Annotated in this window: 70 protein-coding genes and 1 tRNA gene (1 of these 71 only partly in view); 52 read left to right on the top strand and 19 right to left on the bottom strand. The window is 43.2% G+C overall.

Going from position 1 to position 56630, the window contains the following annotated elements; all coding sequences use genetic code 11:
- Positions 1–23, bottom strand: the beginning of a protein-coding gene (gene mreC / locus J3U75_RS02585; protein ID WP_100152611.1) for a rod shape-determining protein MreC. Its footprint begins 868 nt before the window's first position; only the first 23 of its 891 coding nucleotides appear in the window; its start codon is at positions 21–23; the stop codon falls past the left edge of the window.
- Between the two features lie 31 nt (positions 24–54).
- Positions 55–1092, bottom strand: coding sequence for a rod shape-determining protein (locus J3U75_RS02580; protein WP_037405504.1), 1038 nt, complete (start codon positions 1090–1092; stop codon positions 55–57).
- 190 nt (positions 1093–1282) lie between these two features.
- Here J3U75_RS02580 and gatC point away from each other — a divergent pair, with 190 nt between their 5' ends.
- The 14 genes from gatC (at position 1283) to J3U75_RS02510 (ending at position 13944) form a co-directional block, all read left to right on the top strand.
- The gene (gene gatC, locus J3U75_RS02575) at positions 1283–1570 is read left to right on the top strand and encodes an Asp-tRNA(Asn)/Glu-tRNA(Gln) amidotransferase subunit GatC (protein ID WP_267390358.1); all 288 of its coding nucleotides are present in this window, start codon (positions 1283–1285) and stop codon (positions 1568–1570) included.
- A gap of 90 nt (positions 1571–1660) precedes the next feature.
- Complete coding sequence (gatA, locus tag J3U75_RS02570; protein WP_267390357.1) at positions 1661–3118, top strand: Asp-tRNA(Asn)/Glu-tRNA(Gln) amidotransferase subunit GatA; 1458 nt, start codon at positions 1661–1663, stop codon at positions 3116–3118.
- Between the two features lie 15 nt (positions 3119–3133).
- The gene (gene gatB / locus J3U75_RS02565) at positions 3134–4576 is read left to right on the top strand and encodes an Asp-tRNA(Asn)/Glu-tRNA(Gln) amidotransferase subunit GatB (protein WP_267390356.1); all 1443 of its coding nucleotides are present in this window, start codon (positions 3134–3136) and stop codon (positions 4574–4576) included.
- Positions 4577–4592: 16 nt separating this feature from the next.
- A complete protein-coding gene (lptE, locus tag J3U75_RS02560; RefSeq protein WP_100157000.1) occupies positions 4593–5078 on the top strand; it encodes an LPS assembly lipoprotein LptE in 486 nt (161 codons plus the stop codon).
- The gene (gene holA, locus J3U75_RS02555) at positions 5075–6058 is read left to right on the top strand and encodes a DNA polymerase III subunit delta (RefSeq protein ID WP_267390353.1); all 984 of its coding nucleotides are present in this window, start codon (positions 5075–5077) and stop codon (positions 6056–6058) included. The genes lptE and holA overlap by 4 nt, the downstream gene beginning before the upstream one ends.
- Positions 6059–6107: 49 nt before the next feature.
- Entirely contained in the window at positions 6108–6542 is a 435-nt protein-coding gene (locus J3U75_RS02550) for a type II toxin-antitoxin system RatA family toxin (RefSeq protein WP_100140631.1), read from the top strand.
- Positions 6532–6816 carry an RnfH family protein gene (locus J3U75_RS02545; RefSeq protein ID WP_267390352.1) on the top strand — a complete coding sequence of 95 codons (285 nt, stop codon included), beginning with the start codon at positions 6532–6534 and terminating at the stop codon, positions 6814–6816. Before J3U75_RS02550 ends, J3U75_RS02545 begins: the two co-directional genes overlap by 11 nt.
- A 55-nt stretch (positions 6817–6871) precedes the next feature.
- Positions 6872–7447 carry an aminoacyl-tRNA hydrolase gene (gene pth, locus J3U75_RS02540; RefSeq protein ID WP_267390351.1) on the top strand — a complete coding sequence of 192 codons (576 nt, stop codon included), beginning with the start codon at positions 6872–6874 and terminating at the stop codon, positions 7445–7447.
- Between the two features lie 18 nt (positions 7448–7465).
- Positions 7466–8944 carry a 4-hydroxy-3-polyprenylbenzoate decarboxylase gene (ubiD, locus tag J3U75_RS02535; RefSeq protein ID WP_267390350.1) on the top strand — a complete coding sequence of 493 codons (1479 nt, stop codon included), beginning with the start codon at positions 7466–7468 and terminating at the stop codon, positions 8942–8944.
- A gap of 61 nt (positions 8945–9005) precedes the next feature.
- A complete protein-coding gene (locus tag J3U75_RS02530; RefSeq protein WP_267390349.1) occupies positions 9006–10649 on the top strand; it encodes a phospholipase D family protein in 1644 nt (547 codons plus the stop codon).
- Positions 10650–10706: 57 nt separating this feature from the next.
- Positions 10707–11276, top strand: a complete 570-nt coding sequence (locus J3U75_RS02525; protein WP_267390348.1) for an aminodeoxychorismate/anthranilate synthase component II — start codon at positions 10707–10709, stop codon at positions 11274–11276.
- Between the two features lie 46 nt (positions 11277–11322).
- Positions 11323–12366 (top strand): anthranilate phosphoribosyltransferase, encoded by a 1044-nt coding sequence (gene trpD, locus J3U75_RS02520; RefSeq protein ID WP_267390346.1) that lies wholly within the window; start codon positions 11323–11325, stop codon positions 12364–12366.
- A 90-nt stretch (positions 12367–12456) separates the two neighbouring features.
- Positions 12457–13764, top strand: a complete 1308-nt coding sequence (gene serS, locus J3U75_RS02515; protein ID WP_267390345.1) for a serine--tRNA ligase — start codon at positions 12457–12459, stop codon at positions 13762–13764.
- A 104-nt stretch (positions 13765–13868) separates the two neighbouring features.
- Positions 13869–13944: transfer RNA gene (locus tag J3U75_RS02510), tRNA-Lys, on the top strand.
- A 7-nt stretch (positions 13945–13951) separates the two neighbouring features.
- Here J3U75_RS02510 and J3U75_RS02505 read toward each other — a convergent pair.
- The 14 genes from J3U75_RS02505 to J3U75_RS02445 all read right to left on the bottom strand — a co-directional run bounded on the left by J3U75_RS02505 (position 13952) and on the right by J3U75_RS02445 (position 24595).
- A complete protein-coding gene (locus tag J3U75_RS02505) occupies positions 13952–14986 on the bottom strand; it encodes a tyrosine-type recombinase/integrase (RefSeq protein WP_416384688.1) in 1035 nt (344 codons plus the stop codon).
- Positions 14902–15228 (bottom strand): helix-turn-helix domain-containing protein, encoded by a 327-nt coding sequence (locus J3U75_RS11370; protein ID WP_416384687.1) that lies wholly within the window; start codon positions 15226–15228, stop codon positions 14902–14904. The genes J3U75_RS02505 and J3U75_RS11370 overlap by 85 nt, the downstream gene beginning before the upstream one ends.
- A 51-nt stretch (positions 15229–15279) precedes the next feature.
- Complete coding sequence (locus J3U75_RS02500) at positions 15280–16035, bottom strand: hypothetical protein (RefSeq protein ID WP_267390343.1); 756 nt, start codon at positions 16033–16035, stop codon at positions 15280–15282.
- A gap of 36 nt (positions 16036–16071) precedes the next feature.
- Positions 16072–16581: a class I SAM-dependent methyltransferase gene (locus J3U75_RS02495; protein WP_267390342.1), complete on the bottom strand. Its 510-nt coding sequence runs from the start codon at positions 16579–16581 to the stop codon at positions 16072–16074.
- Positions 16582–16628: 47 nt separating this feature from the next.
- Entirely contained in the window at positions 16629–16829 is a 201-nt protein-coding gene (locus tag J3U75_RS02490; protein ID WP_267390341.1) for a hypothetical protein, read from the bottom strand.
- A 291-nt stretch (positions 16830–17120) separates the two neighbouring features.
- Positions 17121–18401, bottom strand: a complete 1281-nt coding sequence (locus J3U75_RS02485) for a DEAD/DEAH box helicase (RefSeq protein ID WP_267390483.1) — start codon at positions 18399–18401, stop codon at positions 17121–17123.
- Positions 18402–18487: 86 nt separating this feature from the next.
- On the bottom strand, positions 18488–18751 hold the full coding sequence (locus J3U75_RS02480) for a VRR-NUC domain-containing protein (RefSeq protein WP_267390340.1): 264 nt from the start codon (positions 18749–18751) through the stop codon (positions 18488–18490).
- A 6-nt stretch (positions 18752–18757) separates the two neighbouring features.
- Complete coding sequence (locus J3U75_RS02475) at positions 18758–20803, bottom strand: DNA polymerase (protein ID WP_267390339.1); 2046 nt, start codon at positions 20801–20803, stop codon at positions 18758–18760.
- 445 nt (positions 20804–21248) lie between these two features.
- Positions 21249–21809: a DUF2815 family protein gene (locus J3U75_RS02470; protein ID WP_267390338.1), complete on the bottom strand. Its 561-nt coding sequence runs from the start codon at positions 21807–21809 to the stop codon at positions 21249–21251.
- A 21-nt stretch (positions 21810–21830) separates the two neighbouring features.
- On the bottom strand, positions 21831–23039 hold the full coding sequence (locus tag J3U75_RS02465; RefSeq protein ID WP_267390337.1) for a DUF2800 domain-containing protein: 1209 nt from the start codon (positions 23037–23039) through the stop codon (positions 21831–21833).
- Positions 23040–23044: 5 nt separating this feature from the next.
- Positions 23045–23422 (bottom strand): hypothetical protein, encoded by a 378-nt coding sequence (locus J3U75_RS02460; protein ID WP_267390336.1) that lies wholly within the window; start codon positions 23420–23422, stop codon positions 23045–23047.
- Between the two features lie 21 nt (positions 23423–23443).
- Positions 23444–23794: a hypothetical protein gene (locus J3U75_RS02455; RefSeq protein ID WP_267390335.1), complete on the bottom strand. Its 351-nt coding sequence runs from the start codon at positions 23792–23794 to the stop codon at positions 23444–23446.
- Positions 23791–24006, bottom strand: coding sequence for a hypothetical protein (locus tag J3U75_RS02450; protein WP_267390334.1), 216 nt, complete (start codon positions 24004–24006; stop codon positions 23791–23793). The genes J3U75_RS02455 and J3U75_RS02450 overlap by 4 nt, the downstream gene beginning before the upstream one ends.
- A 115-nt stretch (positions 24007–24121) precedes the next feature.
- Complete coding sequence (locus tag J3U75_RS02445; protein WP_267390332.1) at positions 24122–24595, bottom strand: single-stranded DNA-binding protein; 474 nt, start codon at positions 24593–24595, stop codon at positions 24122–24124.
- 115 nt (positions 24596–24710) lie between these two features.
- Here J3U75_RS02445 and J3U75_RS02440 point away from each other — a divergent pair, with 115 nt between their 5' ends.
- Positions 24711–25025, top strand: coding sequence for a hypothetical protein (locus J3U75_RS02440; protein WP_267390331.1), 315 nt, complete (start codon positions 24711–24713; stop codon positions 25023–25025).
- 534 nt (positions 25026–25559) lie between these two features.
- Here J3U75_RS02440 and J3U75_RS02435 read toward each other — a convergent pair.
- The 3 genes from J3U75_RS02435 to J3U75_RS02425 form a co-directional block, all read right to left on the bottom strand.
- On the bottom strand, positions 25560–27026 hold the full coding sequence (locus tag J3U75_RS02435) for a hypothetical protein (RefSeq protein ID WP_267390330.1): 1467 nt from the start codon (positions 27024–27026) through the stop codon (positions 25560–25562).
- Between the two features lie 12 nt (positions 27027–27038).
- Positions 27039–28109, bottom strand: a complete 1071-nt coding sequence (locus J3U75_RS02430) for a nucleoid-associated protein (RefSeq protein WP_267390329.1) — start codon at positions 28107–28109, stop codon at positions 27039–27041.
- Between the two features lie 116 nt (positions 28110–28225).
- Positions 28226–28942: a S24 family peptidase gene (locus tag J3U75_RS02425; protein WP_267390328.1), complete on the bottom strand. Its 717-nt coding sequence runs from the start codon at positions 28940–28942 to the stop codon at positions 28226–28228.
- A 104-nt stretch (positions 28943–29046) separates the two neighbouring features.
- Between J3U75_RS02425 and J3U75_RS02420 the strand changes: the two genes are divergently transcribed.
- From J3U75_RS02420 to J3U75_RS02240, 37 genes are all read left to right on the top strand, one after another.
- Complete coding sequence (locus J3U75_RS02420; protein WP_267390327.1) at positions 29047–29280, top strand: hypothetical protein; 234 nt, start codon at positions 29047–29049, stop codon at positions 29278–29280.
- A 269-nt stretch (positions 29281–29549) separates the two neighbouring features.
- Positions 29550–31496 carry an AAA family ATPase gene (locus J3U75_RS02415; RefSeq protein ID WP_267390326.1) on the top strand — a complete coding sequence of 649 codons (1947 nt, stop codon included), beginning with the start codon at positions 29550–29552 and terminating at the stop codon, positions 31494–31496.
- A gap of 132 nt (positions 31497–31628) precedes the next feature.
- Positions 31629–31751 (top strand): hypothetical protein, encoded by a 123-nt coding sequence (locus J3U75_RS02410; RefSeq protein ID WP_267390325.1) that lies wholly within the window; start codon positions 31629–31631, stop codon positions 31749–31751.
- Positions 31752–31831: 80 nt separating this feature from the next.
- The gene (locus J3U75_RS02405) at positions 31832–32011 is read left to right on the top strand and encodes a hypothetical protein (RefSeq protein ID WP_267390324.1); all 180 of its coding nucleotides are present in this window, start codon (positions 31832–31834) and stop codon (positions 32009–32011) included.
- A gap of 52 nt (positions 32012–32063) precedes the next feature.
- Positions 32064–32480, top strand: a complete 417-nt coding sequence (locus J3U75_RS02400) for a hypothetical protein (RefSeq protein ID WP_267390323.1) — start codon at positions 32064–32066, stop codon at positions 32478–32480.
- Between the two features lie 304 nt (positions 32481–32784).
- A complete protein-coding gene (locus J3U75_RS02395; RefSeq protein WP_267390322.1) occupies positions 32785–33330 on the top strand; it encodes a terminase small subunit in 546 nt (181 codons plus the stop codon).
- Complete coding sequence (locus tag J3U75_RS02390; RefSeq protein ID WP_267390321.1) at positions 33323–34666, top strand: PBSX family phage terminase large subunit; 1344 nt, start codon at positions 33323–33325, stop codon at positions 34664–34666. The genes J3U75_RS02395 and J3U75_RS02390 overlap by 8 nt, the downstream gene beginning before the upstream one ends.
- Positions 34663–36219 carry a DUF1073 domain-containing protein gene (locus J3U75_RS02385; protein WP_267390320.1) on the top strand — a complete coding sequence of 519 codons (1557 nt, stop codon included), beginning with the start codon at positions 34663–34665 and terminating at the stop codon, positions 36217–36219. The genes J3U75_RS02390 and J3U75_RS02385 overlap by 4 nt, the downstream gene beginning before the upstream one ends.
- Positions 36170–36979 (top strand): phage minor head protein, encoded by an 810-nt coding sequence (locus J3U75_RS02380; RefSeq protein ID WP_267390319.1) that lies wholly within the window; start codon positions 36170–36172, stop codon positions 36977–36979. Before J3U75_RS02385 ends, J3U75_RS02380 begins: the two co-directional genes overlap by 50 nt.
- Positions 36969–38108 (top strand): DUF2213 domain-containing protein, encoded by a 1140-nt coding sequence (locus J3U75_RS02375; RefSeq protein WP_267390318.1) that lies wholly within the window; start codon positions 36969–36971, stop codon positions 38106–38108. Before J3U75_RS02380 ends, J3U75_RS02375 begins: the two co-directional genes overlap by 11 nt.
- A gap of 12 nt (positions 38109–38120) precedes the next feature.
- Complete coding sequence (locus tag J3U75_RS02370) at positions 38121–38615, top strand: structural cement protein Gp24 (RefSeq protein WP_267390317.1); 495 nt, start codon at positions 38121–38123, stop codon at positions 38613–38615.
- 10 nt (positions 38616–38625) lie between these two features.
- A complete protein-coding gene (locus tag J3U75_RS02365; RefSeq protein ID WP_267390316.1) occupies positions 38626–39633 on the top strand; it encodes a DUF2184 domain-containing protein in 1008 nt (335 codons plus the stop codon).
- A 57-nt stretch (positions 39634–39690) separates the two neighbouring features.
- Positions 39691–40011, top strand: coding sequence for a hypothetical protein (locus J3U75_RS02360; protein ID WP_100140667.1), 321 nt, complete (start codon positions 39691–39693; stop codon positions 40009–40011).
- A gap of 12 nt (positions 40012–40023) precedes the next feature.
- On the top strand, positions 40024–40431 hold the full coding sequence (locus J3U75_RS02355) for a DUF4054 domain-containing protein (protein WP_100140668.1): 408 nt from the start codon (positions 40024–40026) through the stop codon (positions 40429–40431).
- A 1-nt stretch (position 40432) separates the two neighbouring features.
- Positions 40433–41011 carry a hypothetical protein gene (locus J3U75_RS02350; protein ID WP_267390315.1) on the top strand — a complete coding sequence of 193 codons (579 nt, stop codon included), beginning with the start codon at positions 40433–40435 and terminating at the stop codon, positions 41009–41011.
- Positions 40998–41378, top strand: coding sequence for a hypothetical protein (locus tag J3U75_RS02345; RefSeq protein ID WP_267390314.1), 381 nt, complete (start codon positions 40998–41000; stop codon positions 41376–41378). The genes J3U75_RS02350 and J3U75_RS02345 overlap by 14 nt, the downstream gene beginning before the upstream one ends.
- The gene (locus J3U75_RS02340; protein WP_267390313.1) at positions 41366–41860 is read left to right on the top strand and encodes an LIC_12616 family protein; all 495 of its coding nucleotides are present in this window, start codon (positions 41366–41368) and stop codon (positions 41858–41860) included. The genes J3U75_RS02345 and J3U75_RS02340 overlap by 13 nt, the downstream gene beginning before the upstream one ends.
- Positions 41861–41862: 2 nt before the next feature.
- Positions 41863–43329 (top strand): DUF3383 domain-containing protein, encoded by a 1467-nt coding sequence (locus tag J3U75_RS02335; protein WP_267390312.1) that lies wholly within the window; start codon positions 41863–41865, stop codon positions 43327–43329.
- A 94-nt stretch (positions 43330–43423) separates the two neighbouring features.
- Positions 43424–43939 (top strand): phage antirepressor N-terminal domain-containing protein, encoded by a 516-nt coding sequence (locus tag J3U75_RS02330; RefSeq protein ID WP_267390311.1) that lies wholly within the window; start codon positions 43424–43426, stop codon positions 43937–43939.
- 17 nt (positions 43940–43956) lie between these two features.
- Complete coding sequence (locus tag J3U75_RS02325) at positions 43957–44406, top strand: phage tail fiber protein (protein ID WP_267390310.1); 450 nt, start codon at positions 43957–43959, stop codon at positions 44404–44406.
- Entirely contained in the window at positions 44406–44813 is a 408-nt protein-coding gene (locus J3U75_RS02320) for a hypothetical protein (RefSeq protein WP_267390309.1), read from the top strand. Before J3U75_RS02325 ends, J3U75_RS02320 begins: the two co-directional genes overlap by 1 nt.
- Positions 44813–45022 (top strand): hypothetical protein, encoded by a 210-nt coding sequence (locus J3U75_RS02315; RefSeq protein WP_267390308.1) that lies wholly within the window; start codon positions 44813–44815, stop codon positions 45020–45022. The genes J3U75_RS02320 and J3U75_RS02315 overlap by 1 nt, the downstream gene beginning before the upstream one ends.
- On the top strand, positions 45003–47204 hold the full coding sequence (locus J3U75_RS02310) for a hypothetical protein (protein WP_267390307.1): 2202 nt from the start codon (positions 45003–45005) through the stop codon (positions 47202–47204). The genes J3U75_RS02315 and J3U75_RS02310 overlap by 20 nt, the downstream gene beginning before the upstream one ends.
- The gene (locus J3U75_RS02305; RefSeq protein ID WP_267390306.1) at positions 47201–47578 is read left to right on the top strand and encodes a hypothetical protein; all 378 of its coding nucleotides are present in this window, start codon (positions 47201–47203) and stop codon (positions 47576–47578) included. Before J3U75_RS02310 ends, J3U75_RS02305 begins: the two co-directional genes overlap by 4 nt.
- Before the next feature lie 367 nt (positions 47579–47945).
- Positions 47946–48761 carry an antA/AntB antirepressor family protein gene (locus J3U75_RS02300; RefSeq protein WP_267390305.1) on the top strand — a complete coding sequence of 272 codons (816 nt, stop codon included), beginning with the start codon at positions 47946–47948 and terminating at the stop codon, positions 48759–48761.
- A 101-nt stretch (positions 48762–48862) separates the two neighbouring features.
- A complete protein-coding gene (locus tag J3U75_RS02295; protein WP_267390304.1) occupies positions 48863–49150 on the top strand; it encodes a BrnT family toxin in 288 nt (95 codons plus the stop codon).
- On the top strand, positions 49147–49359 hold the full coding sequence (locus tag J3U75_RS02290; RefSeq protein ID WP_100137642.1) for a CopG family antitoxin: 213 nt from the start codon (positions 49147–49149) through the stop codon (positions 49357–49359). Before J3U75_RS02295 ends, J3U75_RS02290 begins: the two co-directional genes overlap by 4 nt.
- Positions 49360–49646: 287 nt before the next feature.
- Positions 49647–49835 (top strand): hypothetical protein, encoded by a 189-nt coding sequence (locus J3U75_RS02285; protein ID WP_267390303.1) that lies wholly within the window; start codon positions 49647–49649, stop codon positions 49833–49835.
- Entirely contained in the window at positions 49810–50664 is an 855-nt protein-coding gene (locus J3U75_RS02280; protein WP_267390302.1) for a DUF6414 family protein, read from the top strand. The genes J3U75_RS02285 and J3U75_RS02280 overlap by 26 nt, the downstream gene beginning before the upstream one ends.
- Positions 50665–50725: 61 nt before the next feature.
- Positions 50726–51361: a phage baseplate protein gene (locus J3U75_RS02275; protein ID WP_267390301.1), complete on the top strand. Its 636-nt coding sequence runs from the start codon at positions 50726–50728 to the stop codon at positions 51359–51361.
- A complete protein-coding gene (locus J3U75_RS02270; RefSeq protein ID WP_267390300.1) occupies positions 51349–51627 on the top strand; it encodes a hypothetical protein in 279 nt (92 codons plus the stop codon). Before J3U75_RS02275 ends, J3U75_RS02270 begins: the two co-directional genes overlap by 13 nt.
- A 16-nt stretch (positions 51628–51643) precedes the next feature.
- Positions 51644–52510, top strand: coding sequence for a baseplate hub protein (locus J3U75_RS02265; protein ID WP_267390299.1), 867 nt, complete (start codon positions 51644–51646; stop codon positions 52508–52510).
- Complete coding sequence (locus J3U75_RS02260; RefSeq protein WP_267390298.1) at positions 52491–53204, top strand: phage baseplate protein; 714 nt, start codon at positions 52491–52493, stop codon at positions 53202–53204. The genes J3U75_RS02265 and J3U75_RS02260 overlap by 20 nt, the downstream gene beginning before the upstream one ends.
- On the top strand, positions 53201–53554 hold the full coding sequence (locus J3U75_RS02255; RefSeq protein ID WP_267390297.1) for a hypothetical protein: 354 nt from the start codon (positions 53201–53203) through the stop codon (positions 53552–53554). The genes J3U75_RS02260 and J3U75_RS02255 overlap by 4 nt, the downstream gene beginning before the upstream one ends.
- Positions 53551–54747, top strand: coding sequence for a baseplate J/gp47 family protein (locus tag J3U75_RS02250; RefSeq protein ID WP_267390296.1), 1197 nt, complete (start codon positions 53551–53553; stop codon positions 54745–54747). Before J3U75_RS02255 ends, J3U75_RS02250 begins: the two co-directional genes overlap by 4 nt.
- A complete protein-coding gene (locus J3U75_RS02245; protein ID WP_267390295.1) occupies positions 54744–55379 on the top strand; it encodes a DUF2612 domain-containing protein in 636 nt (211 codons plus the stop codon). Before J3U75_RS02250 ends, J3U75_RS02245 begins: the two co-directional genes overlap by 4 nt.
- A partial coding sequence (locus J3U75_RS02240; RefSeq protein WP_267390294.1) for a phage tail protein occupies positions 55376–56630 on the top strand: 1255 nt, incomplete at its 3' end. The genes J3U75_RS02245 and J3U75_RS02240, both read left to right, overlap by 4 nt.

Genomic DNA, 56630 nt, shown 5'->3' with positions numbered 1-56630 from the left:
AAATTTAGTGAAGGCTCTGCCATTATCAATTACATTGAACAAAAATTACGGCATTTAAGGATTAGATACAAATACAGAATTCATCTTACCAATCATATCTAGCGCATGGCCAGAACCGCGGGCAACACAGGTAAGAGGATCCTCTGCAATCATAACTGGCAGACCGGTTTCTTCTGATAGCAATCGGTCAAGCCCTTTCAGCAAAGCACCGCCGCCGGTTAATACCAGACCACGATCGGCAATATCTGCACCTAATTCCGGAGGTGTTTGTTCCAGAGCATTTTTAACGGCCTGCACAATTTGATTTAATGGTTCTGTCAGCGCTTCTAGCACTTCATTAGAACTGATTGTAAAGGCGCGCGGAATACCTTCAGCAAGATTGCGTCCTTTAACTTCAATTTCTTTAACTTCCATCCCGGGGAAAGCAGAACCGATATTTTTCTTAATTTCCTCAGCAGTTGATTCACCAATCAACATGCCATAATTGCGGCGCACATAATTGATAATGGCATCATCAAACGCATCACCACCCACACGGATAGAGTGGGAATACACCACGCCGGATAACGAAATTACCCCCACTTCAGTAGTGCCACCGCCAATATCCACCACCATAGACCCTGTTGGTTCTTCGATCGGCAAACCGGCACCAATCGCTGCAGCCATCGGTTCCTCAATCAGGTTTACGATAGATGCCCCCGCTGCCAGAGCAGAATCACGAATAGCCTTGCGCTCAACCTGAGTAGAACCGCAGGGTACACAGATTACGATACGTGGAGCAGTAAAGCGGCTATTGTTCACTTTTTTTATAAACTGCTTCAGCATCTTTTCAGTAACATTAAAGTCAGCAATCACACCATCTTTCATCGGTCTGATTGCTTGAATGCTACCCGGTGTGCGGCCCAGCATTTTTTTCGCCGCCGTTCCCACAGCCAGCATGCCGTTTTTGGCATTTATCGTATCGTTCTGTACCGCCACCACAGATGGCTCGTTCAATACTATGCCTTTATTTTTAATAAAAATCAGAGTGTTAGCTGTACCAAGATCAATAGCCAGATCATTGGATAAATATTTGGTAAAAAAGCGAAACATGGGGCTGTCCTAATGAACTTTAAAATTATCAGTATGGCAAAAGCAGTTGTTTGACACATTAACCAAAGCAAATCAATGCGCCATAGAATAGGGATTTCGGTTATAATTCCTGACTATGTAAAAACCGAATCAGAACGCGCAATGATACCTCAGTTTGCTCGTTTTGCTAAATCAAATTTAAGGATTTTTGATGGCTTTAACACTAAGTGATGTAGATAAGCTCGCACGCCTCTCTCGCTTGAGTCTTTCAGAAGCTGAGCGAAATAATATGCTGGCAGAACTTAATCATGTATTCGAACTGGTCGAAAAAATGCAGGAAGTCGATACAAACGAAGTTGAACCGATGGCACATCCTCATGAACTCGCATTACGTTTACGCAATGACATCGTGACTGAAACTGATCAGCATCAGGCTATACAATCTTGTGCACCTTTGGTCGGCAAAGATATGTACCTTGTACCTAAAGTAATCGAATAAGATCAGATTTGCCAATTAAGCCATATCTTTAATTTTTGAAATTATCACAGACAGCTTCTTATCACACTGTTTGAACATTATCTGACCACCATGCCCAAAAACTACACATTGAAACAATGCAGTGATTTACTGCAAAGCAAACAGGCTTCAGCAAGCGAGTTGGCACAGGAATACCTAGCAGCCATTGCAGCGGATAATCCCAGCCTGAATGCCTATATTACGCTGGATAAAGAACGTACTCTTACAGAGGCCAAAGTTGCCGATAACCGTTTGGCACAAGGTTCAGCCAGTGTATTGACAGGTGTACCCATAGCCTACAAAGATATTTTTTGCCAGCAAGGCTGGCGCAGCGCGTGTGCCAGCAAAATGCTGGATAATTTTACCGCCCCCTATACCGCCACTGTAGTACAGAATTTGCTGGATGCAGGTATGGTCACACTGGGTCGAACCAATATGGATGAGTTTGCCATGGGTTCAACTACTGAGACCTCACATTATGGCATTACCAAAAACCCTTGGCAGCATGATCATGTTCCTGGTGGTTCCTCCGGTGGTTCTGCCGCTGCTGTTGCGGCGCGACTGGCACCGGCAGCATTAGGTTCAGATACTGGTGGTTCTATCCGTCAACCGGCAGCTCATTGCGGCATCACTGGTCTGAAACCTACTTATGGTGTCATCAGCCGCTTTGGCATGGTGGCTTATGCTTCCAGTTTTGATCAGGCCGGCCCAATGGCACAAACTGCTGAAGACTGCGCTTTGCTACTAAACAGTATGGCCGGTTTTGATGAACGAGATTCCACCAGTATAGAGCGTGATAAGGAAGACTACACTCGAGATTTAAACCGTCCGCTTCAGGGTTTAAAAATAGGGCTGCCACGAGAATTTTTTGGAGAAGGGCTTGATTCACAAGTACATTCATCCATTGAGGAAGTATTAAATATACTGAAAAAACAAGGGGCAGAAATTATTGATGTCTCTTTGCCGCATACTGAATTATCCATTCCGGCTTATTACGTTTTGGCATCAGCAGAGGCCAGTACCAATTTATCTCGGTATGATGGTGTTCGTTACGGATACCGAGCAAAAGAATTCAGCAATTTAGATGAAATGTACAGTAAAAGCCGTGCTGAAGGCTTTGGTGAAGAGGTAAAACGGCGCATCATGATTGGTACCTATGTATTATCACATGGTTACTATGATGCCTATTATCTTAAAGCACAAAAACTACGTCGTATGGTTGCCAACGACTTTCAAGCTGTACTTAATCAATGCGATATTATCTTGGCTCCGGTAGCACCTACTGCTGCACCGAAACTAAGTAGCCACAGTAACGATCCAGTGCAAATGTATCTTTCTGATATATACACCGTCTCACTTAACTTAGCTGGATTGCCGGGCATCGCCTTACCCGCCGGTCAAACCACCAGTGGACTGCCTGTGGGCGTACAGCTCATCGGTAACTATTTCGCCGAAAGCCGCCTGCTTGGAATTGCACATCAAATACAGCAACATAGTGACTGGCATACCAGAACACCATTTGCACAATAACAGCCAGTATACGAATTGAAAGAAAACAGAATGAATTGGGAAACTGTAATCGGTCTGGAAATCCATGTTCAGCTAAATACACAATCCAAAATTTTTAGTGGTTCTTCTACTGCTTTTGGTGCAGCGCCGAATGTTCAGGCAAATGTAGTAGATTGCGCCTTGCCCGGTGCCTTACCAGTAATGAATCGCGAAGTGGTAAATAAAGCCATCAAGCTTGGTTTGGCATTGAATGCCACAATTAACAGGAAAAACGTATTTGACCGGAAAAACTATTTTTACCCTGATCTACCAAAAGGCTATCAGATCAGTCAATTAGATTTGCCGATAGTAGAGCATGGGCAGCTGGAAATCGTAGTAGGTGATGAAGTTAAAATCATCAACGTGACCAGAGCGCATATGGAAGAAGATGCTGGCAAATCTGTACATGATGAATTCGAACACTATACCGGCATTGATTTAAATCGTGCCGGTACACCTTTGCTAGAGGTAGTTTCCGAACCTGAAATGCGTTCCGCTGCCGATGCCGTTGCCTATGCTAGAGCAATGCATAGCTTAGTTACATGGCTAGATATTTGTGATGGCAATATGGCAGAAGGTTCATTTCGTATTGATGCCAATGTATCAGTGCGCCCTAAGGGACAGGCTGAATTCGGAACACGCTGTGAAATTAAAAATCTGAATTCTTTCCGCTTTCTGGAGCAGGCCATCAATTACGAGGTTGAACGGCAAATCGAATTGATTGAAGACGGAGGCAAAGTTATTCAGCAGACTCGCCTGTTTGACCCCAATAAGGGGGAAACACGTGCAATGCGCAGCAAAGAAGATGCTCATGACTACCGTTACTTTCCAGATCCAGACTTATTGCCGGTTGTAATTACAGATACAATGCTGGAAACGGCCAAAGCCTCCATGCCTGAGCTACCAAAAGAAATGGCTGCACGCTTCATAGAGCAATATGGTATTTCTGACTATGATGCACGCTTATTAACCAGTAACCATATTCAGGCCAGCTGGTTTGAGCAAGCTGCAAAAATAGAGGGGCATGGCAAACTTGTAGCCAACTGGATGCTTGGAGAACTTGCGGCTGCGCTGAATAAAGCCGGAATTGACATCTCAGCCAGCCCGATCAGTGCCGAGCGTCTAGCTGGACTGACTAACCGGATTGCAGATAATACCTTAAGTAACAAATTAGCTAAGCAGGTTTTTGAAACCATGTGGGACAGTAATCTGTCTGCTGATGCCATTATTGAGCGTGATGGCCTGAAACAAATGACAGATATCGGCGCTATAGAACAAATCATCGAGGAAGTGCTTGCTAAAAATCAGAAATCTGTTGAAGAATTTAAATCAGGTAAAGAAAAAGCATTCAACGCTTTAGTAGGTCAAGTAATGAAAGCTTCACGCGGCAAAGCCAACCCGCAGCAGGTGCAAACTTTATTACGCAGCAAACTGGCTTAAGCGTAAAGGATTAGATATGAAAAAATGGCTGGTACTGACTATCTTATTTGCATTGTCCGGCTGTGGCTTTCATCTGAAAGGCACATCCGCATTTGATACACCTTTGCCCTATCACAGCTGGAAAATAGATGGTGGTAGTATGCAACGGGCATTAGAAGTAGTATTGCGGCGTCAGCCAGATGTTGTTGTTGATACCGAACAGCCAGATGTGGTCGTAAAAGTAATTGCTGCTACTCAGGATTCAACTACATCTTCTGTAGACTTGTCCGGTGGAGCCAGTGAATATTTGTTATCACTGAACGTTACGGTACAAGCTTATCGCCACGACCAGCCATTAGGAGATCCTATTCAAGTAACTGTAAATCGTTATATGGATTATTCTGATCATGAAGTGCTGGCAAAAGAAAACGAACAAAACATGATTTGGCATGACATGCGTACCGATGCAGCAGAACAAATAGTGCGGCGTTTGGCTTTTCTACCCGTCAATACCACAGAATGAGTGAAATATCTATCCATCCTCTGGCCGCAGCATATCTGATTCATGGTGAAGAAGATTTATTGCGGCTAGAGGCTATAGACAAAATCAGAACAGGCGCACGCGAGCAGCAATATTCTGAGCGTGAAGTCGTCATAATTGAATCTGGCTTTGATTGGTCATCTCTATTGGCTTCAGTACAATCTGTAGGTTTATTTGCTGATACAAAACTATTGGAAATACATTTGCCATCTGGCAAACCTGGCAAAGAAGGTGCGGCAATACTACAGCAACTTGCTGAGCATCTACCAGAAAGCACTTGTCTGATGCTGATATTGCCTAAACTGGAACGTACACAAATACAGAGTAAATGGTTTGCGAGCTGGGTTAAAGTCGCTCAAGTCTATGAAGCCAAAGCAGTCAGCCAGACAGCTTTACCTCAATGGATAAAAAAACGCCTAGCTGAAGAAAAGCTTAGCATCGACAACGATGCTTTAGCACTATTTGCTGAAAAAGTGGAAGGTAATCTTCTAGCGGCAAAACAGGAAATTGACAAAATTGTACTTATCCATCCTGCTGGTCATATTGTTACACTGCCTGAAGCACAAGCTGCAGTGGCAAACGTGGCGCGATTTGATGTATTTCAGCTATCAGCTGCATGGATGAGTGGCAATTCCGAAAGGATGGTACGACTGCTTGATGGACTGGCAGCAGAGAGCAATGAACCAGTATTACTTTTATGGGTAATCAGTGAGGACATCCGTACCTTATTACGCTTACTGGCAGCACAAAAACAAGGAAAACCCCTCAGCGAATTACGCCAAAGCCTGCGCTTATGGGGAGAAAAACAGACTCTGGCTCCGCTGGCAGCCAAACGCATTGGTGTAAAACGTTTACTAGGCGCTTTGCAGACATGTGCGCACATCGACAGACAAATCAAAGGTGTGGAAGAGGGTGATGCATGGTCTGAAGTTAAGCACCTGTTTCTGACTTTGACAGCTTGATTACCATGCAAACTAATTCTCTTCCATATCGCAATAAATGTGACAAAAAATGAAAACAGTTGAAAAAAGCGTTTTAGTACTCCATAGTGCCGAGCACATATTTGATCTAGTCAATAACGTTGAAGATTATCCTCAGTTTTTGCCATGGTGTAATCGAACAGAAATTTTAAAAAGAGATGAACATTCACTTGAAGCAGTGTTGCATATGGATTACATGAAAATACGCCAATCCTTTGCTACTCGGAATATCAATCACAGACCTCACAAAATACAAATGAGTTTGCTTAACGGCCCGTTTCGCCGGCTAGAAGGTTTCTGGCAGTTTACCCCTATCGATAATTTAGGCTGTAAAATTGATTTTCGCTTGGAATATGAATTTTCTAGTGCCGTACTTTCAGCACTAATTGGACCTGTTTTCAACCATATAGCTACTACACTAGTAGATGCATTTATTCAGGAAGCCGACAGACGCTATGATGACTGATATTATGGTTGAAGCCGTGTACGCAACATCTGAATGTCAGCATCTATGGCAAGGTAAAGTCGCAGCGGGAACCACAGCACGTCAGGCATTATTAGAATCAGATCTGCCACAACAATTTCCACAAATTGATTTTCGTACAGCCCCTATAGGTGTATTTGGCAAAAAAATTAAAGATGATTACATCCTGTGCAACTGGGATCGCATAGAAGTTTACCAGCCATTACTTATCGACCCAAAAGAAAATAGACGTCGTAAAGCACAACAAAAAAAGTAATCCGTTTTTTCTTGTATTTAATTATCTTACTTGCAAAACATTCTAAGGAAAATCTATGTCCCAAATACGGCTCATAGTAGGTCTGGGCAATCCGGGCACAGAGTATGAACATACACGTCACAACATCGGTTTTGATTTTGTCGATGAACTGGCCAGATTATGGAAAACCAGTTTCAGAGAAGAAAAAAAATTTTTTGGACAAATCGCACGAGTTAATCAGGCTAATAGAGAAATCTGGCTATTAAAGCCATTTACATACATGAATAAATCTGGCACTTCTGTTCTGGCGCTGGCAAAATTTTATAAAATTACACCTGCAGAAATTTTAGTAGTTCATGATGAGCTTGACATACCTTGCGGACAGATAAGATTCAAACAAGGTGGTAGCAATGGTGGTCACAACGGCTTAAAAGATATTCAGGTGTGGCTTGGCAGCCCAGATTTTTATCGCTTACGCCTTGGCATCGGCCATCCCGGCGACCGTAACCTTGTTGTCAGCTATGTATTGCATAAACCACAAGCCCAGGAACAAAACTTAATCAATGAAGCAATTCAAAAGTCACTGACAGCTATGCCTTTACTACTTGAAGGCGAATACAGTAGCGTACAACAACGATTACACAGTAAATGAATTTTGAAAGTTAAAGTAATGAAATACCGTGATTTACGAGAATTCATTGCCATGCTCGAGCAGCAGCAGCTATTAAAACGGGTTCAGATCCCTGTATCACCATATCTGGAAATAACCGAAATAGCAGATCGGGTATTACACAAACAAGGGCCGGCTTTGCTGTTTGAAAAAACAGTCAGTCAGTCAGGAAAACCATATAATTTTCCGGTTTTAGCCAATTTGTTTGGCACAGCAGAGCGAGTGGCCATGGGTATGGGCGCAGAAAGTACTGCTCAATTAAGAGAGATAGGCAAAACTCTAGCTTATTTGAAAGAGCCTGAACCGCCCAAAGGTATTAAAGACGCCTTTGCCAAACTTCCTTTACTCAAAGATTTATGGAGTATGGCGCCACTTATCACAAAAAAAGCACTCTGTCAGGAAATCATTCTTGAAGGAGATGCCGTCGATTTAACGCAGCTTCCTATTCAGAAATGCTGGCCAGAAGATGCAGCGCCACTCATAACATGGGGATTAACCGTCACCCGCGGACCGGACAAGAAACGTCAGAATCTTGGTATTTACCGACAGCAATTACTAGGAAAAAACAAACTCATTATGCGCTGGCTAGCACACCGTGGTGGAGCACTTGATTTTCAGGCATTTAAACAAAAATATCCTCATAAGCCTTATCCTGTATCAGTTGTACTTGGCTGTGATCCGGCCACAATACTGGGAGCAGTTACTCCCGTACCAGACAGCTTGAGCGAATATCAGTTTGCCGGATTATTAAGAGGTTCACGTACCGAACTAGTAAAATGCATTGGTAACGATTTACATGTACCAGCCAGAGCAGAAATTGTGCTTGAAGGCGTGATACAGCCAGATGAAATAGCGCTCGAAGGCCCATATGGAGATCATACGGGTTATTACAATGAACAGGACTATTTTCCAGTTTTCACTGTAGAACGCATCACTATGCGTGAAAATGCTATCTACCACAGCACCTACACTGGCAAACCGCCAGATGAGCCTGCTGTTCTAGGCGTTGCCTTGAATGAAGTATTTATTCCTCTATTACAAAAGCAGTTTCCTGAAATAATTGATTTTTATCTTCCTCCCGAAGGATGCTCTTATCGTATGGCTATTGTCAGCATGAAAAAACAATATGCTGGACATGCCAAAAGGGTCATGATGGGATGTTGGAGCTATTTGCGGCAATTTATGTATACCAAATATATAATTGTTGTGGATGATGATATCAACATACGTGACTGGAAAGAAGTCATTTGGGCTATTACCACTCGCATGGATCCCGTACGGGACACAACACTAATCGATTATACACCAATAGATTATCTCGATTTTGCCAGCCCCATCAGTGGCCTAGGAGGTAAGATGGGATTGGATGCCACCAATAAATGGCAAGGAGAAACTAACCGTGAGTGGGGCAAAGTGATACGCAAAGATGCAACAACCATAGCCAAAATCGATTCCATATGGCAAGATTTAGGTTTATAAATTGCTATTGGCTCCATGCAGTTTAAAAAATTTAGCAGCATAATCAACATATGGTATGCACATGAATAGTAAGATATTTAATCAAATCTGTACTATCTGTTTCAAACTGTGCACACTTTTTATATTAACTGCCTGTCAGACATTACCGTCACTTCAGGGAAGAACAACAGAAACCCATGTTGCAGCCGATATCCCATCTTCATTAGCTTATGCAAATGCTTCTCTTGTTAGCCAGCATCCGGGATTTTCGGGTATATACCCACTTGATGATGGCCATGAAGCCTTTGCAGCACGTGTTGCCTTGATACGTGCAGCTGAGAAAAGTTTGGATGTTCAGTATTACATATGGCGCAATGACACATCTGGGCAGCTATTATTCCACGAACTTGTCTTAGCTGCTCAGCGAGGCGTACATGTCCGTCTACTATTGGACGACAATAACACAGTAGGACTGGATAAAGTTCTCACGGCTCTCAATCAGGAACCTAATATCGAAATCCGGTTATTTAACCCCTTTATCCATAGGCACTGGCGCGCGTTAAGTTACATTACCGACTTTGCGCGATTAAACCGACGCATGCACAACAAATCCATCACTGCAGATAATCAGGCTACCATTCTTGGTGGGCGTAATATCGGTGATGAGTATTTCGATATGGGAAAAGGTACGTTGTTTGTTGACTTGGATATTCTCGCCATAGGTCCTATCGTCAATCAGGTATCTAATAATTTCGATCGCTATTGGAACAGTGCATCTGCATATGATTTTAGCAGCATAGTTCACAGACGCAACAAACTTCAACCTAGTATGACAGTATTTAAGCGGCGTAGTTTCAACCGTTTGCGTGCAGATAGTTACGACAATGCCTATAATCGTGACAATTTCGTCAATCGCTTACTAGATGGCTCACTTGACTACCAGTGGGCACATTTAATTTTAGTAAGTGACAATCCAGAAAAAGCATTGCCTAAAAGTAAACAGGAAACAGCTAAGCAAAATATCGAGACAGGTATTGTAATTGCTCCAGATACAAAAGATACCAATTATCAACATATCATAAAATATGAAAAAGTCAGTTTAACTCTGAATGCACTTGCCGCATCAGTTGTTGAACCACAAAAAGATTTACTGGTTATAACTCCTTATTTTGTACCAACTCAAACGGGTCTAGAATATCTGCAAAAACTCAGAGAAGAAGGGGTAAAAATCAGAATTCTTACCAACTCACTGGCTGCAACAGATGTACCAGTAGTCCATTCGGGCTATTCCCGCTACCGTATTCCTTTATTAAAAGAGGGTGTTGAAATATACGAACTGAAAAATCAGGGTTTTATCAAAGGTCACCGTGACAGGGCATTTACAGGTAATTCTGAATCCAGTCTTCATGCCAAAACATTTACTATAGACGGACAACAGCTTTATATTGGTTCCCTGAACTTCGACCCACGTTCCGCCAGACTCAACACCGAAATGGGTGTTGTTATTCAATCACCCGAAATGGCACAATATATGAATCAGGCCATCAATGAGGCCTTACCTGACGTGACTTATCAAGTAAAACTCTCACCTGAGGGCAAACTAGAATGGTTGAAAAATAACGACAAAAATCAAATCAAGGTTTATCATCATGACCCAGATACCAGTGTGTGGAAACGAGCTTGGGTAAAAATACTATCATGGTTACCATTGGAAAGCTTGCTTTAAGACCTTAACTAAAATTATCTAATCTCAATTAACACCCAAAAATACAAGGTAAAGCTAATGCTGCTATTTATCGACAATTACGATAGTTTCACCTACAACATCGTGCAATACCTTGGTCAGCTAGGTGAAACAATAACCGTTAAAAACAATGATGAAATAACTCTGAAAGATATAGAATCCTTAGCTCCAAATAAAATTGTCATCGGCCCAGGTCCCTGTACACCGAAAGAGGCAGGAATATCAGTAGCCACTATCCAGCATTTCGGCGGCAAAATCCCTATTCTGGGTATTTGTCTTGGACATCAGGCCATTGGCTTTGCTTATGGAGGCAATATAGTCCGTGCAAAAAAAGTAATGCATGGTAAAATTTCGCCTGTTTATCATCACAACAATTCATTGTTCACTGGCCTGCCTAATCCAGTAAATTGCACCCGTTATCATAGTCTGGTTATAGAAAAAGAAACTTTACCAGACAGTCTTGAAATCACCGCATGGACAGATGATAACGAAATTATGGGTATCAGACACCGCTCCCTTAGAATAGAAGGGGTACAGTTTCATCCTGAAGGCTTACTCACAGAATATGGCTATCAGATGTTACAAAATTTTTTAGAGCAACACCCATAACCATAATCACATCTGCAAAACGAAATCTACTCTAGAAAGAATAAATATGATTACGCCGCAACAGGCTCTAAACCGTCTACTGGACAATAACGAATTATTTTACGATGAAATGACCGACTTAATGCGCCAGATTATGAATGGGGAAGTGGCGCCAGAAATCATAGCTGCCATACTAATTGGTTTACGTATCAAAGTAGAAAGCGTATCTGAAATTGCCGCCGCAGCAACAGTCATGCGTGAATTTTCCACTAAAGTACCCGTACAACAACGGGATCATTTGGTAGATATCGTAGGTACCGGAGGCGACAATGCTCATACTTTCAATATTTCAACTACCAGTATGTTCGTCGTAGCCGCAGCAGGTGCCAAAGTTGCCAAGCATGGTGGGCGTTCAGTATCCTCTTCAAGTGGTTCTGCCGATATTATCGAAGCCATGGGCGCGGCTCTCGAACTAACGCCCGAACATGTAGGCGAATGTATTGATCAGCTAGGTGTCGGATTTATGTATGCTCCCAATCATCACAACAGCATGCGTTATGTTGCTCCGGTACGCCGAGCGCTTGGCGTACGTACCGTATTTAACATCTTAGGACCATTAACCAATCCGGCAGAAGCATCAAATCAGGTTTTAGGTGTATTCCACATAGATTTAGTGGGTATATTATCACGTGTACTGAAACAGCTAGGCAGCAAACATGTGCTTGTGGTTCATGGCAGCGATGGCCTAGATGAAATTACGCTCACTGGTACAACCCGCGTAGCCGAATTGAAAAACGGTACTATCATGGAATATGATATTCATCCAGCACAATTCGACATGCCGGTTATCGAAGACCTGAAACCCCTTAAAGTAGCCAACAGCGAAGAATCACTGCATATCATGAACGCTGTACTAAACGGAGAAAAAGGGCCTTGTCGTGATATCGTCGTTTTGAATGCGGCTGCCGCCATTTATGCATCCGATATCACTACTTCATTGGAAGAAGCAGTGGATTTAGCAATTACTGCCATTGATTCTGGCAAAGCCAAAACCAAACAGACAGAATTTATTCAGAAAACACAACAATTAGCTGCCATACAGAAAACTTAACATGCAGTAAGCTTGCAGATGTTCACCCTGCATCACTGCAATTAATCGTTTACAATAAACGCTACAAACCGTCAACAACACATTAATATCATGTTAGACATTCAAATACTCCGACAAGACATCGACACAGTTGCCCGAAAATTACAAACCCGTGGTTTCCAGCTGGATATTGCAGCATTCACCCAACTAGAACAGCAACGCAAACAATTGCAGATTCGTACTGAAGAACTGCAAGCTAAACGCAATAGCCTGTCCAAACAGATTGGCGCCTTGAAAAGCCAGGGTAAACATGATGAAGCCAACGAAGTGATGGCCGAAGTAGGCAAAATTAAAACAGAGCTCGAACAGACTGATCAGAATTATCAAAATATACAAAGCCAGATAGATAATTTAATCCTAACCATACCCAACCTTCCTCATGACGATGTACCAATAGGAAAAAACGAAACCGAAAACGTAGAAATCAGACGTGTTGGTACACCACGGCAATTTGATTTTCAGATTAAAGACCATGTCGATCTCGGCGAACCACTAGGCTTAGACTTTAAAACAGCTTCAGAACTGTCTGGTGCCCGTTTTGCATTAATGCGTGGTCCGATAGCACGACTACACAGAGCATTAGCACAATTTATGCTTGATACTCATACACAGAAGCATGGATATGTTGAGCATTACACCCCTTATATCGTTAATCCCGAAATACTCGTAGGTACAGGACAGCTCCCTAAATTTGCTGAAGACATGTATAAAGTTACTTGCGGCGGAGAAGAAAACAATCAGGAACAATATCTGATTTCTACCGCAGAAATCACCCTTACCAATACCGTACGTGAACGCATTCTGAGTAAGGAAGAATTACCGAAGAAATTAACCGCACATTCACCGTGCTTCCGCTCCGAAGCCGGATCATACGGTAAAGACACACGCGGACTGATACGACAGCACCAGTTTGATAAAGTAGAAATGGTACAGATTCAGCATCCTGAAAATTCTTATGCTGCACTTGAAGAAATGGTTGGTCATGCAGAAAAAATACTTCAGCTTTTGGAATTACCCTATCGAGTAATCATATTATGTACAGGAGACATGGGCTTCAGTGCAGCCAAAACATACGATCTAGAAGTGTGGGTACCTGCACAGAATACCTATCGCGAGATTTCCAGTTGTTCAAACTGTGAAGATTTTCAGGCACGACGTATGCAAGCGCGCTTTAAAGATAGCGAGGGTAAAAACCAGCTAGTGCATACATTAAACGGTTCCGGTTTAGCTGTCGGCCGCACATTAGTAGCTGTGCTAGAAAATCATCAGAATGAAGATGGTAGCATCAACATTCCTGTCGCTTTACAACCTTATCTAGGGGGGCAAAGCATATTAAAAGCACAAGCAGATACTCTATAGATCATTGAATTTGAATATTTCTATCAAAATTTAAAGGACAATATAACTGATCCATTGTATATATTGTCCTTTAATGTAAAGACGAGTATAATTATCTCCCTGTTGGGTCGTTAGCTCAGTTGGTAGAGCAGTGGACTCTTAATCCATTTGTCCAGGGTTCGATCCCCTGACGACCCACCAATGATTATTACATTATATTCAATACCTTATCTAGCCCTTTTGATGTTAATGAATAGTCCATTGGTTTGCCGGTTTTGACATTTTTTTGACATGTACCTGTCATGAGGTTGTCAATCTTTGCTGCTTGCGTGTGCAAATTTTCATTGTCCAGATGAGCGTACTTTTGCACCATTTCTAACGATTGCCAGCCTCCCATTTCTTTTAGTTCATATAGCGATACCCCGTTCTGTACCAACCAGCTAGCCCATGTATGGCGCAAATCATGCCAGCGAAAGTCACTAATCCGCGCTTTGTCTAAAGCTTTGTACCATAATTTGTAATTCAGCTTTAATACAGGATTGTGTTTGGTGTTTAAAAAAACATATTTCGGATGCTTGCCTACTTGATGTACTAATACTTCCATCGCAGTGTCGTTCAATGCTAGATCAAACGGCTCCCCCGACTTCATCTCGTCCGGATAGTACTGGCACGTTCGTCTGAGAAAATCTATCTGATCCCATTTCAAACTAAATATATTGTGCTGCCTGAGACCCGTCGCTAAATTGAATCTTGCCATCAGTGCCATATAGGTCGGCAAGCAATTTAATAATCTCGCCGCTTCTTCCGGTTTTAGCCAGCGAACACGCTTCTTGGCTTCCTTGAATTGCTTAAAATAAACTTGTTCATCTAACATGTCCCATTCACGCACGCAGGCATTTAAAATCGCTCTGATCAACGACAAATACCTGTTTTTAGTGCTATTGGAACAATCTTTCTCATTGATTATCGACATAATCATGTTTCTGTTTATTTCATGTAAATATACTCCGCGTAGTTGCTGTAAATTCCTCAGTCGACTTATATCAGCGTCAATACTCTTTTTTACTCCCTCCTTTTCTTCTAGCCATCTAAGTGCAGCATCGTCCCATAAATACTTAGGCTTATCGCCTAGCCGTTCTTGTCGCCATAATTCATGCTTTAATTTGTCGTGATATTCCTCCGCAAGTTTTTCATTTTTGGTTTTAGTCGAGCGTCTAATTCTTTTCCCACTTTCTGTTTGGATATCAATATACCAGAAGCCATTGGGGTGCTTAAACAACATGTTTGGTTCCTATTATTCCGAACCGCCTGCGCGGTCAATTCTTCTTTATTGCTAATGTATTCGTCAAGGCGCGTTCTTCTAATAACATAGCCTCTACCAATTTTGGCTGCACTTAATTCGCCGCTCTGTATAGCATCTCTAATCGTTTGCGCATTGCATTTGCAATACGCAGCGGCCGTTTCGCATGTAAAGGTTTCTTCCATTTTTAACCTACAAAAAAAAGCCAGCTAAGCTGGATATGTTTATATTGAAAATTATTGGTTAGAAGATGGTTTGATTAAATTAATATTGCTATGGACTCTGGTCTTGCTTTCATCCATAATTTTTTGGGTGTTTATTTCATATGCCATAATACTTGCGTGCTCCCTAACTGCAATATATACGGTGTCTATTGTTCTATCCACCCAAATATCCACGTAACCATTAGCTAATAAGTTTTTGGTTTTTATGTCTTTCGTCGACAACGTCACACAACCACAAAGCGCGATATTTGTAGCGTCTATAATATTCCGAGCTCTAATTCCCCCGTGACCTTTAGCCGCAATATTTATGGCCTTTATACTCTTTCCTGACCAAATATCTGTGGAATCATCAGTTTTAATATTTTTGATGTCTATTGCTCCACTCGCCCAAATTCTTGCGTGGCCACTTAAATTAGCCTTACCATCAATATCTAAGTCACCATTACTAATAATGATAGGGTCACCGTCAATACCGGACTTAATGTTTACAGCGCCGTTATGAATGATAACCTTTCTATTAAGTTCGCTTAGAACTAAGGGCTCCTGAATCGGAGGGAATGCCCCGAATAACCACTTGGCGTAGCCTGCGTATCTTATGTATTCTAAGCCTTTAGTGCTTGTGCTAACTGATTCTTGAAGGTCGCTAATCACTCCAGAGAGGGTAGCAGAGTCGTTAGAATACCTTTCCTTAAAAAATTCAAGCAGTTCCTCGTATGCGCCCATTTGGGTAAGTATGCCAAGCGATAAGAAAATCTCTTTTTCCTGCATAATATCTGTCCTTGTAACCGGTAACAAAAAAGCCAGCTACTTAGCTGGCTTATTCAAGGTTTTTATAAACGTAAACCAATGAGTGCCACGTTGCTTGTTCTTGTTTGTTGTATGTCCATATAGTGGTTTATGAGGGGTAAGGGCTAAAATATCCTTGACCTTAATTTGCACCTCACTCCATTTAAAAACCAAAGTGCCATTAGGCTTTAAAACTCTGAAACATTCTTCAAAACCCATGCGTAAATCATCCTGCCAACTTTGGCCAAGTACACCATACTTTTTAGCAATCCATGATTTAGCACCCGCATGTTCCAAATGGGGAGGATCAAAAACAACATGGTGAAAGGTGTTGTCCGGAAAAGGCATCTTAGTAAAATCCATTTGAATGTCGGGATTAATTTCAAGCGCGCGGCCATCACATAGAATTGCCTTTTCTTTCCGCTTATCAGCGAATAAAGCCAGCTCATTTTGCTTGTTAAACCACATCATGCGACTGCCGCAGCAGGCATCTAAAACAGGAGGTGTTGTCATTACTTGATAACTCATTAAAAAAGCCAGCTAATTAGCTGGCAAAGTTTGTAGATCATTACGGACTAAAGGTTTTGATTAGCCTTTGCACATGTCAGCCATGCTTCCCATAGTCTCTGAATTTCAGGATACACATAACGCAGATCATCTAGATAATCTCGCATATCTCTTGATCTGAGCGGCACGCCATATTCAATTGATGCTAGATGCTTTTCGAACATTAGTCTTTGTTGCGCAATTCCTTTTGGGTCTTTCCTGCTGTTCATACAACCTCCAACAAAAGGCCAGCTAAACCGCTGGCTTTAATAACAGGATAGGCATATTTAAACTACCGCCTGTTCGCTTATCGTATCTCTTTCACAAAATCAATTACCCGCGAAGCATCACCGAAATACGACTTGTTCTTGTATACGTATTTATCTTGAGAAGGATAAAACATGACGTTACCCATGTTCGTCCTGATGCATACACCGTGTTTACCGGAGCTTGAATAATTAAGCCCACTTTTCTGTAAAATATGCATATTACTTATATAGTTATCGCTGTTAACCATTTTTTTATCCTCGCTTCATTGCTTGAAGCAACATATCCTGCACACTGCGCTTACTATTTCGTCTCTCTGCCACCAGCTCATCTACAGTATCCGCAGCAATAATGTGATAAATGAAAACAGGGCGGTCATGGCCTGCTTGTAGCTGTCGGGTTGGTCCTATACGTTCAACTATTTGTTGGTACTGTTCAAGATCCCACCAATGGCTAAAAAACACTAATATGTTCCCGCCGTCCTGCAGGTTGAGCCCGTGGCCGGCGCTGGCAGGATGTGCCAGCAGAATAGGGATCTTGCCTGCGTTCCAGTCCCTGATCGTTTGGGGGTCTTGGTCCAATACTCGGCTTTGGGGAAACGCTTTTTGGATTCTGGCCAAATCACTTTTAAAGTGATAGGCCACTAATACAGGCATTCCTGAAGCCTCATTAATAATAGATTCGAGCGCCTGCAATTTCAAATCGTGCACTTCTGCCCAGTCTTTACTATCATCCTTATAGATAGCCCCGTTGGCCAACTGCAGACACTTAATTGTTTTTGCCGCAGCATTGTCCGCTTCAATAGTGCAGTTTTCTATTTGCAGAAACATTTCCTGCTCTAAATCACGATACATTTTGCGCGCATTATGCGGTAAAGTGATGCAGACGTTCGTTACTATAGGATCCTTGATGTCAAAGTAGTCTTTCGCATCAAGTGTCAAACATATATCCCTCAAACGATCATGGATTTCTTCCTGCGCGCCGGGAAGCAACTCTTGCCTGACCGCAAAAGGGCTGTTTCCAACTCGCACTGGGCGAAACCATCGATTCACAAATGCAGTGTAGCTGCGCCCAAGACGCAACCCTTTATCCAGAAAATATAATTGCCCCCAAAGGTCAAGTATACCGTTGGGCGAAGGTGTGCCTGTAAGTTCAATGAAACGTTCGCTCAGGAATGCAACTTGTGCCAAGGAGCGAGCGCGCTTACCTCCTTGACGACTGCGATATGATTTGAGCTTGGTGGACTCGTCTGCCACCACCGTATCGAACGGCCAGCGGTTACCCAGCTCTTCAATCAACCATGGGATGTTTTCGTAATTGATAGTGTATATTTCTGCATCCTGTAACAAAGCTGCGCGCCGCTGTTTGGCGTCACCTACTATAGGTACCACTTCGGATGTTATGTGCCCCCATTTTCGTGCCTCATCTGGCCACGTACTGGCGGCAACGCGCAGAGGAGCCAACACCAATTTCGGATGGCTTGATAGAAGGCTTAAGCCATCTAGTGCAGTTAGTGTAGACACTGTTTTACCCATGCCCATGCCAGCCCAAATTGCAGTGCGGGGCTTTTCATAAATGCATTTAATAATAAGTTCCTGATACGCCCGCGGAGTGAAATCTCTCATCCGAATATCTCCTTAATCTTATTCAGGTCATCTATCACCAGTACCGTCTGACCTGCTTCTGATAAGCGCTGGTGCTCTCGCACCTGATGGGGTTTAGCGCGCTCTCCCGGGGCTTTAAGTTCGACCCATATCAATCTACCCGGCAACATAATCAAGCGGTCTGGCGCTCCCCGATGCCCGATAAACTGTACCTTCCGGCAGTAGCCTCCCGCCGCTTTTACCGCCTTAACAAGGGCTTTTTCGATTACGGATTCCCTCATACCTTGTTAATCCTTTCTATAGCGGTAGTCTTCAAATCCGGCGGCAGCAAGGGGTAATCCTTGTGCCCATGAAGGATTTGTAGCCATAAGCGAAGCGAGCGCTTCGTGTGAAAAAGCACCGTTATCCGGTGCTTCACTGATAATTTCATCATGCACGGTCAGCACTATCCTATATCCCGCTGCCTCAATTTTAGGCATGGAGTCCGCCAAGATATCGCGGGCAACGGCCTGCGTTACGTTCTCTACGAGCTTGCCGCCGTAAGTCTTGATACGTGTCCATTTTTTCTTATACTGGTCTATACCCATATAAGACAATTTATCTTCATCATTTACACATGCGGCGGGGTAGCAAACAAACCGTCCTGAAGGCAGGCGAATGCGCAACCATGCGCCTTGTCTGTCCAGCGTTAGCCTTCTGCACTGCATTGTTCGCCCTGTGCTTATGACCTTGACAGCGGCACGCTCAAGGTCTTTCCAGAATGTAGACACCTTAATATGTGCCTGACGCCATGTACGCTTAAACGAATCACAAACGCACCATACGGTGTTAGACAGCCCGAAAGTAGGCCGCTTTTGCTCAACAAACCAATCCCAAGCGCGCTGCGCTTCCTGCCATATCTCGTCAGGAATTACGGCCTGTTCTGCCATGGCTTCCAGATCAATACCGTAATTGGCCGCGAACGTAAGGAACGCACCCACACCACCTTCATATCCGAGCCCCAGTTCCATAACTTTACCAATCTGACGTTGTGATTTATTAACGTCTTCTGGACGTATATTAAAAGCTTTGGCATAAGCCAGCTTATACAGGTCATGCCCTGTACCCCTGTCATAATCACGAAACGCCTCCAGCTTCCATTCCTCCCCAGCCAGCCATGCCAGAACACGACCTTCAATATTAGAAAGGTCAGCAATCACCAGCTTGCTACCTGCAGGGGCCACGATACAACCTCTGATTGCTGATGACGTTAACTCCATAATATCGTCATAAACAAGCTCCGCGCCGCCAGCTTTAAGCGCTGTTATGCCTAAATTGATATCATCCTGCTTTAAAGTAGGACGGGGCAGATTCTGCGGTTGAAACATTCGGCCCGCCCAACGCCCTGTGCGTGTAGCACCATCAAACTGCAGCGTGCCCCGCAGTCTTCCATCGGCACTAGTTGACCTGAACAGTGTTTTATATTTGGCAGTACTTGTCGTAGCTGTATTAAGACGTAATAGCAATAACTCCTTAACAGCTTCAGGCAAATCAGGATCATTCAGCCGTCTTTCTAACGTAGATTTCTGCATATCCGGCAGCTCAATACCGTATGCTTCCAGTATGTACTTTAGTAAAGCATCACGCTTATTTGCCGATACTACATCGCCGTTAGTTGCCTTTGATGTTTTACTTGCCAGGACTTTCTGCGCGAGGTCAATAGCCTTAATCGCATTACAAACCAGCTCTGTATCGATACACACACCGCGATCATTAATACGTTGATCTAGGTGCCACAGCGCCAGTTCGCTACTTAAGTAATTCCATTTTGGGGTTAGTTTATCTATCTCGCGCATGGCTTCAACGTCTAAGCGCGCATACTCAACAAAACGCTGCCACTCTTCAGGGTGGGTGTGTTGACTCGCACGCCGTAATTTAGAGCTTTTCGGCCGAGGTTTGCAGAACAACAAAATCAACCTCCGCCCCTCCTTATCCTTGGCTTTATCCGAGGGTAATCTAAAAACCTCACTAAGTACCCCCAGCCGTCCGGGTAGTGAGTGCGCAAACGCTTTAACCATAGTGTCATACCATCGCTCAATCGGTAATGTATAACCGTGCGCAGCCAGTACGGTACGGTCAAAATGGCTGTTATGCGCAACCACGTAGTAATCTGGGTCGTTCCATACCTGCAGTAACTCTTCATTAAACTGCCCACCGATAATGACTTTAGCCGGAGCATCACCGATGGCATACGCTATCAACAATATCTCCGAATTTGACGCATAAACATGCGTCCCGCAGGTAAGTAAATTAACTTCGCTGAAGGTTTCAAGGTCGATATATAATTTAGGCATTTCAAACCTCTATAAAAATGCCAGCATCTTGCTGGCGTCTATTTAGTAATTTGCAACTCAGGTTTGTTCATTCGTGCCCTTAATTTTTGAATTTTTCAGACACTTCGATTTACGCAGTTGTTCAAACATATGCCTACGTCACATCTGTTTAATCAAAACAAAGAAGAAAACTAAATACGTGCACATAAAAAAGACTGCGATAAGCGCAGTCATTTGTAGCTTAATCATATTATTCCCTTTTTCAATACAATCCATCTTGTGCTATTTACCCTTGTCCTTAAAGACAAATAGCAAAACATGCTGCAACACCACATAAACCGAATAGTAAAACCGCCCTTGAAAAAAGGGCGGCGAGTTCATTTATTAAATGCTTTTGCTAAACACTATTCATTAAAAAAAATCCAGCTAAAAGCTGGTTGTTTCAATAATTGATGCTCTGATAGGGTTAAATCAGATCACTGAAATCCTCATCGGCGTCACCATCCGGCACAGCTAAATCGGCAAACTCATCTTCTGTGGCCGCTCCGCCACCGCTAAAGGCATCACCATCTTTGACAAACTGCACGCCACGCAGACTAGCATTGATCCGTTTACCAAAATTATTATCCTGCACCCAAATGTCTACAATGGCATTAACGTAGCAACCTGCATATGGTCGACCGTCTGAAGAATCTAAATGCGTTTTCGCATCTTTATCCAACACCAACGGCTTAACTGAATTACTGGCACTTAGATACAAATTACCCTCGTAACCATCATAATCTTTTAAATTTCCATCGTGTAAACAGGTACGATCCGAAGCGCTTAGTTTTTTTAATTCCAGCTCCGCCTTAGCCCCCCATTTATCTTTAGCTGCTTGGGCTACGGCGGTGTTGACCGCCTTAGCATTTTCGCTGTCAGGCTCTATCAGAAAATTGGCGGCAAACCTTGGCTCGCTACCATTAACACTACTAGCTTGAAAAAGATTGGGGAAAGATAAACGTACGCCTTTTAAGATACATTTCATAATAATGATTCCTTATATAAGTTAAACTAAAGCTTCAAAATCTGCAGCCACGTCCATGACGAGAGCAGGGCGTTTATCTGATTCTGGAGCGATAGCCGGAGAGCCGGGCTTTTGCGTAATGAGTTCTGCCACTTTATTCCATTGACGCAGGCTAACCGTACCTGCCTTGCACAGCTTTTCAAGTGCCGATGGTGAGATGAGCTTCCAAACATACATCTCATCTTTTTTGAGGCGCATGGATTTAAGAACTGCTTCCGCTGTCTCCTCATCCCGCCAAGATTTAGCCCCGCGTCGTCCTTCAACCAGCTTAAAGCCCGGTATCCTTTCTCCAGCATTCATTTTGGATGCAGCCGTTTTACGTATCGCAGTACACCACGATTCGATAAAATCCAGCGCAGCCAGTTTGCGGGCGAGTAGGGCGTTATCATCCTTGGGTATGGGCGCTTGCTCAATCTGAGGCAATACCGGCTGATCAAGGTCAACAGAACCCTCTGTCAGCATCTCCATAACCTTCTGAGCTGCTGCAGGGCAATCCGCCTTTGCTTTACAAAAATGGCATTGAGGCTCGCCCGGATTTAAATCATCAGAAGATGTACCTTTCTGCAAACAGGTAAGAGCTCTACCTCCTGCAACGCGTGCGCGATCAACGAAGTTTTCGATACTCTTTGGCCCTCGTGCATCACAATCGAATTCACTGATATTATTGAGCCGTGGTTGCACAATTACCAATCGCACTCGCTTAAACTCATTAATCAGCGCATATTCTTCTAACGCCGCGGCTGCGTACAGGCAAAGCTGTTCATTACGGTTGGCATCAACTTTTACTCCACGCCCGTACTTCAAATCTACAATTACCAATTCATCATCGAGCAATACAACTGCATCAGCGGTACCAAAGGCATTGTCTTCCCCCGTGATATCGGAGATTGGAAGTGTTTGTTCTACGAACAATTGACCTCCGAGAGTACGAACATAATCAATATATGTTTGTACGTGTCTGGCCATGTCGTCATCAACAATAAACTCCGTTCCGGCGATTTCCTTACGTTGCCCAATGCAAGTAGATACATCAGTGCCAGTGTTCAAACAATATGCGGCTACTTCATGTGCAACAGTACCTTCAGCGGCATACTCTGAAGTAACATCAGGGTAACTGGATTCCATGACTACGCTTCCCGGACACCTGATCCATCTGTGTGAAGATGAAGGTGATAATCTTGCATGTTGCATGTTCCTTACTCCATTGCGATCCTACATAGCCGAACAAGTTCCCCATACTGAGAGGGGTTAAGATCAGGTAACTTGCTTACCCCTAGGGTTTGCAGAATCTCAACTCCTTCCTTTTTACCTTTGATTTTTAGCAGTTCAACAAATGCACTTTTAGCCTCTTCAATAGAGGCGATGTTTCCATCGGTTACATTAGCTGCAGGTTTAGCTGCTGGTGTCTTTTTAGAGGTTTCAGCTTCATCTGACTTACCCTCCGCTACAGGAGTGGGTTCTTTAATATCTTTTTTAAAACGCCCTTTAGCGGGTGTAGCGTTATTTGAGATAAGAACATCCATGATTTTTGCTAATAAATCGTTAGTGCGGTCGATCTTTGCTTCAAGTGTCATTTTTCCTGCTCCTTGTTTTTCCTACTTACCATTAAAAAAACTGCGCGCCTGAACTATAAAATCCAGACACGCTTGTAATTCTTCGCTATCTTCGTACCCGTACTTTTGCAGCATTTCTAGTACGGATACAGCACCTTGCAGATCTCCCTTACAAGCTTCAACCAGTTTTGTAATTTCTTCTTCGGACGCACCTAGATCGTCATAAAGCATTTCTTTATAGTCATCAGGATTAACATATTCCAGCCTTTCTTCCAGCCTTTTACGCAACTCTGCTTCCAGATACGACTCGGTAAGGCTGTTAGCTACTTGGCTTGCATAACTTAGAAGTTCTTCGTCGGTCATGTAGCTGTATGGAGTTTTACTAGTATTCATTTCTCTGGCTCCAGTACTGCAGCATTCATAGGGTCATAATCCTTGCTGTCCATAATTTCCCTCATTCGCTTGACTTCTCTGCCTGCTGCATTCTCTTTAGCTTCCATTAAGCAAAGGTCCGTACACCCCGCTTTTTTAGGTGGGTACGGCTTTATAGAGAGAACCGCGGCCATAAAAAATGCCACCAATATGGTGGTCATCAACTTACGCATCTTTAACTCCCTCATTCTTGATAAGGGCTCCCTGTACCCTAGATATTCTTACAAGGCATATCTTTCTATCTGTACATTAAATATCTCGCGTTTATTTGATGATAGATTTAGTATTTTAGAATGGGATATCATCATCTATATCATCAACTGCAGGTGGATTGGGTTGATGTTGCTGCTTAGCAGACTTTTTAGCGTTTTCTGAAGAGGTAACAAGTGTATTATCACTCTCTTTACCGCTTTTGCTATCTGACGTACCGATATTGCGCCCGCCTAACATCCTCATTTCAGCAGCAATAATGTTATATGCTGTTCGCTCAACCCCATCTTTAGTACTGTATTTAGAACTTCGTATCTGCCCTTCAATAAAAACCTGATCACCCTTACGCAGATACTGACTGGCAATCTCACCTAACTTACCAAACATCGTAATGTTGTGCCATTCGGTACGAGTCTGCTTTTGCCCGTTTTTATCTTTCCATTGTTCATCAGTAGCAAGAGAAAAATTAGTTACAGCATCTCCTGTACCCGTACGTCGTGTTTCAGGTACTTGGCCCAAACGGCCAATCAAAATGACCTTATTGACTGACATAAAATCTCCTTTTCGTTAATTTATCTTGGTGGGGCAGGTGGTTAGGCACTCACTGCCATTGTGCAAGTGCTAGAATGTAGTTTCCAAAAACAAGCTAGCAAATAGAGGTAAAAATATGTCCTTGAAAATTTCAGGCTTAGATAATCTTTCTAAGAAATTAAATAAAATTAAAACGTCTGTTGAAAAGGTACAGGGAAGCCATTTATTGCCAATTAACGAGCTCTTCAATGACAAATTTATGTGTAAGTACTCAAAATTTAAGTCATTTGGCGAGTTTGCGGATAAAAGCAGCTTCGATTTTTCAGATATAGAATCCATTAATGACGCAGAACTTGACGCCTTTATACGTAAAAATACTTCATTCAGCTCTTGGGAAGAGATGAAGTCTACGGCTGCTAAGGATTGGACTTTAAAACAACTTGAATTTTAAATTCACTCAATCTATTTAATGAGTTATTGATCTGGGTTAATTGAATTTGAATCCTATTGACTAGTTCATTTAGTTCAACCAAGTTATCAACAGAAACTGAAAAACTTACTTTTTCCATGATTTTTACTCCTTATAAAAATCTAAACAATAAAGCCAGCTCTTTAGCTGGCTTTTTAAATTTAAAAACTAAAGCGCACTTGCTCATAACAAATACGCTGCGATTTTTAAACTTACTATCAAAAGAACAATAAACAATACATTTTGCTATCAACTTATGCCAGCACGGCAACCTAGCCTGTATTTCTATTTGCTGGTGTTTCTCCAACTCTTTTTCATGTTGGAGTCATCGGTGTCGGTGTTTGTTTGATGGACGTATTAAACACTACGTTTAAATTAAATGCAAACAATTTGTTTAATTTTTGTTTAAAAAGGTATTAATTTATTGAAATAAAAGCATAATAATTTTTGAGTAGGGATCAGTAAGCAATAAAAAAGCCACAACCGATGTTGTGGTTATTATAAGAGAAGTAAAATTTATAATATGTCTTTGTATATACAAGCTAAAATGATGATCAAGAATGCTAAGCAAGAAATCCAAAGCAACGTATATTTCCTTACTTTTTTTTCAATATATTCTAATTCCTTTTTTTCTGGCGTTAAACCATCTAAATTAGAAGAACCAATAATTTTCTTAATATCATTAATATTTAAGAGGTCTTTGTACCTATTTTCAATTTCTAAATATCGTTTGCTTAGCCTCTGTTTTTCATCATGTACTTCTGATAATGCAAATTTTAAAAAGATTAGTGATAGTACAATTAAAAATACACCCACTACTATCACAGTATAATGATAGCTTTCATTTGATTTATCGAAACTTTTAACTAAAATTGCTGTTGCAAAGAAACTCAAAATTGTCCAGAGATTTGATTTTAAGATATTGAACATATCCTTGGTGATTTGACCAGCTTTTTCTGATTGTGAAAGAAGCATATCAGATATTTTATTTTTTATTTCAATATACTGTTTAACATTATCTTTTAAGTATAGATCATAACCAGATTGAGCAGATAATAAAGTTCCTGATTCAAGTGTATTGATATTCTCTTGCTGCATATGAATCGGGATGACGTTTCTAAGTATGCCAATTTTATCTATGAAAGAACCTCCCTCATAAGCCCATTTGTACATAGACCATAATTCATTTCCGACATCAAAGCTTAATTGTTCGCTAAGCTTTCCATTTATTGTTTTATAACCTTTTATGCAATAATCTACTTCATTATCTTTAATTCTTGAATAATCACTTAGAAAAACTAAAGATAAAACATTCCTTAAATTATTAAAATAAGCGGCTAATGGGCAATCATTAATAGCAAAATTAAAGGAATCTGGAATAAGTGTGATATCGCACGCATTGACAAAATGACTAATTTTGTCCCTATTTTCAATCTTAATCTGGTCTATAGCTTTTTTGTTATCTATACCGGTTTCACTATAGTGAATAAAAGAGAAAAAATCATTTTCAATATTAAATTTTTGGTCCCAAACATTTATGGTTGCGGAAAAATTATTTTTAATAAGTTTGGACCATTCTTTCAATGCCTTGTCAAGAGGAGTTCCATTTAGATAGGTGTGAAACCATTCCCATGAAAAAATGTTTATATTTGACTCATTCGAATTAATAGATATATTGAATTTAAAATCTGATGATAGTGGCGTTTCTTGATCATATTCTTCTAATAAATCTCGTATTTGTATTTCTAGGTCTTCTTTGGACATATTATTTGTTAATCTAGTGCTACCATCTTCTCCTAACCCAATTTCTAATATAAATCCTTTATCAATTGTTAAAGAAATAACTTGGTACACGTCTAAAAATATATTGTTATTTAAAGACGTAACAATTCCTTCAATTCTGCACCATCTAAAATTATGGCTAGCAGAATTAATTATAGTTTCACCGATTGCTGATAATAACCGCTCTACAAAACTATTCATTTCATATAATAATCATTTTGTATCATTATATTTTGAATCCGTCTTTAATAGACTATACCCAACTTCAGAATAAATTTTAACATATTTACCACCATCATCATCATTGCCCACCCCCAAAACAGTTCTTAAATTATCTATATCTCTTTTTATTATTAAATCGAAATTATCATCAATAACCATCTTGTTTTGAAGTTTAGCTTTAACTTCTGTAGTGTCAATATCAAATTGTGTATCAAATGACTTTGCGCTTTTTGGTAGTTCCTGAAAATTTAATAATAGATTGTTAAATTCTAAACCTAATTCATTGCTGACTGGTTCATAGTTTTGTAAATCAGATACCAAATTATTAAATTCAAATGAATCTTTTCTAAAATCTAAAATTACTTTATTGCGTAGGAAGTAATAATCTTGTTTGGATATAGGTTTTATTTTCTTTTTTAAAAAATTATCGATGGCTACAAAAGCATTCTTTGTATTTTGTTTATTTTTATTCACAGGTTCTGACTGAAGAAATGTATATCGCCAGTACTCTGTAATTTTTGAATTGGTGTCTGAAAGTAATAATGAAGTTATTGCGTTTGAACTGTTAAAGGTTGTAATAGCTACTTTTTGTACTCTGGTATTAATCGGTAAACCAGCTTGAATATCTAAGACTTCACTCAAAAACTGATTAGTATCAATTTTTATAAGGGCAATTTTTGGCTCATTATTATAAGTAAAATGGGCTTGTAGTAGACTTCCTTTTCTGAGTCCTTTTAAGTTCACAACTTTATCATTCACCATGACTTCAATTGAAAATAATTTCACTGCGATTTTTTCGGTCAATTCTTCCCAAACATTAGGGTCTTGATTAATTAATTTTAAATAATGAGGAACTAATTCATCTTCATTGCTAAATTTATAATATTGACCTCTGATGTTAGATTGGCGATCAGGTGGGGTATATATATCTGTTATTACTTTTTTTGTATAGAATAATAAACCTTCTTTTTTAATGATTTGGCCATCAATAATACGTCTTTGTACGTTGTTATTTTCAATATCAATATCATGTATCGAAACATTAATTAATTTTATATCCATAATAACTCCTTTTATACTTAAAATTTATAATAAAAATTATTAAATCTGAAATTCTAGTTATGAATTAATGTTTATTAGATAACTGGTAAGAACAGTCTGCCAAAAAATTTATAACCTTATAGCTCACGCATATTGAATGGAAGTACACGAATAAATTTAGCTGCAATACGCATTCGTTCTTCCATTTCTGGGGTTATATAGAATGGCTCATAAACAGTGTTATCTGAAATTGCAATGATTTTCCCGGGAACCCTTTGCAGCCGCTTAATATAAGCCTCCCCATCTAAAACGAAAGCATAAATTCCATCACCTTGAAATTCATTTATATTACTATCCACGAACGCTATGGCTCTGTTTGGCAGCGTTGGTTCCATACTGTCGCCTTTTATCGTCACCAACTGAATTCCAGGCATTGCTTTACTTCGCCCGAACCATTCTAAGAATTCATTTTTTGGAATATTTATACTGCGGATAAAATCCGGATAGTTTGCATTGTTAATACCTGGACCACAAGAAACCTCAATATCAAATTGATCAATAGTAATGAAGTCCTCATTAGTTGATTCATCTTTGTTTTCATTATTAAAAGATTCTAAATTTAATTTAGTAGCATCACTTACTAATTGCATATTCCCTTCCCCTGTTTCCAGCCAGAGAGCCGAAACACCAATAATTTGCTGGGCCTTTAGTAATCCTTCTTTTGACATCCCGCGTGACTCCCAGTTTTTTACAGTCTGAGGTGACGTGTTGAATGCCCTTGCGATTTGTGAAGGATTTGTCAGGCCTTTTAATTCTTTAGCCGCCTGATAGAGCCGTGCAGTTGTATTTTCCATGTGTGTATTTTCTAATATTTAAACATTTTGTTGTTAAACACAATGTTTGACTTTTAATTAAACATAGTGTTTAATTATAGAAATACGCCCTCTGGGAAAACAAAATGGATGATAAACAAATAATTTTTTTATTAGGCGGGCCTACCAAAGTATCTGATTTATTAGGTTACTCAAAAAAAAAAGGACCACAGCGAGTCTGGAACTGGACAGTTAGAGGCATTCCAGCTCAAGTTAAATTAGATAATCCTGAATTATTTAAACAAAACAATCAGTTTAATTGTCGCCCAGAAATACGCTGGCTAGTGTTAAACGGAAGCAGTGAAGAAGACAACCAATAATTCAGGCCAAATATTTCTTTCTTATAGGCAGTTGATTAAAGCGAATGAGTATTTTTGAAAAAAACTTTCATAACTCTCAAGAGCATTGCACTTAGCTTTGCTATTGGCCAATTCTTTTTACACTTGAGCGCAGTATCAAGATGAAGTTCCCTTATTTCACCGCCTGCCAAACGCGGTTACCTGTGCTCATAGAGCAGTGCACCAGCCCAGAACAGGTCTGGGGGGTTGGCGACTAATGGTGTACTGCTCTATGAGCTGAAAGAAACAGAATGCAACAGCTACCTAAATTATTAAGAGCCAAACGCCAATGGCTTATCTGGAAATATCACAAGGTTGAGGGCGGTAAACCCCGCAAGATACCTTACTACGTTTCTGGCCATCGGCGCAGAGGACGGCAAGGTTGTCAGGCTGATATTAATCGGCTGGCTAGCTTTGAGGAAGCTGTTACTTCATGCGAGCGGCATAAAGCTGCGGGTATCGGTTTTGCGCTGACGCCTGACTGCGACATCGTTGCCTTAGATTTTGACAATTGTGTCGATACCGATGGCGGTATTAACCCTAAAGTCGAAGAACTGGTCTCAGGAACATATGCGGAGTTTTCTCCTAGTAAAAAGGGCGTACGTGCTTTTTTTCAAGGGAATATAGGCAACGCTAAAGATCTTACCGGTGATTTCGGTTTTGAAGTGTTTTCCACTTCAGGCTTTGTAACGGTGACACAAGACGTGTTGCCCTTATGTACCCTTATAGGCTCCGATGCGCAAATCGCGCCGGTCAGTAAAGATGTTATTGAGTATTGCGATATTCGTTTTAAGCAACGTCGAACAGAGCAATCCGATGAACCTTTAATGGCGGTTGAACCTGTTGTTGGCTTAAGCGAGAACCAGCTTGAAGAGATTTTACAGGCGCTTGACCCTAGTATGCCGTATCCGGAATGGATCAATGTCGGTATGGCCCTGCATCATGAAACTGAGGTGGAAGGATTCCACCTGTGGGATGAGTGGTCAAGCCAAGCAGATAATTATCCGGGCAGTGAGGAATTGTTGCATCACTGGACAAGTTTCGGCAACAACAAAGGCGCCCCTGTAACGGCCAGATTGCTTTTAAAACTGGCTAAAGAATCAGGTGTACATGTTGACCCTGACATAGCGTCAGCCAGTGAATTTGACTGTATCAAGGAAGAGGATGACAGCGCAGATGCTCGATTCGCTGTTGTTGACGCTGAAAACTTTGCAGACTGTAGCCCGACGCCATGGTTAATTAAAGGTGTTTTGCCTAAAGCAGATTTGGGGGTTGTGTTTGGTGAATCTGGCTCCGGTAAATCCTTTTTTGTATCGGATATGGCCCTATCCCTCGCACGCGGCAAAAGCTGGCGGGGGCACAAAGTTAGGCCTAGCAGGGTTGTTTATTTAGCAGCCGAAGGTAGTAGCGGATTTCGTAAGCGTCTGAAGGCTTATGAGCTGCATCATAAGATAAGTCTAGCTGGTGTCCCTTTTGGGGTAATCCCTGTTGCCCCTAACTTTCTCATGAAAGTGGATGCGCTGGATGTGGCCAAAGCCATTATAGCTTGGGGTGGTGCGGATTTAGTGGTTATCGATACGTTTGCGCAGGTAACGCCGGGGGCGAATGAAAACGCGGGCGAAGATGTAGGTAAAGCTTTAGCCCATTTTCGTGGCCTTAATCGTGCCTTAGGTGCGATGGTGCTGCTTGTTCACCATAGTGGCAAAGACACAAGTAAAGGCGCTCGCGGCTGGTCTGGGTTACGGGCCGCTGCAGATATGGAGCTTGAGGTAATTAGGACTGAGTCAGGACGGGTTACCCGCGTTACCAAACAGAAAGACGGTGACGATCATGGAGAGTTTGGTTTTGAGCTAGAGGTTGTACCTTTGGGGCTGGATGAGGATGCAGACATTATCACATCCTGCGTTGTTGTTGAGGCCGGCATTCCTGCCGATCTTAATGGCACTGCTAAAGCGAATAAGGGCGCCAGTACTGGGAAATGGACAAGCATCGTTATCTCCGTTGTTAACGAGTTTGGTCTGGCTCAATCTGCGGGTATTGAAGTTGAAGCGGTGATCGCGGAATGTTTGGCACGCACGGAGGTGCCCGCAGGTAAGCGAGATACGCGCAAGCAACATATACGTCGCGCTTTGAAAGCCTTATGTACGGGGGATGACGCCCCTTACTTTGAAGAGAATGGATGTTTGGAAATCCTATAAAGCCTTGTTGATGCGAATGGCAGTGGGCATTCCCGGTTTGTAGCAATAAAGGTTATAGGGCTATGGCTTATTGTGTATGACGGTGGCAGAGCTACGGTATGCAGAAAGCTGAGTTGATTTAGTAGGACACAAATGACAGTGGGAATTCCCGATTTGTGGCGCTCACATGACAGCGCAGAGGCGAGGTGTGAGTGGGTTGCACCACTTAAGGTGGTGAGTGGTGCAGTAAGTGGTGCAGTAAGTTGTAAATCGTAAAACGTGCGGGGTGGTGGTGCACGAGTAGTGCAGATAAAAAGCTTATAAATCATTTATTTAATAGCTTTGCACCATTTGAAGTGGTGCATGGTGCATTATGTGGTGCAGTTTTTCCGGCAAATCGTGATTTTGCACCAGCAATTGCACCACCTGCCCCCTCTCCCCCTATAGGGGGAGGGGTTGAGTGGTGCATGGTGCAAACGATGCCCAGCGGTGAAGATGAGATAGGCGCGTTTATCCCCTTGGCTGTTATTTCTTAAGGCGCTTAGCCTCTGGTTGATACAGATTAAAGCCGGATAGGAGGCACACTGAATGGTTAGTAAAATCGAAATAGACACAGCGGAAAACGTCATAAAAACGTACGAACGCGCAATGCGAGATATCGTAAAACAAGGGCATTGCTTAAGCGTTGAATGGCGCTACAAAAACGATAGCGAGAACGCTAAAAAGCCAAAAGTTTATGCTATGCGTTTTCAGCCTGAGGTGTTTGACATGGTTAAAGACGTACTGCGTAGCATGTCTGAAAAAGAGCGCAAAGCGTTTGCTATCCTGCGTACACAATACGGGTACACAAGCCCGTATTTTAAGCGCCCGCCACGGTCTGCACTGCAGCGAAATCAGCGCATGCGAAACAACAGCACATCATGGTGCAGAGAGGTTGAAATGGCGTTGTGTGTGTTTTGGGAATATATGCAGAAACAGGACAAATTTAGGCATTTCTTTGGCTAAGGTCTTGCTCTTCAACACATAAACAGTTACGATGTAATTTACAGTATAGGTATGCTTCCCTTGTAAAAGCACCGGTCATTGCCTTTTCTTTAGTTGGCGGTTAAGTCGCGTCTAAAGAAAAGGCATTAATGTTTTTTGAAACAGGTTGGCTGTTGGGATGCCTAACCCCTTAAGGCAAAGTACGTTAGGGTGCTTAGCAACTTGACCTTACAATACACAAGACTTAATCAACTAAGTTGTGCAATACAGTATTAAATGAACGTTAGCCCATGCATGCGCATGGGCTTTTTTAATGGAGTTCGCTATGACGGATAGAGGCAACTCCGCCATTGGCGGATTGACTGAAAAGCAAAAGAGATTCGTACTGGAGTATCAGAAAGATTTAAACGCTACACAGGCCGCCATTAGGGCAGGGTATAGCGAGCGAACGGCTAGTGCGGTAGGTTACGAAAACCTCAGAAAACCTCAAATTGAAAAAGCGCTAGCCGAGGCGATGCAGCAACGATGCGAGCGTACAAAAATTGATGCTGATTATGTATTAAAGCGCCTAGTTGAAATTGACCAAATGGATATCGCAGATATCCTCGCGGAGGACGGCTCTTTATTGCCGGTTACCGCATGGCCGAAGGTATGGAGAACTACGCTAAGCGGTATGGAGGTGCAGACTTTAGGCAGCAAGGAAGATCTGAGCATTCTTAAAAAGGTCAAATGGCCTGATAAAGTTAAAAACCTTGAGCTGTTAGGTAAGCACTTAACGGTACAGGCGTTTAACGAAAAATCGTCTGTCTCAGGAGAGATAGCGATTGAGACACGGCCGATTAGCGCTATTTTTGAGCAAGCTGATGATTAGCAAGCATTTTGCACCTTTTGCTAGGCCGGCACGTTACAAGGTGGCTTACGGGGGGCGGGGCTCCAGTAAGTCGTGGACGTTTGCCGAAATGGCTATTGAAGTAGCAAGGCGGACTAAAACCACCATTCCTTGTGTTCGTGAGCTGCAGCTTTCTATTGCAGATTCAGTTCATAAACTGCTCTCTAACACCATATCCCGATTGGGTTATGATGATGAGTTTGACGTTCTGAAATCCACCATTATTCACCGCGGCACAGGTACGAATTTTATTTTCTTCGGGATTAAGAATGACCCCGGCAAGATTAAATCACTAGAAGGGGCTGGTGTCTGTTGGGTTGAGGAGGCTGAAAGCATCACTAAGGAGATGTGGGATACATTAATACCGACCATTAGGACGCCCGGAAGTGAAATATGGGTTTCCTATAACCCTAAAAATATGCTGGATGATACACATCAGCGCTTTGTTATTCATCCGCCATCAAATGCAATAGTTATTAAGGCCAACTATTACGACAACCCCTATTTCCCTGCAGTTCTTGAGGGTGAAATGCTGGCGTGTAAGGAGCGGGATTATGAACTGTATCGGCACATATGGTTAGGTGAGCCGGTAGCGGATAGCGAGATGGCGATTATCAAGCCTGCATGGATTGAGGCAGCCACTGACGCCCATACCCGTCTTGGCATCCCCGTTACTGGGCAACGCATATTAGGCTTTGATGTTGCTGACGAGGGGGAAGACGCTAACGCGACAATCGGACGTCACGGTTCCATTGTGTTTAGTATGGACGAATGGCGCGGGCAAGACGTTATTTATTCTGCGGATAAGGTCTATCAGGATGCGTTGGAAGCCAATATTGACAAGGTTGTATTTGACAGTATTGGGGTAGGTGCTGGCGTCAAAGCACAATTCAGTCGTAAGAAAGGGCGTATTCAGACGGTAGGGTTTAATGCTGGTGGCAAGGTTTACAAGCCGGATACGCTTTATTTACCTGCAAAAAAGAACAAAGACATGTTTGCCAACATCAAAGCGCAAGCGTGGTGGGCTGTTAGAGATAGGTTTTATAAAACATGGCGAGCAGTCGAAAAAGGCGATAAATACCCCGTTGACGAGCTTATTAGCCTAGATGGGGGGATTAAGGATATCGAATACCTCAAAGCCGAGCTAAGCCGCCCTCAGGTCGATTACGACGGCAACGGACGGGTAAAGGTGGAAAGCAAAAAGGATATGAAAAAACGTGGCATTCCCTCGCCTAACAGAGCAGACGCCCTGATTATGGCCTTTGCTCCGGTATCAAGCGGGTTGAATATCAATCCTAACATCTTGAATGGATTATGATGAAATTCTGGAAGCGTAACAAAATCAAAGCGCGCGAGCTGGAGGCTTTGGAAGAGGCAAACCGGCTCAAAAAGGCTGAAATTGATGCCGCATGCCGGCGCAATCAATTAAGTGACCGGATGATGACGCTGATCTATGAAATGCAGGCTAAAAGCGGCGTTCATCCTACCGGCTATCAGCTGGCAGATATCCCTGCAGGTGTTGTGCCGGCTGGAAGGCGGCCTGCTATAGCACAGGACAGCAACTTAATATCGAGTGTCTATGACCCGAACATGCCGCATTTCTATCCAAGCTTTATCGGCTACCCAGCTTTGGCCAATATGTCACAATCGACCGATTATCGCTGTGTTTATGAGGCTACTGCGCAGGAGATGACCAGAACATGGGGTGAGGTTAAGGTGGCTAACGATGGCGATGATAAGACGTACGACGATAAGCTGAGGCGCATTGAGGCGCGCATGAAAGAGCTAAATATTAGAGACTTGATGCGCCGGCATATTGAGAACGAAATGATTTTCGGGCGTTCCCAGCTGTTTATCAAAATTAAGGGGCATGAAAGCAAGAAGGACATTCCCTTGCTAATGAACAGTGTAGCGCTTGGCAAAGGCTGCCTGAAAGAGCTGGTATTGGTTGAGCCTATATGGACAACACCAAGTTTATATAACGCTAATGACGCTACTGCTCCGGATTTTTTCAAGCCGTCTAAATGGTTTGTTATGGGGGAAGAGGTGCACAATGACCGGCTATTAACTTTGGTTATGCGGCCGGTGCCGGATATGCTCAAGCCAGCGTATAACTTTGGCGGCATTTCCATGCTGCAGCTGATGCAGCCGTACGTAGAACGATGGCAGCGAACCGTCGACAGCGTATCCGATTTGATTCACTCATTTTCGTTAACCGGCATTAAAACGGATATGAGCAATACGCTAGCGGGGGGTGAAGATGGCGTAACCCAACTTCTATTGCGGTCAAAGCTGTTTGCGCAATTGCGGGGGAACCAAAATCTAATGCTTTTGGACAAGGACGCAGAAGAGTTCTTTCAGTTCAACACCCCTTTATCTACTTTGGATAATTTGCTGCAAAAGGCACAAGAGCAGATGGCCGCACCGAGCCGCACACCGCTGGTTAAGTTACTGGGCATCACCCCAAGCGGCCTTAATGCCAGTAGTGATGGTGAGATTCAGGTATACCATGAATACATTTCAGGTATGCAGGAGTCCTATTTATTGCCACAGCTAACCACTGTTTTAAAGCTGATACAACTTGATTTATTCGGCGAAATCGATCCGCAGATAGTATTCACGTTTAATCCGTTGGAACAGTTGAATGACGAGCAGATGGCCAATACCGATAAAGTTAAGGCCGAAAGAGACAGCGCCTTTATTAATGCTGGTGTGCTTTCACAGGAAGAGGTGCGCGCTCGCCTGGCAAAAGATGAGGATGGTGACTACTCAGGCATTGATGCGGAAGATGTGCCGGAGCCGCCGGAATGGGGTTTAAGTAATGGCGATAATCAGAAAGAAGCCGGATACGCTACAAGCAATCTGGCCTAATACCGGCATCAGAAAAAGCTATAAAAAAGCCATTATTAGCTTACTGAACGAAATGGAAAGGGATATCCGCCAAACACTGGTAACCGAATTTCGTCGGCAGGCCGAGCACGAAAAAGCGGATATGGCTATGGATGGCGTAGCTGATTGGGTAGCACATGTTGGAGATTATCTTTCTACCACTTGGTCGAAAAGGTTAAACAGTTTAGTGCCAGAAATCGTGGAAGCATTCGTCAGTAAAACCGTTACAAATTATGAAAGCCAATTAAAAGCACAAATGCGTAAAGCGGGCTTTACGGTACGCTTTCAGGTTACTCAGTTTCAGCGTGATGCGTTGCAGGCCGCCGTAGAAAACAATGTGGGGCTGATTAAGTCTATTGGGTCGCAATATCTGGAGAGCGTACAAAGTCAGGTTTGGCAATGTATTACTAATGGATATGACCTTTCCACATTATCAAAAGAGCTGAAAAAACACTATGAAATTTCTGTGCGCAGAGCAGATTTAATTGCCAGAGATCAAGGGGCGAAAGCCCATGCGGCTATTGAGAAAGCCAAACGGCAAGAATTGGGCATTACAAAAGCCATATGGCTGCATTCGCACGCGAGCGGAAAACCCAGACCATCTCACCTAAAGGCAAACGGCAAGGTGTTTGACGTGAATAAAGGCATGTATCTGGATGGGGAATGGGTGCAGCCCGGTGAGCTGATTAACTGCAGGTGTGTTAGCCGAAGCATAATCGATGGAGTAACAGATGGCGGATAAAGCAATAGCAATGGACAAGTCCATGCGCTTATTTGATGGGAACGGGCATTTAATCGTCGAGCGAACGATTATTACCAAAGCAGCGGTCAACCCATATTTAGGGCATGAAATTCCAAATTATGAACGTTTAGGGCTGGAACCGGAGCGGATATACCATCTTTTACGGGACAGGGAGGAGCTTAAAAAAGCCCTCCCTTCTTTTAATGGAATTCAGTTACTGCTGAAGCATACTCCCGTAAGCGCGGAAGAACCGCATAACGAAATCACGGTTGGAACAGTTATCGCGCCTGAAATGGACGGTGACGTGGTGTATGCCAGCTTACGCATTTTTGACAAGGACGCGATTGCACTGATTGAAAGTGAAAAGCTTAACGAGTTGTCGTCCGGGTACGCATATACGGCCGACATGACGGCGGGCGAGTTTAAAGGACAAAAATATGATGGCGTTATGAGACAGATTCACGGCAATCATGTTGCGATGGTTGAGCACGGGCGGATAGGGAAAGATGCCATTATTGCAGACAGTTTACCAACACAAATGGAGTTTTTGATGAAGCTAAAGAACGGAGCACTAAGCCAAATCGCTGATGCGGTTAAAACCTCTCTTGGCATGGATAGTGATATTCCTGCTGAAGCACTGGGGAAAATCACAAAAGCAGTACTAGACAATGCTTTACCGGATGACCCAAAAGGCAAGGATGAGGCGCCGGAAAAAGACGGTAAGGCCGAAGACGAGGAAGAGGTACAGGAATCCACACAAAAAGCGCAGGACGAAGAGGAGGAATCGAAAGACCCGCCTAAAGCCAAAGACGAGGAGTCAGAATCTAAAGAAAAAGACAAGCCGGCTATGGATGCGGACACCATCCGTGCGGAAGTAGCAGCCCAGCTGAATGCGTTGTGGCAGGCACGTAAAGAAGTCGAACCGTTAGTCGGCATGGTTGCCATGGATAGCGCAGAGGCGGTTTATGCATACGCATTGCAGCAGAAAGGAGTCAGTACAAAAGGTGTACACCCGAGCGCTTATAAGTCAATGGTACAAATGCTGCTTGATAACAACGGCAAATCTGCTCTGGCAATGGATGGTTGTTCTTACAGCGAAAGCGACAGTTATACCGATCGTTTCAAATAAAAGGATAGAAAAATGGGTTTCCAAAAAAATTTAAATAATGACTTGCCGGTTGGTGTTGAAGGCGATTTCGCCTCAACCAATCCTTACCACACTTTGTTAGTGGGGGAAGGCGAGGCAAAGGCTGGTGAAAGTGGAGTCCTTATTGGGCGCTTTGCTTGGTTTGACCCCGATACAGGGACGGTCAGCAACGCTAAAACCAGTGCTAAAGCGCTTATTGGCTTTGCGCGCCGTGACAACACCGCATTAATTGTTCAGTTTACTGAAGAATCATCTTTAAAGATTCCTAAAGGCTTTGCTGTAACACTCTACGACGGTGGAGATTTTTGGGCACGTTTTGCAGGCGGGGCTCAAATAGGACAAAAAGTTTACGCCAACACTATGGATGGCAGCGTTAATGCAGCAGATTCATTGCCGGCAGCTGTCGACGGGGCAAGCTTTGTAGATACCGGTTTCGTAGTGGCATCAAATGCCGATGCGGGTGCATTAGCTAAAATTACCAAATATTGAGGACGGATATATGGCACAAAGTAGTTCTTTGAATTTTTTCGCGCTTGAAAACAAGGCGGGGGTGGTTTTTGCAACTGGACAAAAACCGGTCGAACTGAACGCACAAGCACGTATGCGCATTGCGCAGGATTCAGCTTTACAGACTGCACCTAATGCCGGTATCCCGGCGTTATTTACAACCTATGTCGACCCGCGCGTGATTCAGGTATTGGTTACCCCCATGAAAGCGGCTAAGGTGTTTGACGAGCGCAAAATGGGCACGTGGGCAGACGATACGGTATCTACTCCAATAGCGGAAAATATTGGGGTTACGTCAACCTACGGAGACTTTAACAATAACGCCCTGAGTGATGCCAACGTTAACTATCCGTTTCGTCAAACATACCATTACCAAACCATTATTCGTATTGGTGAACGGGAAATGGCTAAAGCGGGGCAGGCGCGATTGGATTGGGCGACGCAGAAACAAACATCGGCGGCATTGGCATTGAATAAATTTCAAAACAAAAGCTATCTGTTTGGTATAAAAGGCCTACAAAACTACGGCATGCTGAACGACCCTAATTTACTGCCCTCTATGGCGGGCAAGGTGTGGGATAAGCTGGACGCACAAGGCATTTATGATTCTGTCCGAGCACTATTCAGCCTCTTAGTTAAGCAAACAGGGGGCTTGATTGACACTGACGAAACCATGACATTAGCTTTGTCACCGAACATGAATGCCTCCCTTACCGCCACCAACATGTACGGTTTAAACGCAAGTGATTTGATTAAAAAGAACTTTCCAAATATGAAAATCGTCACTATCCCGGAATACCAGAGTAAAGCGGGTGAGGTTGTTCAGATGATTGTTAATGAGTACGAAGGCTTTCCTACCGCCGAACTGGGTTTTACAGAAAAGATGCGGGTGCATCCTTTGATTCAGCAACAATCCGGTTACGAGCAAAAACGCTCTCAGGGCACAGTAGGCGCCATCATTTACCGGCCTATATTTATCGCCTCTATGCTGGCATCTTGATTAACTGATACCTCAACAACCGCCCAATCGGGCGGCTTTTTTATTTCGGAGAGATTTATGGCTGATAAAGTAATAATTGGTTGCAAAATACCCAACGGTTTAATCCTGCAGGTAGGAGAACAATGCGTCAATATTAAAGGGGCAAACAGCTCCCGTTTGGTTTTCGGGTACGGCGTTACCTCTGATGTGTCTTTGGATTTCTGGGAGGCTTGGCTGGCAGAAAATAAGGATCGTGACTTGGTCAAGAACGGCCTGATTTTCGCAAATAAAGATGTGAAGTCAACCAAAGACAACTTAAAGGACGGGCAGAACAATCCGTCAGGCCTTGAGCCTTTAGACCCTGATCAATCGGGCGAAGTCACAAGGGCAGATAAATAGCATGGGGGGGATATGAGCGATGTAGTCAGATTTGATGTACAGAAATTCAGATTACTGTATCCCTCTATTACCGTGTCCGATGTGCAGCTGCACTCTTTTTTTACCGAGGCCTGCATTCTGTGCAATAACACCGAAAAAAGTGTGATTAAAAGTACAGAAGAGCGCGAGTTGCTTTTGTTTTTGCTGGTGGCGCATATCGCCACCTTGCAAATGCGGCTTGAAAGCGGGAACGAGGCAGTAGGACGTATAGCAGGTGCATCTGAAGGCAGCGTATCTGTGTCGCTCGATTATGGACAATCAGCGGCATCAGAAAAATGGTATCTGCAGACCCAGTATGGTGCGCGCTACTGGGCATTGACAAGGCAGTATCGCTCCTTCCTCTACATTGCAGGGCGGATGCCCATGCCTGTCAGGAGGTAGTGTGAAAAAAACAGGTAGCTTATCTAAAGCTTTAAAAACATACGCGGAAGACAGCCAAAAGCTGCGGGTAGGCATATTCGAAACAGCCACCTATGCCGGGGTAGAAGATGAACGACTACACGTTGCACAGGTCGCATTCTGGAACGAATACGGCGTAGAAATTGAAGTGCCAGAACGGCAGATTACTATCTATCGCCTGATTAACCAAAAGGGCGGCGAATTTAAGCGTAACGGCCGTTTTGTCAGAAAAGCGGTATCTAATTTCGCCACCACACACACTTCTCCCGCCCATAAGATCAACATCCCGCCGCGCCCTTTTTTTCGCAGTACAGTCAGCGAAAATAAAGACAAATGGGTTGCCAGTCTGCCTAAGCTTGTTGAAAAGCAAGGCATCAATAAAGGCCTTAGTTTACTGGGCGAGGTGGTTAAGGGTGATTTGGTGGAGTCAATTATGACATGGACGACCCCACCGAATGCGATATCTACTATTAAGCTTAAAGGTAGAGACGCCCCTTTACGGGATACTATGCAGATGTCGCGTTCAATCGGTGTAGAGGTAAGCAGATATGATGAATCTTAGGGCAATGGCTAACGGTGTCATCACCGGCGTTAATCCCGACCAAAAAGCGGTTTTGAGGGTTAATACAGGTAATGCAGTAGATGAGGCAGGGCGAATCATACCCGCTTTTACGGAGGAGCCTATTTCAATCCAACTGCAGAGCATTTCCACGGCAGACCTTGAACACCTCAACCTGATTAACCAGCAAGGGCAGTTTATATACGCTTATGCCTCCGGACAGCTGGCAGTCATCCGGCGTGCACAAGGTAAAGGGGCTGAACGCGTTATTTTTACTGCTTATGGAGAAGAAGAGGCATCGGAATGGATGGTTAAACAGGTTGTTGAATCATATTACACATGGTGCAAGGTACTGCTATGGCGACAGTAACGCATGAACAGATTTTCCGAGAAGTCCGGGCTTATCTGCTCGGGCTTTTTTCATGCCCGCCAGAATCAGTCGTTCAGGGCTATCAGAACGATGCTCCTTTGCCCAAACAGGCGGTCGTGATGTCTATTCTGTTCGAACATGCTTTTGACTTTCCTGCGAGCTATTACGAGCCGGAAAAAGACAAAGCAACCGTTCAACAGTCAGTGGAAGTAACGATGCAAATAGATTTTTACGGCAATCAGGCAGGAGACAGAGCCCGAAAGCTGAGTAACTTATGGAAAAACCAGTACACAACCGCTCGTCTTACGTCCTGCCAGCCGCTGTACTGTAAAGACCCCATGCAGATGACTTTTATTAATGAGCAGTCCCGTTATGAAGAGCGCTGGACAGTCGAGTTGGCACTTCAATACAACCCCGAATTCGAGCATGAATTAATTTATTTGGATATGCCGGTAATTACCTTATCCAAACCAAAGGAATGATTATGTTATCTTCTATCCCTGCAAGTAATATCGTAACCGTTAACCCTGCAGTAATCGGTAGTGGCGGTTCCGCGCTGAGTTTGAACACCGTCGTGCTAAGCGATATCAGCCTGTATCCAGTCAGCCAATATGCTAGCGCTGCTGACGTGGGTAACGCTTTCGGGTACAGCAGCAGTCTGTACAAGTTTGCGCAATGCTATTTTGATGGCTACATAGGCTCAACGATTAAGCCTGCAAGCCTGTTTATCGCACGGTATAACAGAACTGATATCAGAGCCCGCCTTATAGGCGCCAGTGTTAAATCCCTTCAGTTAGATGACCTGCGAGCCATTAACGGAGGCATCACCTTAACCGTTGACGGTGTGATCACTAACGCAAACATTGATTTATCCAACGCAAACAGCTTCAGCGATGCGGCCGTTAAAATTTCCGCATCGCTGAAGACGGAAGTTAATTTTGATACTCAACTACAGGCTTTCGTCATCCAATCCTCTATTAGCGGTCGAGGCGCGTCTATTTCGTTTGCTGCCGGTACAGCGGCGGAGGCACTGAGACTAACGGAGAGTACAGGGGCTATTGCGGATAACGCTACTCTGGCCGACAGCCCTGATTCAGTTATGGAGCGCATTACCGGTTATACGTTAAATTTTGCGGTTATCACCACTGTAGGCGATGGCTTTGACATAGAAGCACAAAAGGCTTTGGCCATGTGGAATAGCAAACAGAACAACCGTTACTGGTATGTCTATTACGCGCAAGAGCCCACCGCCCTCATTGCCAATAACACTAATTGCTTTGGCACTTGGTTGAAAGAAAATGCTATTTCCGGAACAACGGCAATCTACGGCACGTTGGAACAGGCTGGGCTGGCCTGTGGTTATGCTGCCTCTATCAATTTCAGAGAGATGAATGGGCGCGCCACTATGGAATTTAAGCGGCAAAGCGGGATTGCTGCAACGGTTACATCACTGCAAGACGCAAATGCATTAGAAAGTAATGGCTATGCCTATTACGGGGCTTGGGCGACAGCAAATGAACGCTTTATCTTCTTCCGAAATACCATCGTTAGCGGTGATTTTGCATGGGTAGATAACTACCTGAATCAGGTGTACTTCAACTCTCAACTGCAACTGGCATTTATTAACATGCTTATCAGTTATAAGGCCGTACCTTATAACGACCACGGTAGAGCCATTCACCGCGCCGCAGCACAAGACCCTATTAACGAAATGCTGAATTTTGGTGGCATCCAATGTGGAGTCAATTTATCTGAGGCACAGAAATCACAAATTAACTATGAGGCAGGCTTTGATGCAGCACGCCAGATTGAAACCAGCGGATATTGTTTGCTGATTCAGCAGGCCACAGCTCAAGTTCGCGGACAGCGAGGTTCCCTGCCTTTAAAACTCTGGTACACCGACGGAGGCAGCGTTCATACGGTGAATCTGGCATCGATCAACGTTCAATAATCAAATTAGGGAACTTCTCCAAAAACACCCCAAAACCCCGTGCAAACTGTACGGGGTTTTATTTATTGGATAGGAATTAAATTAGGAATCAAATATGGAATATTTAAATGTTAATTTTCTTGGCTCTGAAATTGTGGTTATTGATTGTGATGGAGAGCCTTATGTAGCGATGCGTACTGTGGTTGATGGTATGGGATTAGCGTGGCAACCACAGCACAGAAAGTTAACATCTGATCAAAGGTGGGGTGTCATCAAAATGATGATGCCCACTAATGGCGACGCCCAAGAAGTCTGCTGCATTCCTTTACGAAAATTGTTTGGCTGGCTGATGTCTATTAGCGCTAATAAAGTTGCGGCAGATAAAAAGCAAACCATCATCCGCTATCAACAGGAATGCGACGATGTATTGTGGCAGTACTGGACCACCGGCATTGTCAATCGTGAAAAAATTTTGCAGGAAATGGAGCTGTTAAAAAAGCAGCAGGCTGAATCTGAGGCGCGGGGCAGCGCAGCGGGTAAGGCGCTAAACCAGCGCAAATTAGAAAAGCGCCAACTGGAAATGCAATTGGCCACAATCAATCAGCTCGACCTTTTTCAAAAAACAGCTTAACTGAAAGGGATTAAATTATGCCGATGGGACATAACCCACTAACCATCACCTCAGCCAACTCGGTGTTAATGCTGCGCTGTACCGGTGTATACGACAATTTTCTAAATATTAAAGGCTTTCAGGCAGATAACGCCTGGGGGTTTGGGGAAGCTAATATAGCTGAGACTCGCATGGGCGTGGATGGGCAGCAGTCACAGGGCTATACGCCACATGAAGTGGAATGGACACTGCATCTGGAAGCAAACAGCCCGTCAATTGAGCATATGGAAAATATCCGCAAGGATTTCAATGCCAATATGGAAACTCGCCCAATTGATATAGTCGTTGAGATTCCATCTATCAAAATACGTTACAGCGCGACTGGAGCCATGACAAAACTCACTGGCGGCGCTGCAGGGCAAAAGCTTCTTGCTGGTAGTCAGTATACCTTCAGATTAGTGTTGAACGGCGCAGAGGAGATTAACTGATGGCACGTAAAACCAAAGACATAACCATTGAGTCAGGTCGTGACGCGGGTAAATCATTTCGAATAACAGAAATGCCTATTCTTCAAGCCGATAAATGGGCGCAGCGCGCCATATTTGCTATTGCCAGAGCAGGTGTAGATACCAGCTCAATTAATATGAATGGCGGCATGCTGGAAATGGCCAGACTGGCATTAGATGTTGTGGGTAAGATTGACCCCGAAGTAGGTGGGGATTTGCTCGACGAACTACTGAGTTGTGTACAGATTATTCCTACGGGTGGTGTCCCACGCAGCCTTGTCATGGATAGCGATATCGAAGATATCAAAACACTGTTCGTGCTACGCAAAGAGGTGCTGGCCCTACATATTGATTTTTTAAAGAGCGGCAATTCCCCAGATATGAGCTAATGGCGGGGTTGCCCTTTCAGGATGGTGTGCTGGCTCAGACAGTCAACGTATCTTATTTGGCCAGTCAGGTAATGACTACCGGACTGGCCTCTTACGTAGAGCTGGACAGCGTACTAGGGCTTGAGGATGTACTGAATATCCTTGAGGTTTTTCAGGTTTCTGAACATAACAAAATGTTGGTAAATAAGTATGGCAACGAATATAGTTGAGCAGATGCTGATTGAGCTGGGTATAGACACTTCCAAATACCTAGCAGAAGCAGAAAAAACGACCAAAAAAAATCAGGAGCTTGAGAAATCCCTTGCTAACACTGAAAAGGCGTCGAAACAGGCCGGTAAATCTAACGAGGATCTGGCCAAAAAATACCATAACTCCATTACGCCAATTGCTAAAATGGGTCAGGAGATTGCCAAGGTAACAAAAGAACTTACCGGATTTTTTGCAATTATCATCGGCTCAACCGGCCTGTTTAAGCTGGCTAATGATGCAGCACGTGCCAATATGGAAGTATCTAAGCTCTCCGGACAATTGGGCATGAATACCCGTGGCATAACCGATTGGCAAAACGCTGCCGGTGCTTTCGGCGGCAGTGCCGAAGGTATGACAGCATCGCTCAGTAACATTAAACAGTCCATGAACGGGCTTGTTATGTTTGGTGACGCCAGCATGCTGCCTTACTTTAACGCACTGGGCGTTAATGTAGTAGATAATGCCGGTAAGATTCGTCAGTTAGATGATGTCATGCTGGACTTGGCGGACGCGTTCCAGAAAATGCCACGAGACCAAGCCTATACAATAGGCAAAAAAATGGGGTTTGATGATGGCACCATTAATGCTTTGGTTTCAGGCCGGAAAGAGCTACAGGAAATCTTAAACGTTCAGAAGCAGATGTATCATTCTGACCAAAAAGCCATCGCGCAAAGTAAGGAGCTTACCAAACAGCAAGCCATTTTAAGCGCCCACTGGCAAAGCATGAAGCAGCTTATTGGCGACGCGCTAACCCCAATTCTGATTGCACTAATTAGGGTCGTAAACGGCTTTTTTGAGCTTTTACAAAAGCATCAGAAAGTAATAAAAGGTGTCTTTCAAGTTGCCGCTATCATTATCGGCATGCTGCTGATTCCTACGCTGTTAAGCGCTACACGTGTCCTGCTTGGATTTATAGCCCCGTTCACACCGCTATTAAGGGTTATCGGGGCTTTAGGTGCGGCCATTAGCCCTGTAATCGCACTGGTTACCGCCTTGGCCGCTGCCTTTGTGCTGTTGTACGACGATTACAAGACTTGGGCGAATGGCGGCAAATCTCTTTTTGACTGGACGTCTTTTGCAGCAGGCATCAAGGACAGCAAGATGTCTGTAGATACGTTACGCGAGGCGTTTGGCAATCTAGTCAGTGCTGTTAAAAACAATACTATACCGACCCTAAAAGGCTACGCTGAGATACTAGGCAAATTGGTTAGGGGTGATTTTAGCGGAGCGGCCAAGCAGGCTAAGCAGATGATTGACACCTACTCGGATATCGCTACGGGAATTGTGGCGGATGCTATGGGCGAGAAAAAACAGGACGTAGCAGGATTTATCGGGGAAAGTGTTTATAAATTGACGCACGGAGGTAAGGACTACTATGAGTATAACGGGACTGCTAAACCTGTAGAACAAAATGCCGTAACAGCTGGCAATTCTAGGCAGGTATTTAAAAATAAGAACTTTACTAAAGAAAAGGCAGAATCAATCGCCCGTGTCGCCAAAAACATAGGCGTAGACCCTAACGACCTAGCCGCTGTTATTTCGTTTGAAACGGGTGGAACATTCAATCCCAATATTCGCAATCCAAAATCTTCTGCTACAGGCCTAATTCAATTTATGGCCGGCTCCGGAGGTAAAAAAGGACTTTACTATGGTATGACGCGAGACCAATTCGGAGGCCTATCTTTTGATGAGCAAATGAAGTACGTCGAACGATATTTCAGGGAGCGTGGCTTTGATGGAAAGAAGAAGCGTGATGTTGCTGATACGTATACTGCAGTTGCAGGCTACGGTTACAGGAAAGGATCTAAGGCCTATGAGTTAAATAGCGTGTGGGATTCAGACGGTGACCACTATATTTCGAAAGGTGAAGCCGTTAAAAATCGATTTTTTAAAGCTCACCAACGCCAATATTTTGCCAATATCGTGAATAACGCCCAAAAAGCTCAGGATATGTCAAAAACGGCGTTTCAATTTCGGAATGAGGGCAGGGGTATAAAAAACGATAACCGTAAACATGTTAGTGTTAATATACAGAAAATAGAAATTAAAACATCTTCCAGTAGTGTAAGTGGCAACACCGTTGCAGCTGTTAAAGAAGCAAACAACTATATGTTTAATCAACTCGGGACTTCAATGACATGAAAAAGGTATTTTTAATTGCTCTGCTGATACCTTCACTGGCCATGGCGGCTAATTTTAAACAAGTTGTATCAGGTAAGAAGCTTACTCTTGTGAGTGCGACTTGTGCTGGTGTGTCTTTTTCGAAGGATGGCTCAATTGCGAATATGTATGGTGAGCAGGGAATAGAGTGCTCGCCCGCTTTGTCACTTCGTGCGAAGTGGCTCAATGAAAATACAGCTATGCTGGTAGAGAAAGTTCGGCAAAATAAAAACGCTCCTCCCCGCGTTTTTGTAATGCAGTTTCAATCACGGAACGGAAATAAAATCACTGTTAAGGATATATGGGCAGGCTGGGGAAATTATCCAGACGAGATTCTAAAATACACAATCGAGTAAAATATGATTTTGTAACATATTCAAGGATGCTCCAGTACTTTAACTTTATTTCTGTTTATTTTGTGTGGGAAAATAAATCAACCACTCCTAGGAGTGGTTTTTTGTTGACAATTAGCTTCTTACTAGGCATGATTGAAAAAGAGGTGTCGTAGCCTTGTTTGTAAGTCGCATCACGGCGGTTATCGTGTTTTTTTGTGCCTGTAAAATTTTCATGCCATTTTATATTATTGGTATGTATTTTTATTTTCATGGCCGAGAGGGTGGAGAATACAATACCCGAACGGGAAATAATCCCAGCCAACTTACAAGGCCTACGAACCTCTTGGCCGCCTATTAAGGCATTTCGTAAAATTGTAAGGAATCTATCATGAACTCTTTTCTAGTCCCTGTTTTTTCAGGTAGCTTTAATACTAAAACCGAACTTTTTTGTAACGCACGTGATTTGCATATAGCCTTGCAAGTTGGCAGGAAGTTTGCAACATGGATCACTGAGCGCATTAAAGAGTATGGATTTGTTGAAAATCAGGACTTTGTAGCTATTTCCCAAAATCGGGAAATAGGTTTTGGTAGAGGCAAAAAAGATTATCACCTTTCGCTAAACATGGCTAAAGAGTTGGCAATGGTCGAAAGGACAGAGGTGGGACGCGAAGTCCGTCGCTATTTTATTCAATGTGAACGCGAGCGTTATGATAGCAAGCACCAATTAGTTCTCAACAACCTCATAACGCAAGAACAGGCACAGCAAATTCAGTCAGCCGTAGAACAACGTAGTCAACGTACGGGTGAATCGTACCAAAAGATATACGCTGGGTTACATGCGTATTTGGAAATCGATAGTTATAAATCAATGCCCGTAGAGCATTTAACTGCCGCATTAAAATACTTGCAAAGCATACCCGATGCGCCTGAACTGTTTAAACCTGCTACTAATAATCAAACTTTGCTCAATCAAGATGGTAGATGGCTCGTCATCGTTAAAAATGCTACCGTCGAATACGTCAGAAACATTGATGGGTGCAACTGCGTGGATGCAGATGCATTTAGAAAACTTTTACGTCAGACTAAACAGCAAGCCGAGTATCTAATTGAGCTAGCTAAACGTATGAGAGTAGTACACGGCGAGTGCGCCACTTCAAGATTAGATGTTCCTATTGAAGAACTGCATCCTAAAGTTATCATTTGATTTTGTAACAGATTCAAGCCAGCTAACTAGCTGGCTTTTTTATAACGGTATTGCTAGGTGCTGTTAAAGTAAATATAATATATTTACAAATAGCAAACGGAGTGAGCGTGATTGATGGATTTGAATGGAATAATGACAAAGCCGCGTTGAATCTAAAAAAGCACGGTGTTTCTTTTGAGGAAGCCCTTACCGTATTTTGGGATGAGCACGGTTTAATCATTTCCGACCCTGAGCACTCCGAGAATGAAGACCGCTTTGTACTATTAGGGATGAGCGAAAACCTACGCGTTCTTGTGGTAATACATTGTGAGCGCGGTGAAAGTATACGGCTGATTTCGGCGAGAGTTGCTACCAAACGCGAGCGCAAACAGTATGAGGAATCTTTATGAAGAAAGAGTATGATTTTAGTAACGCCAAGCCTAATCCTTATGCTAGTCAACTAAAAAAAACAATTACTATTCGAATAGATGAAGAAAGTATCAGCTATTTTAAAGAGCTGGCTGAGGAAACAGGATTACCCTACCAATCGTTGATTAACTTATTTTTAAAGGATTGCGCCGCCAATAAGCGTAAGCCTGATATTAAGTGGAATAAATAGATATTACACTTTTACATAAGCTGCCCTTGGGCAGCTTTTTTATTGGAGGTTGTATACAGGGACAGGCTGGGAGACTCATCCTAAACAAATTCAAGAATGCACAAATAAAGATATTTGATTTTGTAACGCATTCAAAATGGCTACTGTCTAGTTAATTTTATTGACAAATATAATTAGTCTTGGCAAGATGTACTAATGTATAAAATTAAAAAAAACATAGTTAAACAACCACTTTGTTTTCTAGATCGTGGTTCTAGTCTCTTCTTTCTCAATGAAAGGAGCAACAAATGATGGGTAAGAAAAAATTAAAAATTTTAAATAAAACATTATCTTATGTTCTAAGCGATATTTCAAAAACATCAGAAAAGATTAACAACGCTCATGCTGTGTTTGATAAACAACTTGATGCAAATCTTAAGCGTCAAGAACAAGTGAGGGATATTTTAAAAAATGGGGCGGGATACTACAAACAATAGTAATGCACTTTACGATTTTATTTATATTGATAAAAACAGGCTTTATTCTCTCGTATCACAATTGAATGAAAAAGGTTTTCTTACTAAGCAAATTACCAGCCATAACGGTAGTGATACCTCATCTACCCAAAAAAATACTCAATCTGATAAAGGAGTTAAGGTAAAAGCAGTTGTGGCCGAAGTAAATTTGGGGGCGGATAACTCGTCTATACAAACAGAATCAAGTACCAGTGGAATTAATATACAAGATTTCTTTAACACAGAACATATTGCTCCTACATTTTTAATTAATAAACTTATTAAATCTGATTTAGTAACAAAAAAACTTAATAGCAGCTACGGAGATTTAATGTATTTATCTGGAAGTATCTCAATTAAAGATACTACTATAATGCAGAAAATATACGAGCCGCTGTCTGATCTTATTTTTAAAGGGTTTCAACAGGCCACAGACGGATCAACCGGCCTAGATATCAAAAGCGTTTTAGCAATGTTGAATAATATACCCCATATGATAAATTTTTCCATATGTACAAAAATGGGTAATGCTTGGTCAACTTTAAATAAAGATTATTTTCTTGTTGATTATCAAGATTTTATGTTAAAACATGGTATAAATTTGGCTAGAGAATGGCGGTGTCTTGCTATTTTGGATTCAAAGCCTTTAGACTTTAATGAAATACCGAGCACAGCAACAAAAGATTCGTTAGAAGCTATTTATGATGCTACGATGCCAATTCTTCAGCAAGCATTTGGCATGTCTCCTGAAACTTATGGCATCAGCCCAATCGCTATTTTCAGAGAACTAAACCGCTCAGATAAAAAGTAAACTTTTCTATCTCATTATTATACAAAGCCAGCTTATAGCTGGCTTTTTTATTGGAGGTTGTATGCTGCCGATTGAGGGTATGCCAAATGTACCAAATTTCAAAGGATTGAATGCTGCTGGCTCTAATGCCCTAATCAGCTTAGGGAGCGCTGCACTAATAAATGCCGTATTCGGCAATTACTGGGGGATATTCAATGAATACGGTATTCCGATACTGCTGGCGGATAACGTCATTTCTCTTAAATATAATAATTCGTCTAGGATCGCGCAGGCGCCAATTGAAAAAGGTTCTTTTGCCAGCTACAACAAAATAGCTAACCCCTATAAAGCTACTGTTCAGTTATCAAAAGGCACGGGCGGCACACTCATGCGGGGGGCTTTTCTTGGCCAGATTGAAACACTAGCCAACAGTACACTGTTATTCCATATCCTTACACCGGAATATGTTTATACCAACGCCTGTATTGTTGGCTACGACACTGCACGAGAGGCGTCGGACGGTGCGCAACTGATTAAGGTTAACCTTCATCTAGAAGAGGTCAGAGAAGTAACGGTTAAATACGATACCGAAGAGGTAAAAAACCCTGACGATGCTAAAACACAGGATGGCGGTGAAAAGCAGCCAGAGAGCGCGAACGAATCAATTCTTTATAAGGCTGGTGATATATCTGAGGATTTATTCAAATGGCTATTGTAACTATTCCTTTAAACGCTGCGCCTAACCAAACCGTTTCCTTTGTGATGGACAACAAACGCTGGTTAGTTACCCTGAACTCACGCCTCGGGAATTTATATGCCAGCATAGAAAATGACAGAGACGGAGTCATAATTAACAATCGTATTTGCTTAAATAAAACACCCCTTAGCAAAAATCTTGTGTTTATAGATACCGACGGTAGTCAAGACCCATTTTACACCGGCCTGAACAGCCGGTTTTTTTTGGTATATACAAATGAAACGTAAAGTAATTAAAGTCACCGTGACCCTGACAGGAAAGGATGACAAAGGCCAACAGATTGTATTTGCGGATGCATATAACCAGATAAGCGCAACAGGATTTCGGATAGCCTGCAATATCATGTTCGGGTATGGTGCGGTAATGCCAACAGCACAGATTCGCGTCTATGGGCTTGAGCTGGACAAAATGATCAAGCTTTTACGCGTTCGCTGGAACACACTGGGCGCCCTAATGAATCGCGTAAAAATAGAAGTTGGGAATGAGGGGGAGAAATTACTGCAAGAATTCGAGGGCAACATTACTTTCGCGTATCCGGATTTTTCTAATTCTCCGGATGTGTGCCTTGTAATTGAGTCTCAGGCCGCAGCTTTGGAAAATCAGAAGCCCGCCAACCCCTACGAACACAAAGGGGAAATAGATATAGCAGATATCTATCAGGCGATTTGCGAAGAAATGGGCTATCAGCTGGAAAACAACGGCGTATCAATAAAAACGAAAGACATCACCCTAAATGGCTCTAACCTGCACAAACTGCAAACACTTGAGCAAACCTTTCCAATTGATATGTACATAGAAAATAACCTGATAGCCATCACCCCTAAAGGCGGCAGTCGTAACATTAAAATCCCTGTCATCACACCGGCTACTGGGCTTATAGGCTACCCAACACCGGATATTCGCGGAGTGACCTTCAAATGCCTTTATGACCCATTACTGCGCTTTGGTGGTGTCTGCAAAATACAAGGTAGCGTCGTTGAAGTTTGTAACGGGGAGTGGCGGATTTATGGCATGTACAAATGCCTGGAAGCCAACCAGCCGGACGGCAACTGGTTCTGTGAGATAGCTGCAACATGGAGGGATAGCAAAGATGCCGCAATCGTTCGATAACAATAGCCCACTCAGTCATCTCAACATCAACCACTCTTTAGGCGGGGCGGCTGAATTTAACGCCCTCATTACTAACCTAATGTCCAAGATGCAGACAATTACGTTAGTAAAAGTGGTTGCTGTATCAGGAGGCGGAATAGCCCCCGTGGGAACAGTTGATGTTATGCCAATGGTGCAGATGCTCGATGGTGCAGATAATGTTTATTCTGCAGGGCGGATTTTCAGTGTGCCTTATTTCCGCCTGCAGGGCGGAGCAAATGCAATTATTTGTGACCCTGTGGTTGGAGATATTGGCCTGTGTGCTTTTGCCTCAAGAGACATTTCCATAGTCAAGCGTAATAAAGCAGAGTCCGCCCCGGGGAGCCGCAGGCAGTACGACTGGAATGACGGTTTATATATTGGAGGGTTCCTGAATGGCGTGCCTCAGCAATATATAGGTTTTTCAAATGGCGGTATCGTCATCCATTCACCAACAAGTATCACTTTAGAGGCACCTGCCATTAATCTGCAGGCTTCATCCGTAACCACCAAAACCGGCAGTTTTGCAGTTAATGCTAGTAAAACTGCACAATTTACCGGCGGGGCAGGAATCAGCTCTGATGGTGATGTTCAGGCGGGATCAGTTAGCTTGAAAAACCACACTCACAACGGTGTAGTAACAGGTGGTGGTAACACAGGAAAACCCAATTCATGAAAACATTATTTTTAATGCCCGGTATCTGGGATTTGGCTATAGACGCACGTGGCAACATCGCCATAGCAGAAAGCACCTACCAGCAGGCACAGGATATCGCCAGCGCTTGCCGCACCATACAAAAAGATTTGTATTTCAACCAGAGTGAAGGCATACCTTATTTAACTCAGATTTTGGGTAACGGGCGCTACCCGCTGGCGTTATATCGAAAGTATTTACAGGATGCTGCCCTGAGTGTGCCGGGAGTGGTGAGCGCGCTGCCAGAATTGCAGTTAGATAATGACCGCATCCTACGCGGGCAAATTAAATTTACCAATAGCGATAATCAAACGGGGGTAGTTGGGCTATGAGCATTCCTCAACTGCAGATAACAGACGATGGCATTGTGGCGCCCAATACCGATGAAGTAATTAGCGGCTTGTGGGAGATGTTTAAAGGTGCCTTTGGTAAAGATTTAAATACCGCCATGAATACACCACAGGGGCAGCTTGTTACCTCACTGGCAGCCATTATCACAGATGAACGTAACCAAATGATCGCGCTGCTAAACCAGTTTGACCCGCGTTATGCTCAGGGTATCTGGCAAGACGGGATTGGCTATGTGTATTTCATGACCCGCAAAAAAGCCACCCATTCCAGTGTTGATTTGGTGCTGACGGGCTTAGCTGGAACCGGCATAGCCGCGGGAACAATATTCAATGATGACAATAATCAGGAATGGAAAATAACGCACGATGCCGTAATAGGTGGGGAGGGTACAGTAACCGCGCATGCTTTGTGTGTACTGGCCGGTAATATTAGCGCCGCTCCAAACACCATAACGTCCATACCGAAGGCTATTGCCGGTTTAGATCGCATCACCAATCCCTATGCTGCCGTTGCTGGTGTTGATGAAGAAGCACGGCGAGATTTTGAAACACGGCGACGGGCATCCGTAGCGATTAACAGTAAAAATACCAACGCTGCAACTTATGGCGCGGTGGCGAATTTACCGGACGTAAAGGATGTCTACGTTATAGACAATCCATCAGATGAAACCATAACTGTCGGTGCAACTAATTACCCAGTTATTCGTAACAGTATTCTTGTTTCCATAGTTGGAGGAGATGATGAAGTGATAGCGCGCACCATACTGAACAAGGCCGGTACTGGTTGCTCTTTCAATGGTAATACCGAATGCACTATCAGTGACACGGAAAACTTTCCAACAAGGCCGCCATCCTACGTCATTAAGTTTCTCAGGCCGGATTTTGTGCCTGTGTTTTTCCAAATAAATGTAGAGGATAAAGATGCTTTAACTTTTCAGGATAGTGAGGCAATAAAAACAGCTATTATCAAAGCTTTCTCCACTGGCGCAGCAAAGGCCACCATAGGGCAACCCGTTATTGCCTCTCGGTTCATTTGTCCCGTTGCATCTGCAGTATCGAACGTGAGTATTGTTTCGTTACGCATAAGCTATGATGGCAAAAAATGGGTGGACAAACTCGATATAGGGGTTGATGAATTCCCGACAACAACCGTTTACCAGATAAAAATCCTATGAAAAATATTCAAGATACCTTGATGTCACAATATGCAAATAGTCCCATAATTTGCAACCTGATAGACAGCATGAATGAATGCATAGATCCTTCTGAATCCATAAATGATTTTTACAAATTTGCTTTTAACATTAAAACGGCAAAAGGTTTTGGTTTAGACATATGGGGGCGCATCGTCGGTGTTAACCGCGGTATCAATATTCCTCCGGGAGACATTGACGTTTTTGGCTTTAAAACTAAGCCTCAGTCATTCAAACCCTTTAACAGTCACCCGTTCAGTGCTGCCGGAGCCGGATTCAATGCATATAGGCTGTCTGATGAGCGGTTTAGGCTGTTGATTATGCTCAAAGCTGCATCAAACATACTGTCAGTAACGGCGCCGAATATAAACACATATCTGCGCATGGTATTCCCAAATAAAAGGGCGTATTTCCTGATCACCGGCCACATGAAAGGCCGGTATTTTTTTGAGTTTATTCCTAACAGCTTTGAGCGGCACATTATTTATAACCTTGGCTTATTACCACGCCCCAGTGGCGTATTGATTGATTACCGCGAATCCCCTCCAAAGGGGATTTTTGGTTTTTCCGGGACAGGTTTTCAGCCTTTTAATCAAGGATGTTTTGCATCATGAGTAAAAACCCAACGCTAATTCCCCAGGCATTTGCAAATAACGGTAGTAAAAACACCATACAGAACACTAGGCAGCCCGGACAGGATATGGAAGATGCCACATGGAGTGATGGTTTCCCAAATGTCACCATGCAGCCCGTTGAGTCCGGCGGCCTACCTCCTAAGGGTATGGACTTCAATGGCATATTTAATACCTTATCCGAATCGATTGTTTATTTGCAAAAAGGTGGGCTGTTTTATTTTGACAAGGCCTATGCCAATGCGTTTGACGGTTATCAGACTGGCGCCATACTAATGTCCGATGACAATACACGGCTGTTTGTTTCAACCATAGATAAGAACAGCAACGACCCCAATCAGAAAATGACAGGATGGGAAATACTGGCCGGAGTAGGAATAAATGCTGCTACCGCGTCAAAGTTACTGAATGGGCGCAAAATTGGCGGTGTACTTTTTGATGGCTCTCAGGATATTGATTTGCCCGGCGTAAATAAAGCCGGAACGCAGGATACATCGGGCAATGCGGCGACGGCCACTTGGGCAGCACAGATAGCAGCACACACCATCGGCGGGGTGATGTTTAACGGCAAAGGCGATATCGATTTGCCGGGCGTGAATAAAGCAGGCAATCAGGACACCTCTGGCAACGCAGCCACCGCAACAAAACTTAAAACAGCACGATTGATAGATGGTGTGCCTTTTGATGGTAGCAAAGACATCAATCTTACTCCCGCAGGCGCTATTCAGTATTTTGCTCAAGCTTCAGCCCCTGCCGGCTGGTTAAAAGCTAACGGCGCAGCAGTATCCCGCAAAGATTATGCGAATTTGTTTGCCGCAATAGGTACGACGTACGGAGCCGGTGACGGTAATACAACATTTAATTTGCCGGATTTTAGGGGTGAATTTTTGCGCGGCTGGGATGATGGACGCGGAGCTGACAAAGGCCGTTCACTTGGCTCATGGCAGGATAGTGAAAATAAATCGCACCAGCATAGCGGTACTACCTCACCTAGCGGCAGCCACCAGCATACAGGTACTACGGATTGGAATGGGCAACATTCCCACCCTGTAGGCAAAACTGGTGGCGGTAACGGTTCACAGGCAGCCAAATCTTTTGCCGATTCAGGCGGGGAAATCGCTGCCGCTGGCAATCACGCGCACACATTTACTACCGGATGGAGTGGGGAGCATTCACACCCTTTCTGGACAGCGTGGGTTGGCGGTGCCGAATCAAGACCGCGTAACGTTGCAA

This window comes from Snodgrassella sp. B3088, assembly GCF_026535815.1.
GTDB classification, from domain to species: domain Bacteria; phylum Pseudomonadota; class Gammaproteobacteria; order Burkholderiales; family Neisseriaceae; genus Snodgrassella; species Snodgrassella alvi_E.
This window is presented reverse-complemented; position numbering and strand designations above follow the sequence as displayed.

Excerpts from the sequence above, each read along its gene's own strand:
- J3U75_RS02580 (WP_037405504.1), bottom strand. The coding sequence starts at position 1,092 with ATGTTTCGCTTTTTTACCAAATATTTATCCAATGATCTGGCTATTGAT.
- gatC (WP_267390358.1), top strand. The coding sequence starts at position 1,283 with ATGGCTTTAACACTAAGTGATGTAGATAAGCTCGCACGCCTCTCTCGC.
- gatA (WP_267390357.1), top strand. The coding sequence starts at position 1,661 with ATGCCCAAAAACTACACATTGAAACAATGCAGTGATTTACTGCAAAGC.
- lptE (WP_100157000.1), top strand. The coding sequence starts at position 4,593 with ATGAAAAAATGGCTGGTACTGACTATCTTATTTGCATTGTCCGGCTGT.
- holA (WP_267390353.1), top strand. The coding sequence starts at position 5,075 with ATGAGTGAAATATCTATCCATCCTCTGGCCGCAGCATATCTGATTCAT.
- J3U75_RS02550 (WP_100140631.1), top strand. The coding sequence starts at position 6,108 with ATGAAAACAGTTGAAAAAAGCGTTTTAGTACTCCATAGTGCCGAGCAC.
- J3U75_RS02545 (WP_267390352.1), top strand. The coding sequence starts at position 6,532 with ATGATGACTGATATTATGGTTGAAGCCGTGTACGCAACATCTGAATGT.
- pth (WP_267390351.1), top strand. The coding sequence starts at position 6,872 with ATGTCCCAAATACGGCTCATAGTAGGTCTGGGCAATCCGGGCACAGAG.
- ubiD (WP_267390350.1), top strand. The coding sequence starts at position 7,466 with ATGAAATACCGTGATTTACGAGAATTCATTGCCATGCTCGAGCAGCAG.
- J3U75_RS02530 (WP_267390349.1), top strand. The coding sequence starts at position 9,006 with ATGAATAGTAAGATATTTAATCAAATCTGTACTATCTGTTTCAAACTG.
- J3U75_RS02525 (WP_267390348.1), top strand. The coding sequence starts at position 10,707 with ATGCTGCTATTTATCGACAATTACGATAGTTTCACCTACAACATCGTG.
- trpD (WP_267390346.1), top strand. The coding sequence starts at position 11,323 with ATGATTACGCCGCAACAGGCTCTAAACCGTCTACTGGACAATAACGAA.
- serS (WP_267390345.1), top strand. The coding sequence starts at position 12,457 with ATGTTAGACATTCAAATACTCCGACAAGACATCGACACAGTTGCCCGA.
- J3U75_RS11370 (WP_416384687.1), bottom strand. The coding sequence starts at position 15,228 with ATGGAAGAAACCTTTACATGCGAAACGGCCGCTGCGTATTGCAAATGC.
- J3U75_RS02500 (WP_267390343.1), bottom strand. The coding sequence starts at position 16,035 with ATGCAGGAAAAAGAGATTTTCTTATCGCTTGGCATACTTACCCAAATG.
- J3U75_RS02495 (WP_267390342.1), bottom strand. The coding sequence starts at position 16,581 with ATGAGTTATCAAGTAATGACAACACCTCCTGTTTTAGATGCCTGCTGC.
- J3U75_RS02490 (WP_267390341.1), bottom strand. The coding sequence starts at position 16,829 with ATGAACAGCAGGAAAGACCCAAAAGGAATTGCGCAACAAAGACTAATG.
- J3U75_RS02485 (WP_267390483.1), bottom strand. The coding sequence starts at position 18,401 with ATGGGTAAAACAGTGTCTACACTAACTGCACTAGATGGCTTAAGCCTT.
- J3U75_RS02480 (WP_267390340.1), bottom strand. The coding sequence starts at position 18,751 with ATGAGGGAATCCGTAATCGAAAAAGCCCTTGTTAAGGCGGTAAAAGCG.
- J3U75_RS02475 (WP_267390339.1), bottom strand. The coding sequence starts at position 20,803 with ATGCCTAAATTATATATCGACCTTGAAACCTTCAGCGAAGTTAATTTA.
- J3U75_RS02470 (WP_267390338.1), bottom strand. The coding sequence starts at position 21,809 with ATGAAATGTATCTTAAAAGGCGTACGTTTATCTTTCCCCAATCTTTTT.
- J3U75_RS02465 (WP_267390337.1), bottom strand. The coding sequence starts at position 23,039 with ATGCAACATGCAAGATTATCACCTTCATCTTCACACAGATGGATCAGG.
- J3U75_RS02460 (WP_267390336.1), bottom strand. The coding sequence starts at position 23,422 with ATGACACTTGAAGCAAAGATCGACCGCACTAACGATTTATTAGCAAAA.
- J3U75_RS02455 (WP_267390335.1), bottom strand. The coding sequence starts at position 23,794 with ATGAATACTAGTAAAACTCCATACAGCTACATGACCGACGAAGAACTT.
- J3U75_RS02450 (WP_267390334.1), bottom strand. The coding sequence starts at position 24,006 with ATGCGTAAGTTGATGACCACCATATTGGTGGCATTTTTTATGGCCGCG.
- J3U75_RS02445 (WP_267390332.1), bottom strand. The coding sequence starts at position 24,595 with ATGTCAGTCAATAAGGTCATTTTGATTGGCCGTTTGGGCCAAGTACCT.
- J3U75_RS02440 (WP_267390331.1), top strand. The coding sequence starts at position 24,711 with ATGTCCTTGAAAATTTCAGGCTTAGATAATCTTTCTAAGAAATTAAAT.
- J3U75_RS02435 (WP_267390330.1), bottom strand. The coding sequence starts at position 27,026 with ATGAATAGTTTTGTAGAGCGGTTATTATCAGCAATCGGTGAAACTATA.
- J3U75_RS02430 (WP_267390329.1), bottom strand. The coding sequence starts at position 28,109 with ATGGATATAAAATTAATTAATGTTTCGATACATGATATTGATATTGAA.
- J3U75_RS02425 (WP_267390328.1), bottom strand. The coding sequence starts at position 28,942 with ATGGAAAATACAACTGCACGGCTCTATCAGGCGGCTAAAGAATTAAAA.
- J3U75_RS02420 (WP_267390327.1), top strand. The coding sequence starts at position 29,047 with ATGGATGATAAACAAATAATTTTTTTATTAGGCGGGCCTACCAAAGTA.
- J3U75_RS02415 (WP_267390326.1), top strand. The coding sequence starts at position 29,550 with ATGCAACAGCTACCTAAATTATTAAGAGCCAAACGCCAATGGCTTATC.
- J3U75_RS02410 (WP_267390325.1), top strand. The coding sequence starts at position 31,629 with ATGACAGTGGGAATTCCCGATTTGTGGCGCTCACATGACAGCGCAGAG.
- J3U75_RS02400 (WP_267390323.1), top strand. The coding sequence starts at position 32,064 with ATGGTTAGTAAAATCGAAATAGACACAGCGGAAAACGTCATAAAAACG.
- J3U75_RS02395 (WP_267390322.1), top strand. The coding sequence starts at position 32,785 with ATGACGGATAGAGGCAACTCCGCCATTGGCGGATTGACTGAAAAGCAA.
- J3U75_RS02390 (WP_267390321.1), top strand. The coding sequence starts at position 33,323 with ATGATTAGCAAGCATTTTGCACCTTTTGCTAGGCCGGCACGTTACAAG.
- J3U75_RS02385 (WP_267390320.1), top strand. The coding sequence starts at position 34,663 with ATGATGAAATTCTGGAAGCGTAACAAAATCAAAGCGCGCGAGCTGGAG.
- J3U75_RS02380 (WP_267390319.1), top strand. The coding sequence starts at position 36,170 with ATGGCGATAATCAGAAAGAAGCCGGATACGCTACAAGCAATCTGGCCT.
- J3U75_RS02375 (WP_267390318.1), top strand. The coding sequence starts at position 36,969 with ATGGCGGATAAAGCAATAGCAATGGACAAGTCCATGCGCTTATTTGAT.
- J3U75_RS02370 (WP_267390317.1), top strand. The coding sequence starts at position 38,121 with ATGGGTTTCCAAAAAAATTTAAATAATGACTTGCCGGTTGGTGTTGAA.
- J3U75_RS02365 (WP_267390316.1), top strand. The coding sequence starts at position 38,626 with ATGGCACAAAGTAGTTCTTTGAATTTTTTCGCGCTTGAAAACAAGGCG.
- J3U75_RS02360 (WP_100140667.1), top strand. The coding sequence starts at position 39,691 with ATGGCTGATAAAGTAATAATTGGTTGCAAAATACCCAACGGTTTAATC.
- J3U75_RS02355 (WP_100140668.1), top strand. The coding sequence starts at position 40,024 with ATGAGCGATGTAGTCAGATTTGATGTACAGAAATTCAGATTACTGTAT.
- J3U75_RS02345 (WP_267390314.1), top strand. The coding sequence starts at position 40,998 with ATGATGAATCTTAGGGCAATGGCTAACGGTGTCATCACCGGCGTTAAT.
- J3U75_RS02340 (WP_267390313.1), top strand. The coding sequence starts at position 41,366 with ATGGCGACAGTAACGCATGAACAGATTTTCCGAGAAGTCCGGGCTTAT.
- J3U75_RS02335 (WP_267390312.1), top strand. The coding sequence starts at position 41,863 with ATGTTATCTTCTATCCCTGCAAGTAATATCGTAACCGTTAACCCTGCA.
- J3U75_RS02330 (WP_267390311.1), top strand. The coding sequence starts at position 43,424 with ATGGAATATTTAAATGTTAATTTTCTTGGCTCTGAAATTGTGGTTATT.
- J3U75_RS02325 (WP_267390310.1), top strand. The coding sequence starts at position 43,957 with ATGCCGATGGGACATAACCCACTAACCATCACCTCAGCCAACTCGGTG.
- J3U75_RS02320 (WP_267390309.1), top strand. The coding sequence starts at position 44,406 with ATGGCACGTAAAACCAAAGACATAACCATTGAGTCAGGTCGTGACGCG.
- J3U75_RS02315 (WP_267390308.1), top strand. The coding sequence starts at position 44,813 with ATGGCGGGGTTGCCCTTTCAGGATGGTGTGCTGGCTCAGACAGTCAAC.
- J3U75_RS02310 (WP_267390307.1), top strand. The coding sequence starts at position 45,003 with ATGGCAACGAATATAGTTGAGCAGATGCTGATTGAGCTGGGTATAGAC.
- J3U75_RS02305 (WP_267390306.1), top strand. The coding sequence starts at position 47,201 with ATGAAAAAGGTATTTTTAATTGCTCTGCTGATACCTTCACTGGCCATG.
- J3U75_RS02300 (WP_267390305.1), top strand. The coding sequence starts at position 47,946 with ATGAACTCTTTTCTAGTCCCTGTTTTTTCAGGTAGCTTTAATACTAAA.
- J3U75_RS02290 (WP_100137642.1), top strand. The coding sequence starts at position 49,147 with ATGAAGAAAGAGTATGATTTTAGTAACGCCAAGCCTAATCCTTATGCT.
- J3U75_RS02285 (WP_267390303.1), top strand. The coding sequence starts at position 49,647 with ATGATGGGTAAGAAAAAATTAAAAATTTTAAATAAAACATTATCTTAT.
- J3U75_RS02280 (WP_267390302.1), top strand. The coding sequence starts at position 49,810 with ATGGGGCGGGATACTACAAACAATAGTAATGCACTTTACGATTTTATT.
- J3U75_RS02275 (WP_267390301.1), top strand. The coding sequence starts at position 50,726 with ATGCTGCCGATTGAGGGTATGCCAAATGTACCAAATTTCAAAGGATTG.
- J3U75_RS02270 (WP_267390300.1), top strand. The coding sequence starts at position 51,349 with ATGGCTATTGTAACTATTCCTTTAAACGCTGCGCCTAACCAAACCGTT.
- J3U75_RS02260 (WP_267390298.1), top strand. The coding sequence starts at position 52,491 with ATGCCGCAATCGTTCGATAACAATAGCCCACTCAGTCATCTCAACATC.
- J3U75_RS02255 (WP_267390297.1), top strand. The coding sequence starts at position 53,201 with ATGAAAACATTATTTTTAATGCCCGGTATCTGGGATTTGGCTATAGAC.
- J3U75_RS02250 (WP_267390296.1), top strand. The coding sequence starts at position 53,551 with ATGAGCATTCCTCAACTGCAGATAACAGACGATGGCATTGTGGCGCCC.
- J3U75_RS02245 (WP_267390295.1), top strand. The coding sequence starts at position 54,744 with ATGAAAAATATTCAAGATACCTTGATGTCACAATATGCAAATAGTCCC.